General features: G+C 70.3%; 55 protein-coding genes (1 of these 55 only partly in view). 28 read left to right on the top strand and 27 right to left on the bottom strand.

Annotation, left to right across the window (positions count from 1 at the left end; genetic code table 11):
• The 5 genes from FPZ12_RS29990 to FPZ12_RS29970 all read right to left on the bottom strand — a co-directional run.
• On the bottom strand, positions 1–177 hold the 5' portion of the coding sequence (locus FPZ12_RS29990) for a GTP-binding protein (protein WP_144759112.1). It extends 420 nt beyond the left edge of the window; only the first 177 of its 597 coding nucleotides appear in the window; it begins with the start codon at positions 175–177; its stop codon lies beyond the left edge, outside the window.
• Positions 158–520 (bottom strand): DUF742 domain-containing protein, encoded by a 363-nt coding sequence (locus tag FPZ12_RS29985; protein WP_144759115.1) that lies wholly within the window; start codon positions 518–520, stop codon positions 158–160. The genes FPZ12_RS29990 and FPZ12_RS29985 overlap by 20 nt, the downstream gene beginning before the upstream one ends.
• Positions 520–945 carry a roadblock/LC7 domain-containing protein gene (locus FPZ12_RS29980; protein ID WP_144759118.1) on the bottom strand — a complete coding sequence of 142 codons (426 nt, stop codon included), beginning with the start codon at positions 943–945 and terminating at the stop codon, positions 520–522. The genes FPZ12_RS29985 and FPZ12_RS29980 overlap by 1 nt, the downstream gene beginning before the upstream one ends.
• A gap of 24 nt (positions 946–969) precedes the next feature.
• Positions 970–3,372 carry a sensor histidine kinase gene (locus FPZ12_RS29975; protein WP_243770098.1) on the bottom strand — a complete coding sequence of 801 codons (2,403 nt, stop codon included), beginning with the start codon at positions 3,370–3,372 and terminating at the stop codon, positions 970–972.
• 495 nt (positions 3,373–3,867) lie between these two features.
• Positions 3,868–4,821, bottom strand: coding sequence for a sensor histidine kinase (locus FPZ12_RS29970; protein WP_144759121.1), 954 nt, complete (start codon positions 4,819–4,821; stop codon positions 3,868–3,870).
• Between the two features lie 162 nt (positions 4,822–4,983).
• Between FPZ12_RS29970 and FPZ12_RS29965 the strand changes: the two genes are divergently transcribed.
• Entirely contained in the window at positions 4,984–5,493 is a 510-nt protein-coding gene (locus FPZ12_RS29965) for a PASTA domain-containing protein (protein ID WP_144759124.1), read from the top strand.
• A 59-nt stretch (positions 5,494–5,552) separates the two neighbouring features.
• Positions 5,553–6,365 carry an endonuclease/exonuclease/phosphatase family protein gene (locus FPZ12_RS29960; protein ID WP_166462954.1) on the top strand — a complete coding sequence of 271 codons (813 nt, stop codon included), beginning with the start codon at positions 5,553–5,555 and terminating at the stop codon, positions 6,363–6,365.
• A gap of 19 nt (positions 6,366–6,384) precedes the next feature.
• On the opposite strand, the gene FPZ12_RS29955 is transcribed toward FPZ12_RS29960, so the two are convergent.
• Positions 6,385–7,293 (bottom strand): PDR/VanB family oxidoreductase, encoded by a 909-nt coding sequence (locus FPZ12_RS29955; protein WP_144759129.1) that lies wholly within the window; start codon positions 7,291–7,293, stop codon positions 6,385–6,387.
• A gap of 12 nt (positions 7,294–7,305) precedes the next feature.
• On the bottom strand, positions 7,306–7,935 hold the full coding sequence (locus FPZ12_RS29950; protein WP_144759132.1) for an MSMEG_1061 family FMN-dependent PPOX-type flavoprotein: 630 nt from the start codon (positions 7,933–7,935) through the stop codon (positions 7,306–7,308).
• 126 nt (positions 7,936–8,061) lie between these two features.
• Between FPZ12_RS29950 and FPZ12_RS29945 the strand changes: the two genes are divergently transcribed.
• Positions 8,062–8,679: a TetR/AcrR family transcriptional regulator gene (locus tag FPZ12_RS29945; RefSeq protein WP_144759135.1), complete on the top strand. Its 618-nt coding sequence runs from the start codon at positions 8,062–8,064 to the stop codon at positions 8,677–8,679.
• 3 nt (positions 8,680–8,682) lie between these two features.
• Here FPZ12_RS29945 and FPZ12_RS29940 read toward each other — a convergent pair whose 3' ends face one another.
• On the bottom strand, positions 8,683–9,264 hold the full coding sequence (locus tag FPZ12_RS29940) for a TetR/AcrR family transcriptional regulator (protein ID WP_243770097.1): 582 nt from the start codon (positions 9,262–9,264) through the stop codon (positions 8,683–8,685).
• A gap of 76 nt (positions 9,265–9,340) precedes the next feature.
• Here FPZ12_RS29940 and FPZ12_RS29935 point away from each other — a divergent pair, with 76 nt between their 5' ends.
• The 4 genes from FPZ12_RS29935 to FPZ12_RS29920 all read left to right on the top strand — a co-directional run bounded on the left by FPZ12_RS29935 (position 9,341) and on the right by FPZ12_RS29920 (position 13,114).
• Positions 9,341–10,072 carry an SDR family oxidoreductase gene (locus FPZ12_RS29935; RefSeq protein WP_144759141.1) on the top strand — a complete coding sequence of 244 codons (732 nt, stop codon included), beginning with the start codon at positions 9,341–9,343 and terminating at the stop codon, positions 10,070–10,072.
• 78 nt (positions 10,073–10,150) lie between these two features.
• Positions 10,151–10,606 carry a Fur family transcriptional regulator gene (locus FPZ12_RS29930; protein WP_144759144.1) on the top strand — a complete coding sequence of 152 codons (456 nt, stop codon included), beginning with the start codon at positions 10,151–10,153 and terminating at the stop codon, positions 10,604–10,606.
• Positions 10,603–12,066 (top strand): catalase, encoded by a 1,464-nt coding sequence (locus tag FPZ12_RS29925; RefSeq protein ID WP_144759147.1) that lies wholly within the window; start codon positions 10,603–10,605, stop codon positions 12,064–12,066. Before FPZ12_RS29930 ends, FPZ12_RS29925 begins: the two co-directional genes overlap by 4 nt.
• Positions 12,067–12,175: 109 nt before the next feature.
• The gene (locus FPZ12_RS29920; RefSeq protein WP_144759150.1) at positions 12,176–13,114 is read left to right on the top strand and encodes a glucosyl-3-phosphoglycerate synthase; all 939 of its coding nucleotides are present in this window, start codon (positions 12,176–12,178) and stop codon (positions 13,112–13,114) included.
• Here the strand turns inward: FPZ12_RS29920 and FPZ12_RS29915 are convergent.
• Together FPZ12_RS29915 and FPZ12_RS29910 are read right to left on the bottom strand one after the other, a co-directional pair.
• Positions 13,095–13,451, bottom strand: coding sequence for a MerR family transcriptional regulator (locus FPZ12_RS29915; protein ID WP_144759153.1), 357 nt, complete (start codon positions 13,449–13,451; stop codon positions 13,095–13,097). The two genes, FPZ12_RS29920 and FPZ12_RS29915, sit on opposite strands and share 20 nt — an antisense overlap.
• Positions 13,452–13,768: 317 nt before the next feature.
• Positions 13,769–14,452, bottom strand: a complete 684-nt coding sequence (locus FPZ12_RS29910; protein WP_144755219.1) for a GNAT family N-acetyltransferase — start codon at positions 14,450–14,452, stop codon at positions 13,769–13,771.
• A gap of 155 nt (positions 14,453–14,607) precedes the next feature.
• Between FPZ12_RS29910 and FPZ12_RS29905 the strand changes: the two genes are divergently transcribed.
• Complete coding sequence (locus tag FPZ12_RS29905; RefSeq protein ID WP_243770096.1) at positions 14,608–15,459, top strand: SAM-dependent methyltransferase; 852 nt, start codon at positions 14,608–14,610, stop codon at positions 15,457–15,459.
• Here FPZ12_RS29905 and FPZ12_RS29900 read toward each other — a convergent pair.
• Entirely contained in the window at positions 15,456–16,250 is a 795-nt protein-coding gene (locus tag FPZ12_RS29900; protein WP_144755216.1) for an endonuclease/exonuclease/phosphatase family protein, read from the bottom strand. The two genes, FPZ12_RS29905 and FPZ12_RS29900, sit on opposite strands and share 4 nt — an antisense overlap.
• Positions 16,251–16,328: 78 nt before the next feature.
• Here FPZ12_RS29900 and FPZ12_RS29895 point away from each other — a divergent pair, with 78 nt between their 5' ends.
• The 3 genes from FPZ12_RS29895 (at position 16,329) to FPZ12_RS29885 (ending at position 18,178) form a co-directional block, all read left to right on the top strand.
• The gene (locus FPZ12_RS29895) at positions 16,329–16,835 is read left to right on the top strand and encodes an O-acetyl-ADP-ribose deacetylase (protein WP_144755213.1); all 507 of its coding nucleotides are present in this window, start codon (positions 16,329–16,331) and stop codon (positions 16,833–16,835) included.
• 117 nt (positions 16,836–16,952) lie between these two features.
• Entirely contained in the window at positions 16,953–17,948 is a 996-nt protein-coding gene (locus FPZ12_RS29890) for an NAD(P)-dependent alcohol dehydrogenase (RefSeq protein ID WP_144755210.1), read from the top strand.
• Between the two features lie 14 nt (positions 17,949–17,962).
• Positions 17,963–18,178 carry a hypothetical protein gene (locus tag FPZ12_RS29885; protein ID WP_144755207.1) on the top strand — a complete coding sequence of 72 codons (216 nt, stop codon included), beginning with the start codon at positions 17,963–17,965 and terminating at the stop codon, positions 18,176–18,178.
• A gap of 367 nt (positions 18,179–18,545) precedes the next feature.
• Here the strand turns inward: FPZ12_RS29885 and FPZ12_RS29880 are convergent, their stop codons facing one another.
• The 5 genes from FPZ12_RS29880 to FPZ12_RS29860 are packed head-to-tail and all read right to left on the bottom strand — an operon-like array spanning position 18,546 to position 22,400.
• Positions 18,546–19,388, bottom strand: coding sequence for an SMP-30/gluconolactonase/LRE family protein (locus FPZ12_RS29880; protein WP_144755204.1), 843 nt, complete (start codon positions 19,386–19,388; stop codon positions 18,546–18,548).
• Complete coding sequence (gene dgoD, locus FPZ12_RS29875) at positions 19,382–20,527, bottom strand: galactonate dehydratase (RefSeq protein ID WP_144755201.1); 1,146 nt, start codon at positions 20,525–20,527, stop codon at positions 19,382–19,384. The genes FPZ12_RS29880 and dgoD overlap by 7 nt, the downstream gene beginning before the upstream one ends.
• On the bottom strand, positions 20,524–21,207 hold the full coding sequence (locus FPZ12_RS29870; protein ID WP_144755198.1) for a FadR/GntR family transcriptional regulator: 684 nt from the start codon (positions 21,205–21,207) through the stop codon (positions 20,524–20,526). Before FPZ12_RS29870 ends, dgoD begins: the two co-directional genes overlap by 4 nt.
• Positions 21,204–21,947 (bottom strand): SDR family NAD(P)-dependent oxidoreductase, encoded by a 744-nt coding sequence (locus FPZ12_RS29865; protein ID WP_144755195.1) that lies wholly within the window; start codon positions 21,945–21,947, stop codon positions 21,204–21,206. The genes FPZ12_RS29870 and FPZ12_RS29865 overlap by 4 nt, the downstream gene beginning before the upstream one ends.
• Positions 21,948–22,004: 57 nt before the next feature.
• The gene (locus FPZ12_RS29860) at positions 22,005–22,400 is read right to left on the bottom strand and encodes a hypothetical protein (protein ID WP_144755193.1); all 396 of its coding nucleotides are present in this window, start codon (positions 22,398–22,400) and stop codon (positions 22,005–22,007) included.
• Positions 22,401–22,500: 100 nt separating this feature from the next.
• On the opposite strand from FPZ12_RS29860, the gene FPZ12_RS29855 reads away from it, so the two are divergent.
• From FPZ12_RS29855 to FPZ12_RS29835, 5 genes are all read left to right on the top strand, one after another.
• Positions 22,501–22,740, top strand: coding sequence for a hypothetical protein (locus FPZ12_RS29855; protein WP_144755190.1), 240 nt, complete (start codon positions 22,501–22,503; stop codon positions 22,738–22,740).
• Positions 22,741–22,786: 46 nt separating this feature from the next.
• Positions 22,787–23,743 (top strand): YihY/virulence factor BrkB family protein, encoded by a 957-nt coding sequence (locus FPZ12_RS29850; protein WP_144755187.1) that lies wholly within the window; start codon positions 22,787–22,789, stop codon positions 23,741–23,743.
• Positions 23,744–23,780: 37 nt separating this feature from the next.
• Positions 23,781–25,271 carry a molybdopterin-dependent oxidoreductase gene (locus FPZ12_RS29845; protein WP_166462953.1) on the top strand — a complete coding sequence of 497 codons (1,491 nt, stop codon included), beginning with the start codon at positions 23,781–23,783 and terminating at the stop codon, positions 25,269–25,271.
• Positions 25,272–25,348: 77 nt separating this feature from the next.
• Positions 25,349–26,005: a fasciclin domain-containing protein gene (locus tag FPZ12_RS29840; protein ID WP_144755229.1), complete on the top strand. Its 657-nt coding sequence runs from the start codon at positions 25,349–25,351 to the stop codon at positions 26,003–26,005.
• Between the two features lie 122 nt (positions 26,006–26,127).
• The gene (locus FPZ12_RS29835) at positions 26,128–31,281 is read left to right on the top strand and encodes an NACHT domain-containing protein (RefSeq protein WP_144755185.1); all 5,154 of its coding nucleotides are present in this window, start codon (positions 26,128–26,130) and stop codon (positions 31,279–31,281) included.
• A 5-nt stretch (positions 31,282–31,286) separates the two neighbouring features.
• Here the strand turns inward: FPZ12_RS29835 and FPZ12_RS29830 are convergent, their stop codons facing one another.
• Positions 31,287–31,790, bottom strand: a complete 504-nt coding sequence (locus FPZ12_RS29830; RefSeq protein ID WP_144755182.1) for a nuclear transport factor 2 family protein — start codon at positions 31,788–31,790, stop codon at positions 31,287–31,289.
• 24 nt (positions 31,791–31,814) lie between these two features.
• On the opposite strand from FPZ12_RS29830, the gene FPZ12_RS29825 reads away from it, so the two are divergent.
• Positions 31,815–32,642 carry an SDR family NAD(P)-dependent oxidoreductase gene (locus FPZ12_RS29825; RefSeq protein WP_144755179.1) on the top strand — a complete coding sequence of 276 codons (828 nt, stop codon included), beginning with the start codon at positions 31,815–31,817 and terminating at the stop codon, positions 32,640–32,642.
• A complete protein-coding gene (locus FPZ12_RS29820) occupies positions 32,639–33,361 on the top strand; it encodes an SDR family NAD(P)-dependent oxidoreductase (protein ID WP_144755176.1) in 723 nt (240 codons plus the stop codon). The genes FPZ12_RS29825 and FPZ12_RS29820 overlap by 4 nt, the downstream gene beginning before the upstream one ends.
• A 64-nt stretch (positions 33,362–33,425) precedes the next feature.
• Here FPZ12_RS29820 and FPZ12_RS29815 read toward each other — a convergent pair whose 3' ends face one another.
• From FPZ12_RS29815 to FPZ12_RS29805, 3 genes are all read right to left on the bottom strand, one after another.
• Positions 33,426–33,707 carry a hypothetical protein gene (locus FPZ12_RS29815; RefSeq protein ID WP_144755172.1) on the bottom strand — a complete coding sequence of 94 codons (282 nt, stop codon included), beginning with the start codon at positions 33,705–33,707 and terminating at the stop codon, positions 33,426–33,428.
• 78 nt (positions 33,708–33,785) lie between these two features.
• Positions 33,786–35,759: a CocE/NonD family hydrolase gene (locus FPZ12_RS29810; protein ID WP_144755169.1), complete on the bottom strand. Its 1,974-nt coding sequence runs from the start codon at positions 35,757–35,759 to the stop codon at positions 33,786–33,788.
• 26 nt (positions 35,760–35,785) lie between these two features.
• Entirely contained in the window at positions 35,786–37,357 is a 1,572-nt protein-coding gene (locus FPZ12_RS29805) for a GMC oxidoreductase (protein ID WP_144755166.1), read from the bottom strand.
• A 135-nt stretch (positions 37,358–37,492) separates the two neighbouring features.
• Here FPZ12_RS29805 and FPZ12_RS29800 point away from each other — a divergent pair, with 135 nt between their 5' ends.
• Positions 37,493–38,029 (top strand): TetR/AcrR family transcriptional regulator, encoded by a 537-nt coding sequence (locus FPZ12_RS29800; protein WP_144755164.1) that lies wholly within the window; start codon positions 37,493–37,495, stop codon positions 38,027–38,029.
• A gap of 5 nt (positions 38,030–38,034) precedes the next feature.
• On the opposite strand, the gene FPZ12_RS29795 is transcribed toward FPZ12_RS29800, so the two are convergent.
• Genes FPZ12_RS29795 through FPZ12_RS29780 form a run of 4 tightly spaced genes read right to left on the bottom strand, consistent with a single transcriptional unit; the run spans position 38,035 to position 41,930 of the window.
• Entirely contained in the window at positions 38,035–38,853 is an 819-nt protein-coding gene (locus tag FPZ12_RS29795) for an SDR family NAD(P)-dependent oxidoreductase (protein WP_144755161.1), read from the bottom strand.
• Between the two features lie 6 nt (positions 38,854–38,859).
• Positions 38,860–40,077, bottom strand: a complete 1,218-nt coding sequence (locus FPZ12_RS29790) for a cytochrome P450 (protein ID WP_144755158.1) — start codon at positions 40,075–40,077, stop codon at positions 38,860–38,862.
• A 13-nt stretch (positions 40,078–40,090) separates the two neighbouring features.
• Positions 40,091–41,257, bottom strand: a complete 1,167-nt coding sequence (locus tag FPZ12_RS29785; RefSeq protein ID WP_243770095.1) for an NAD(P)/FAD-dependent oxidoreductase — start codon at positions 41,255–41,257, stop codon at positions 40,091–40,093.
• Positions 41,258–41,279: 22 nt separating this feature from the next.
• On the bottom strand, positions 41,280–41,930 hold the full coding sequence (locus tag FPZ12_RS29780) for a TetR/AcrR family transcriptional regulator (protein WP_144755222.1): 651 nt from the start codon (positions 41,928–41,930) through the stop codon (positions 41,280–41,282).
• A 159-nt stretch (positions 41,931–42,089) separates the two neighbouring features.
• On the opposite strand from FPZ12_RS29780, the gene FPZ12_RS29775 reads away from it, so the two are divergent.
• Positions 42,090–43,295, top strand: coding sequence for a cytochrome P450 (locus FPZ12_RS29775; protein ID WP_144755155.1), 1,206 nt, complete (start codon positions 42,090–42,092; stop codon positions 43,293–43,295).
• Positions 43,296–43,321: 26 nt separating this feature from the next.
• Complete coding sequence (locus FPZ12_RS29770) at positions 43,322–43,516, top strand: ferredoxin (protein ID WP_144755152.1); 195 nt, start codon at positions 43,322–43,324, stop codon at positions 43,514–43,516.
• A gap of 474 nt (positions 43,517–43,990) precedes the next feature.
• Here FPZ12_RS29770 and FPZ12_RS29760 read toward each other — a convergent pair whose 3' ends face one another.
• Genes FPZ12_RS29760 through FPZ12_RS29750 form a run of 3 tightly spaced genes read right to left on the bottom strand, consistent with a single transcriptional unit; the run spans position 43,991 to position 47,884 of the window.
• Complete coding sequence (locus FPZ12_RS29760) at positions 43,991–45,175, bottom strand: amidohydrolase family protein (RefSeq protein WP_144760509.1); 1,185 nt, start codon at positions 45,173–45,175, stop codon at positions 43,991–43,993.
• Positions 45,176–45,206: 31 nt separating this feature from the next.
• On the bottom strand, positions 45,207–46,415 hold the full coding sequence (locus FPZ12_RS29755) for a CaiB/BaiF CoA transferase family protein (RefSeq protein ID WP_144760512.1): 1,209 nt from the start codon (positions 46,413–46,415) through the stop codon (positions 45,207–45,209).
• Complete coding sequence (locus FPZ12_RS29750; protein WP_144760515.1) at positions 46,412–47,884, bottom strand: aldehyde dehydrogenase family protein; 1,473 nt, start codon at positions 47,882–47,884, stop codon at positions 46,412–46,414. Before FPZ12_RS29750 ends, FPZ12_RS29755 begins: the two co-directional genes overlap by 4 nt.
• 195 nt (positions 47,885–48,079) lie before the next feature.
• Here FPZ12_RS29750 and FPZ12_RS29745 point away from each other — a divergent pair, with 195 nt between their 5' ends.
• The 7 genes from FPZ12_RS29745 to FPZ12_RS29715 are packed head-to-tail and all read left to right on the top strand — an operon-like array spanning position 48,080 to position 54,390.
• On the top strand, positions 48,080–48,946 hold the full coding sequence (locus FPZ12_RS29745) for a mycofactocin-coupled SDR family oxidoreductase (protein WP_144760518.1): 867 nt from the start codon (positions 48,080–48,082) through the stop codon (positions 48,944–48,946).
• A 42-nt stretch (positions 48,947–48,988) separates the two neighbouring features.
• Positions 48,989–49,180 carry a ferredoxin gene (locus FPZ12_RS29740; protein WP_144760521.1) on the top strand — a complete coding sequence of 64 codons (192 nt, stop codon included), beginning with the start codon at positions 48,989–48,991 and terminating at the stop codon, positions 49,178–49,180.
• A 28-nt stretch (positions 49,181–49,208) separates the two neighbouring features.
• Positions 49,209–50,582 (top strand): cytochrome P450, encoded by a 1,374-nt coding sequence (locus FPZ12_RS29735; RefSeq protein WP_144760524.1) that lies wholly within the window; start codon positions 49,209–49,211, stop codon positions 50,580–50,582.
• 11 nt (positions 50,583–50,593) lie between these two features.
• Positions 50,594–52,240, top strand: coding sequence for a thiolase C-terminal domain-containing protein (locus FPZ12_RS29730; RefSeq protein ID WP_208026070.1), 1,647 nt, complete (start codon positions 50,594–50,596; stop codon positions 52,238–52,240).
• Positions 52,237–53,064 carry an alpha/beta hydrolase gene (locus tag FPZ12_RS29725; RefSeq protein ID WP_144760528.1) on the top strand — a complete coding sequence of 276 codons (828 nt, stop codon included), beginning with the start codon at positions 52,237–52,239 and terminating at the stop codon, positions 53,062–53,064. Before FPZ12_RS29730 ends, FPZ12_RS29725 begins: the two co-directional genes overlap by 4 nt.
• A 4-nt stretch (positions 53,065–53,068) precedes the next feature.
• Complete coding sequence (locus FPZ12_RS29720; RefSeq protein ID WP_144760531.1) at positions 53,069–53,581, top strand: DoxX family protein; 513 nt, start codon at positions 53,069–53,071, stop codon at positions 53,579–53,581.
• Positions 53,578–54,390: an NAD(P)-dependent oxidoreductase gene (locus tag FPZ12_RS29715; RefSeq protein ID WP_144760534.1), complete on the top strand. Its 813-nt coding sequence runs from the start codon at positions 53,578–53,580 to the stop codon at positions 54,388–54,390. Before FPZ12_RS29720 ends, FPZ12_RS29715 begins: the two co-directional genes overlap by 4 nt.
• Positions 54,391–54,993 lie beyond the last annotated feature (603 nt).

Below are 54,993 nucleotides of genomic sequence, written 5' to 3'. Positions count from 1 at the left end.
CGTCACGTCGTCGACGCCGTCGCTGGCCTGGGTCATCACCTCCTCCGTGGACAGCGGCACGATTTCGCTGACCGAGGCGACCATGGTGGTCTTCCCGGCGCCGAACCCGCCCGCGACAACGATTTTGACCGGAGTGGGGACGATCGCCCCGCTGCCGTCAGAGCTTGGTGAGACCATTGAGCACCGCCTGGAGTAATGCGCGATCCGGGGCCTGCGCCGGCTGCGGGGAACGGACGATCACGTCGCCGCGCTCGATGAGGTCGCCGCAGAGCACCTTCACCACCGCCAGCGGAACCTTGACGTAGGCGGCGATTTCGGCGACCGACAGCGGGCGCTGGCACAGTTCGAGGATGGTGAGGTGTTCCGGGGCGAGCCCGACCGGGTCCTGGCCGCCGGCGATCGCCATCACCTGGCTGGCCACGTCCAGCGTCGCGTCGCCGACCGGGATCCGGCCGCGGGTGATGGCGTAGGGCCGCACCAGCGGCCCGGCCGCTTCGTCATACCACCCCTCGTCCGCCATCAGTTGTGCTCCGCGGCGAACCTCGCGGTTTCGCGCGGAGCCGAGGTCATGTAGTCACCGACCCGCTTCACCAGCCGGTTCATCTCGTAGGCGATCATCTCGACGTCGACGTTCTCCTCGGCGAGGATCGCCAGGCACGCGCCGGCGCCGGCGGCGGAGACGAACAGGTAGCCGCCCGCCATCTCGATCAGCGTCTGCAACACCGGCCCGCGGGCGAAGTGCCTGCTGGCGCCCTTGGCGAGGCTCTGCAGGCTGGAGGAGATCGCCGACAGCTGGTCGGAGTCGTCCTTGGACAGTCCACCGGACTTGCCCATCAGCAGTCCGTCCGCGGAGAGCACGACGGCGTGCTGGGCGCCCACGACGCGGTCGACCATGTCATCGAGCAGCCAGTTCAGGTCTGCCATGGAACTTGGGTTCTCGTTCATCGATGAGTCCGACTTCCCTCTCACTCAGTGGTTGCCCGGCTGCTCGGCCGGCTCGTCGGCGGCGCGTCCCCGCTGGGTTCCCTTGTGGAACTTGGAGATCGTGCTCAGCGTCCGGCCGGCGTACTCGGTGTAGTCCGTCGCCTCGGTTTCCGGGTCCTCCCGGAGCTGGGAGACGAGGTTCTGCTGCGGTTCGCGCTGCGGCAGCGGGGCCCGCCTGGCGTTCTTGGGCTTTGCCTCGGCCGCGGGCACCGGTTCCGGGGGCGGGATCGGGCCGGGCACCCGGCGGGGCAGTTCCCCCTGCGCGGGCTGTTCGGGTTCGGGCTCGGGGTCGCGGGTCATGATCGTCCTCCTGACGGGGGACGGTACCGGGGCCTGCTCCGTGGTTTCCAGCTCCCGGTGCCTGCCCGCGCCCGCCGGCTCGGGTTCCTCGACCTGGGCGGCGGTCCCGCGGAACTCCGAGTCGGCGTTGTCCGCGACCTGGCCGTCCGTGGAGATCAACTCGGTCGGGACGAGGATCGTGGCGCGGGTTCCGCCGTAGCGCGAAGAGTCGAACATCACGCGCACGCCGAGCCTTCCGGCCAGCCGCGCGACCACGAACAGGCCCAGGCTCGCGTCGGCCTTGAGCGCCATCGCGTCGAACTCGGGCGGCTCGGACATCATCCGGTTGGCCCACTCGCGGGTCTCGTCCTTCATGCCGAGCCCTTGGTCGGCGACGTCCACGACGACCCCGCGCGCGACGAGCGTGCTCGTCATGTGCACCTGGGAACCGGGCGGGGAGAACGTGGTGGCGTTGTCGACCAGCTCGGCGATCAGGTGGATGGTGTCGGCGACCGCGGACCCGATGATCGCGACCTGCGGCACGTTCTCCACCTCGACGCGGGAGAAGTGCTCGGTCTCCGACACCGCGGCGCGCAGCACGTCCATCAGCCACACCGGTTTGCGCCAGCGGCGGCCCGGCTGCTTGCCGCCGAGAATGATCAGGTTCTCCGTGGTGCGGCGGGCGCGGGTGGCGAGGTGGTCGAGCTGGAAGAGCCCCTTCAGCTGCGCGGGGTTCTCCTCCTGGCTCTCCATCCGGTCCAGGATCTGCAGCTGCCGGTGCACGAGGCCCTGGTTGCGGTGCGCGATGCCGAGGAACACGTTGTTCACACCGCTGCGGGCCTTGGCCTCACTGGCCGCCGCGGAGACGGCGGTCAGCTGCGCCATGTTGAACGCCTCGGCCACCTGCCCGATCTCGTCCTTGCCGTGGTCCAGCCGCGGCAGCTCGGCGCCGACGTCGACCGGCTGGCCCTCCTTGAGCCTGCCGACGATGTTCGGCAGCCGGGTGCGGGCCAGCTCCAGCGAGTCGTTGCGCAGCCGCTCGAGGCGGGTCAGCAGGGTGCGGTCGACGAGGGTGCGCGACACGCGGACGGCGACGTAGATCGACGCGACCGCGGCGAGCAGCGCGACCACACTGCCGAGGATCGCGTTGCGCAGGTTGGCGTTCCCGTCGTCGAGCGCCTGGCTGGACGCGCGGTCGGCCTGGTCGATGGTGAGCCCGACGAGCTGGTCGGCGATCTGGTCGGTCAGCGAGCGCCAGTCGGTCTCGGTGACGGTGAGCCCGTTCGAGCCGGTGCGGAACGTGCCGGGGCCGTGCGTGATCAGCGCGTCCTCGGCGGCGGAGAGCCGCTGCCACGCGTCGCTGGCGAGCAGGTCCTGATAGCGCTTTCCGACCTCGGAGTTCATGAACGGCGCGAGCTTGGCCAGCGCGGCGCGGTAGGAGCCGACCAGCTGCGAGAACTGCAGATGGTCGGGCACCGAGAAGGTGCCGGCGGCGAAGGCGCTGGTGCCCAGCGACGCGGCGCGCGACATCGAGTCCGACGCGCGGAAGATCTCGACCGCGCCGATGCCGCCCTGGGTCGCGGTCACGTCGGGCACCATCCGGGCCTGGGCGTCGAACAGCCCGGCCGCGGTGTCGATCAGGGTGTTGTAGAAGTCGTTGACCTGGGTCTTGCTGACCGTGCGCAGGGCGATCTGGGTGCGCACCGCGGGCAGCTGGTCGAGCCGGGACTCCAGGTCGCTCACGCGCTGCGCGATCTCGTCCGGGACCAGGTCCTTGATCGAGGACATGGCGCTGCGCAGGCTGACCAGCTCGCGGTCGATGTCCTGCTGCTGCTTCTGCAGATCGGTCAGCCCGCCGCCGGGGCGGTCGAGGTAGATCAGGCTCAGCTGCCGTTCCTGCTGCACCGCGCCGAGCGCGGTGACGGCCGGGATGGACACGTCCTGCACGCTGGAGGCCACCGTGCGCACGTAGACGCCGTTGACCACGAAGTACGCGGACAGGGCCACCCACATCACGATCAGCGTGATACTCGGGACCAGCACGGTCCCGGTCAGCCGCTTTCTGATCGACTTGTGGTGGCCTTCGCCAGACTTCTCTTGTTTCTTCACGACGCTCCACGTGATCGGGGAAAACGCTTCCAGCGGGCCGACGCGGTGTACTCAATCACCTGTGTCAAGCGGACGATCGGGTGCCCTTTCGGTGGCCCCGGTCTTCAGCCCGACCGCGACATGATGGCGTACCCGCTTCGCGGCCCGGATCGCGGCCCCACCCTGGCGCGCGCGACCGCGGATCGGCCCGGCGAAACGCGGAAAGCGCTTCCAGCCCGGCCCATGTGGACGGTTCGTGAATGCCTTGAAGATTTCGACGGGCGATTTCCGCCACGCCGGGACACGCCGAAGTCCCACGTCAGCGGAATGCCGCTCTGAACACCGTATATCCGGCCCTTTTTCGCGGGCCGGGGAAAAGGGCGCGCTTACCGGGCGGGACACAATAATCAAGACGGCGACGAATCCGGAGCGCGCTCCCACGGGCTGGACGCCGGACGTACCGAGTCCCCCGAAAGGGTGATGATCATCACGTTCGGCCGGAGTAGCGTGCCGCGGCTAAGCGCCGGAGAGGTCGCCCGCGGTGAGCCGGATGCTGAACCCGCCTCCGAGGCCGGGCCCGAAGGTCACGTGGTCGCACAGCTGGTACGCCATCCACAACCCGAGCCCGCCGAGCGGAGCCTTGGGCGCGGGCAGCAGCCCGGCGGCGAGCTCGGCCGGGCCGTCGCCGCGGTCGGTCACGGTCACGACGAGGCGGCCGGCCCCGCGCCACATCCGCACGGACACCGGTGGCCGCCCGTGTTCGATCGCGTTGGTGACGACCTCGCTCACGGCGACCTGGAAATCGGCAAGCCCCGATCCGGAAAGGACCTCGCCGTGGTTCTCCGCCAGCGCCCGCCGGACCGCCATCACCGAAGGATCGTGGAGTTCGAACACCGGTGGCCCGTACTGCAGGGAATCGGGCTCCGGGGCACGCCGCTCGCGCAACACCGCCTCCGGCGCGAAGCTCGCGCTGGCCCGGTACTCGCCGGACCCCGCCGCGAGCAGAGAATGCGTGCGCGCCACGTCGTCGAGCACCGGCCGCGGAGTGGTTCTCGTGTCGTACGCGCACACTGCCCACAGGGGAAACTCGCCGTACGCCTCACCGACGACGGCCTCGTAGCGGGCCCACCAATCCCAGGCGCGAGGGGCGAACGGGATCTCCCCGCAGACCCGGATCCGGCGCGCGCCCGCCGCGACGTGCTCGGCCAGCAACTGGCGGTACATCTTGATCACCGTGGCCGGCCGGGCGTAAACACCGCCCCCGTCCAGGAAAGCGACCGCCGCGCCCGGCGGAAGTGCTTCGCGCACCACGGCCGAAGCGTGCTCGCCGAGCGAAACCAGGGTGGGCTCACCGGCCTCGGATCCGGCCAGGAGGAAGGGAACGAGGACGTTCACCAGTTCCTCGTCCGAGCCGTAGCACATCGCTTCGTGGCGGAACCCGGCGTGGTTCGCCGCTGCGCCCGTTCCCATCTCGCTCCCGACGATAGCTCCTGGCCGCGGCCCGCTCTCGCCGTGGTGACCGGCCGCACTCCGGCCGCACCTGTGGACCGTTCCGGTGAACCACGCGGGCAGGCGTAACACCCGGCCGCGGCGGCGCGAGTTCCTGGCTGTCCGGCGGGGATCGGAGGAGCGATGACGCTGTCCTGGGGCCAGACGTTGCTGGTGGTGCTGATCGTGGCGGCCGCGGTGCTGGGCGCCGGGCTGATCGTGATCCTGGCGCGCGCGACGGGTCCCGGCGCCGACGGCGGCAGCGTGGTGCGCAGCTGGATCGCGATCAGCCTCGTGCTCGGGCTCGTGATGTTCACGGCCTTCACCTTCGCCGTGAACGACACGAGCCTGCGCAGCGCCTTGATCGGTGGCCTCACCGCGAGCGTCGGCTCGGCGATCGCCTACTACTTTTCCGCCAAATCCTCGGACCAGGCACGGCAGGACCTGCTGAACGCCACGATCGGCACCGAAGCGGTCCCGGACCTGACGGGCCTCGACGAGAGCCAGGCCGCGACCGCGCTGGGCAAGACCTCGCTCAAACTGGAAGTCGACCCGGCCACGCCCCCGGACGGGCGGCGGGTCGCGCAGCAGAACCCGCCCCCCGGAACCCAGAGTCCGAAAGGGACCTCCGTCGTGGTGCGCTTCGGCCCGTGAGCGGGTCGATCCACAAAGGACGCTGTTTCGACTGACGGAACACTGGTATCGTCTTTTTCGTGGAACGGAGTCTCAGCCTGCGCGTGCTGACCCTCAACGTGTGGAACACCGAGGGCCCCGCCTTCCGGCAGCCGCTGCTGCCCGGCGCGATAGCCGCGCTGCGGCCGGATCTGGTGTCCCTGCAGGAAGTCGGCCGTGAACAGCTGGCGCGGGTGCTGGCGGGCACCGATCTTTTCGCCGTGCACCAGACAGATCTGCTCGCTCCCCACGATCTGACCCGCCAGGCGGGCACGGCCCTCGCGTCGCGGTGGAAACCGTCCGCTGTGGAGGCCGTCGAGCTGCCCGAAGGCGACTCGGTGGAATGCGCGATCGCGGCCACGATCAAGCTGCCCGTCGGCGGGGATCTGCTCTTCCTCGCGGTGAAACCCACGTGGCGGCTGGACAGCGAGGCCGCCCGGCTCGCGCAGGCGCGCGCGATCGCCGACTTCGACGCCAAGCTGCGCGGCCCCGTGCCGAGCGTGATCGCCGGGGATTTCGACGCGACGCCGGACGCCGACAGCATGCGCTTCCTCGCCGGCCGCGCCGTGTCCGAGTGCACCAGCGTGCACTACCACGACAGCTGGACGATCGGCGGCGACGGCGGCGAGGGCCACACCTGGACCACCGAAAACCCGCTGGCGGCGCCGGTCGTCGACGCGCTCGTGGGCCAGTCGCCGCACGCCCGCCGGATCGACTACGTGCTGGTCGGCTCGCGGCACAACCACCCCGAGGTGGCCGCCCACGTCCGCCGCTGCGAGGTGGTACTGACCGATCCCCCGCTCAGCGACCACTACGGCGTACTGGCCGAGATCGAGATCCGGCCCCTGTCCTGACCGCGAACTTCGACTCCTTTCACAGATCCAAAACCAGCCGCGGTGAGAGCGCACGGGAAACACAGGGATAGCACCGGCCGGGCGGCGCGCCGATGTCGTCGCGGTGTTCGGGTTCGCCTTCGACGACGGAGATTTCGCAGCTGCCGCACACGCCTTCCCGGCAGCCGGAAGGAATGCGGCAACCCGCGTGGTTCAGCGCGTCCAGCAAGGATGTGCCGGCCGGGACTTCGACCGTCCGTCCACTGCGGGCACAGACGGCTTCGAACGGTTCGTCCGGCCCGAAAGTCCTTGGCACGGGGCGGAATCGCTCGGCGTGGAAGCGCCCGGCGGGGAACGCCGCCTCGGCCGCGTCGAGCATCGGGGCCGGGCCGCAGCAGTAGACGTGCGCCCGCGGGCCGAGTTCCCTTGCCAACGCGCCGAAATCGGGCCTGCCGTTCGCTCCGGTCACGAAGAGGCGCACCAGATCGCCATACGTGGCAAGGAGTTCGTCCGCGAACGGCATGGCCGCGCGCGACCTGCCCACATACACGAGGGTCGCCTTGGCGCCCGCTTCCACCACCGAACGCAGCATCGGGCGAAGGGGCGTGATGCCGATCCCGCCCGCGACGAACAGGTACTCCGGCGCTAGCGCCAGCGGGAAGTGGTTGCGGGGCAAGGAAACTTCGAGGGGACGACCGGCACGCAAGAACAGGTGCACGTACTCCGAGCCACCCCGGCTGAGCCGCTCGTGCCGCACCGCGACCTGGTAGCGCTCGCGATCGGCCGGGTCACCGCACAGGGAGTACTGGCGCACCAGCCAGTTCGGCAGCGCGAGATCGATGTGCGCCCCCGGCTGCCACGGCGCGAGCGGCCCGTCCGCGCCGCGCAGAGCCACCGAAACCACGTCGTCGGCGATCGGCTCGATCCGGTCGATGACCGTGTGCTGCATGGAAAACCCCCGTCAGTACAGCTCGCGGTAACCGGCTTCGAGAGCCTGCTCGAGCACGGCGGGATCGATGTCCGAGCCGAGCTGCGTGGCCACCAGCTCGCCGATCGAAGGCATCTCGTCCGCCAGCGCCTGGCTCGCCGGATCCCACAACCGCGAGCGGAGCAGCGCGCGTCCACAGTGGAAGTACACCTCGGCCACCTCGACCACGATGGCCAGCACCGGTTCCCGCGCCTCGGCCTGCATCCGGGCGAGCACCCCGGGTTCGTCGGTCGGATAGGCGCGGCCGTTGACCCGCAGGGTTTCCCGCATCCCCGGCACCAGGAACAGCAGGCCCGCCTTGGGGTTCTCGGCGAGGTTGCCGAACGAGTCGGCGATCCTGTTGCCCGGCCGGTCCGGGATCGCGAGCGTGTGCTCGTCGAGCACCTTCACGAAGCCCGGGTAGTCGCCGCGGGGCGAGCAGTCCAGGTTTCCCGCCGCGTCCGCCGTCGCGAGCGTGAGGAACGGCGAGTGGGCGATGAACCGGCGCGCGGACTCGTCGACGCGGTCCTTCTTCTTGTCCTTCAGTATCGTCTCCGGCTCGCCCAGCCTGGCCCTGACCTCGGCAGGCGCGACGGGCCGCGGCCGGACGCGGGCGTGCGTCATGGCGGCTCCCTTCCCTTCGGATCCTCGTCGATTCCCGCGACATCGCAGGTCATGGCACAATTATGAGCAATTGTTCAGTTCGCGCGCTACTCGCTTTTGGCGACGCGGAAAGGAGGGAGCGGCCCCGTGGACGAGCGCAGGCTTCAGCCTCGTAAACAGCCACGCCAGGTGCGCGCGGAGCTCACCCGGCAACGGATCCTCGACGCGGCTGCTCACGTTTTCACCGAGCACGGCTACGCCGCGGTCACCACGAACCGCATCGCCGAACGGGCCCGGATCTCGATCGGCTCGCTGTACCAGTACTTCCCGAACAAGGACGCGATCCTGCTCGAACTGCTCACCCGCCACCTCGCCGAAGGCCGCACGGCGCTCGAGGACCTGCGGGACCGCGAGCTGCCGCGGTCGCTCGAAGACCTCCTCCGCCTCTTCGTCCGCGCCTCGATCGAAAACCACCGCGACGACCCGGAACTGCTGCGGCTGATGATGGAACGGGCGCCCGGCCCCACCGCGCTCGTCGACCAGATCACCTCCTACCAGCAGGCGGAGGTGGACTACTTCCGTGCCCTGTTCGAAAACCACCCCGAAGTCCGGGTCGCCGACGTCGAAACCGCGACCCGGCTGGTGATCGCGCTGATGCATTTCGTCGTGCACCCGCTGATCGCCTCGCCGCGGCCCGCCGACCCCGTGCGGCTGGAGAACGAGATCGTCGCGATGCTGACCCGCTACCTCACCGGGCGGCACTGAGGATCAGGCCCGGATCCCGCGCAGCACATTGCGCACCAGCGAGGTCGCGAACTTCTCCGTGATCGGCAGGTTCGGCAGCAGCAGCCGGTGGTAGCAGGCGCCCCACAACTGGTCCACCACCACCTCGAAGTCCACGCCGGCGGCCAGTTCCCCGCGCTCCCTGGCGCGTTCCATCGCGGCCACCGCCAGTTGCCGCCGTGGCCCGGAATAGTGCTCCAGCAACGCGGCGGCGAGGTCCTCGTCCGTCTGCGCCTGGCCGATCAGCTCCGCGATCACCCGCCCGGCCCGCGTCCGGGTGAGCAGCCGGGCGAACGCGCGGATCTGGGTGAGCAGATCGCGTTCGATGTCGCCGGTATCGGGGAAGGCCAGCGTGGACTCGACGGCGTGGAAGTACCCGTCCAGCGCCAGCGCGCCCTTCGACGCCCACCACTTGTAGATGGTGGTCTTGCTCGCGCCGGCCTCGGCCGCGACCCGCTCGATGGTGAACGCGCCCATGCCCTCGTCCAGCAGCAGCTTGCCGGCGGCGTCCAGGATCTCGCCCCGCACCTGCGCCGCGGGCCGGCGGCCCCGTCCTCGTTTCTCCACCGGCCCAGCCTGACATATGGACGACCCGTTCACAAAGTGCTTAAATGAACGCAGCGTCCACAAGAAGGAGGAAGTCATGTCCGGCAAGAGAAGCGCGCTGGTCCTGGGCGGCTCCGGCGGCATCGGCCGCGCGGTCGCCGAGCGGCTCGCCGCCGACGGGATGGCCGTCGCCGTGCACTACGCGGGCAACAAGAGCAGGGCCGACGAGGTCGTCACCGCGATCGAGCAGGCGGGCGGGCACGCCATCGCGGTCGGCGGGGACGTCGCCGAGGAGAGCGACATGTCCGCGGCGTTCGACGCGGCCGAGGCGGCCTTCGGCGGCGTCGACGTCGTGGTCAACACCGCCGGGATCATGCTACTCGGCCCCGTCGCCGAATTCTCGCTCGACGACCTCGACCGGATGCACCGCGTCAACATCCGAGGCACGTTCGTGGTGGCACAGCAGGCGGCCCGCCGCATCCGCGACGGGGGCGCGATCGTCAACTTCTCCACCTCGGTCACCCGGCTCGCCTTCCCGGAGTACGCCGGGTACGCGGCCAGCAAGGGCGCGGTCGAGGCGATGACTTTGGTGCTGGCGCGGGAAATGCGCGGGCGCGACGTCACGGTCAACGCGGTGGCGCCGGGGCCGACGGCCACCCCGTTGTTCCTCGACGGGAAGGACCAGGCCGTGATCGACCGGCTCGCCGCGCAGCCGCCGCTCGAACGCCTCGGCAGCCCCGAGGACATCGCCGAAGCTGTGGCCTTCCTCGCCGGCCCCGGCCGCTGGGTCAACGGCCAGGTGCTTTTCGCCAACGGCGGGATCGCCTGATCGGGCTGGTTTGACGCGGCCGCCACCGGGCAACCCTTGACTTGACTGACTCCAGATCAGGAGGGAGGGTGGCCCGGGATGGCTTTCCCGTCGATCGACCCCGGCGGCGCGGCGCTCGCGGCGCTGCGGCGGGCCGGTCTGCGGGTCACCGGGCCACGGCGCGCGGTGCTCGCCTGGCTGGCGGGCCATCCCCATTCCACAGTGGACAGCATCGGCGCCGGAGTACGCCCGTACCTGGGTTCGGTGTCCACCCAGGGGCTCTACGACGTGCTCGCGGTCTGCACGAAGGCGGGCCTGCTCAGGAAAATCGAGTTGCCCGGTCACCCGGCCCGGTTCGAACGCCGTGCCGGGGACAACCACCACCACCTCGTGTGCCGCCGGTGCGGCCGGACCGAGGACGTCGACTGCCTCAGCGGCGCCCGGCCCTGCCTGACACCCGGCGACACCCACGGGTTCCGGCTCGAGGAGGCCGAGGTGGTGTTCTGGGGCCGTTGCCCCGGCTGCGCGGAAAACCACCACGAGGAGGGACCATGACCCAGACCGAACCACGGCCGACCACGGATGACGCCGGGATCCCGGTCGAGAGCGACGAGCATTCGCTCACCGTCGGCTCCGACGGCCCGATCCTGCTGCAGGATCACTACCTCATCGAGCAGATGGCCCAGTTCAACCGCGAGCGGGTGCCCGAGCGGCAGCCGCACGCCAAGGGCGGCGGGGCCTTCGGCCGGTTCCGGGTGACGAACGACGTGAGCGCGTACACCAGGGCGGCGGTGTTCCAGCCCGGCGTGGAAACCGAGCTGGTGGCCCGGTTTTCGTCCGTGGCCGGCGAGCGGGGCAGCCCCGACACCTGGCGCGACCCGCGCGGGTTCGCGGTGAAGTTCTACACCACCGAGGGCAACTACGACATGGTCGGCAACAACACCCCGGTGTTCTTCGTGCGCGACCCGATGAAGTTCCAGCACTTCATCCGCTCGCAGAAACGCCGTGCCGACAACAACCTGCGCGACCACGACATGCAGTGGGACTTCTGGACGCTCTCGCCGGAGTCGGCGCACCAGGTGACCTGGCTGATGGGCGACCGCGGTATCCCGCGGACCTGGCGCCACATGAACGGCTACAGCTCGCACACCTACATGTGGGTCAACGCCGAGGGCGCGAAGTTCTGGGTCAAGTACCACTTCAAGACCGACCAGGGCATCGAGTTCTTCACCCAGGACGAGGCCGACCAGATGGCGGCGAAGGACACCGACTACCACACGCGTGATCTGTTCGAGGCGATCGAGCGCGGCGAGTACCCGAGCTGGACGCTGCACGTGCAGATCATGCCGTTCGAGGACGCCAAGACCTACCGGTTCAACCCGTTCGACCTGACGAAGGTGTGGCCGCACGGCGACTACCCGCTGATCGAGGTCGGGAAGATGACGCTGGACCGCAACCCGGCCGACTACCACGCGGAGATCGAGCAGGCCGCGTTCGAGCCGAGCAACCTGGTGCCGGGAATCGGGCCGAGCCCGGACAAGATGCTGCTGGGCAGGCTGTTCTCCTATCCGGACGCGCACCGCTACCGGATCGGCGCGAACTACAAGCAGCTGCCCGTCAACCGCCCGAAGTCGCCCGTGCACAGCTACTCGAAGGACGGGCACATGCGGTACGAGAACGTGTCGGACCCGGTCTACGCGCCGAACTCCAAGGGCGGCCCGGCGGCGGACACCCAGCGGTACGGCACGCCCGCGGGCTGGGAGGCCGACGGCGAGATGGTCCGCACCGCGTACGCCCTGCGCGAGCAGGACGACGACTGGGGCCAGGCGGGCACGATGGTCCGCGAAGTCCTCGACGACGCCGCGCGTGAGCGGCTGGTGGGCAACGTCGTCGGGCATCTGCTGAACCGGGTGACGGAACCGGTGCTGCAGCGTGCTTTCGAGTACTGGCGCACTGTGGACAAAGACCTCGGCGACCGCATCGAAGCCGGGGTGCGGAAGGGGCAGCAGGGCTGATTTCCCGGCCGCGCGAAGGCCCGCCCGCGAGGCGGGCCTTCGCTGTGTCCACAATGGACCCGGGTGCGGCGGGGGAGATCCGCGCCGGGCGAATGAAATACTGGCGGGTATGCACCCGGAAACCGCGTCCTGGTTCGGCCGCAACACGTGGCAGCGGCCCGCTTGGACGATCGACGAGCTCACCGCCGCGAAGGACGGGCGCGTGGTCAGCGTCGTACTGCCCGCGCTGAACGAGGAGGCCACCGTCGGCGGCGTCGTCGCGTCGGTGGTCCCGCTGCTCGGTTCGCTGGTCGACGAGCTGGTCGTGATGGACTCCGCCTCCACCGACCGCACCGCCGCGGTCGCGGCCGCCGCCGGCGCGCGCGTGGTGCACCGCGACGACGTCCTGCCCGATTTGCCGCCGCAGCCAGGGAAAGGCGAGGTCCTGTGGCGGTCCCTCGGCGCGACGTCCGGGGACGTGATCGTGTTCGTGGACTCGGACCTGGTGGAGCCGGATCCCGGGTTCGTGCCCGGCCTGCTCGGGCCACTGCTGCTGGACCGGAAAGTCAACCTGGTCAAGGGGTTCTACCGGCGGCCGCTGCGGATGGAGGGCGCGCAGACCGAAACCGGGGGCGGCCGGGTCACCGAACTGCTGGCCCGGCCCGTGCTCGCCGCGTTGTGGCCGGAGCTGTCCGGGATCATCCAGCCGCTCGGCGGCGAGTACGCGGCCACCCGCTCGTTCCTCGAGTCCGTGCCGTTCGCGCCCGGCTACGGGGTGGAGATCGGGCTGCTGGTGGACGCTTTCCGGCGGTTCGGGCTGGCCGGGCTGGCGCAGGTGAACCTCGGCGTCCGCAAGCACCGCAACCGTTCGCTGCTGGAGCTCGGGGTGATGGCCAGGGAGATCCTCGGCTGCGTGCTGCGCCGCCACGACGTGGGCGGCCAGGAGGACACGATCACCCAGTTCGCCCAGGTCATGGGCGAGTGGATGCCGCGGACCGCGCACGTGCAGACCGTGGAGCGACCGCCGTTCGCCGAGGCGAAGGCCGGGCTCATTCCGCCGCGGCCCTGATCACCCCGTCCAGCACCTCGCGCGAACGCAGCAGGTCGGCGACCATGCGATCGATCCGGTCTCGCTCCGCGCGCAGGTCGCGCACCAGCTGCCCGTCGGCCTTCTCGGACGGGCCGCCGTCGGCGTCACGCAGGCACGGCAGCAGCTGCTTGATCTTGGCGCTGGACACCCCGGCCGCGAACAGTTCCTGGATCCGGATCACCCGGTCCACCGCGCTATCCGGGTACCGGCGCTGCCCGCCTTCGGTCCGCTCCGCGGTGAGGATGCCCTGCTGCTCGTAGTAGCGCAACGAGCGTTCGCTCACCCCGGTCCGCCTGGCCAGCTCGCCGATCCGCACCGTCCCACCTCCGGGCTTGAACCTGACACCGGTGTTAAGTCTTACCTTGTCGGAGTGAGGGGGCGAAACCGTGCGTTGGGGCTTGAGACAGCAACGGACGCGCGTGGCCGCGCTGTGTGCACCCCACCACCGCCCCGATCTGTGAGTGTTCGCGATCTTGTCACTGCGTCAAGGCGGGAAAGATGCCTTGACCCAGCGGCAAGATCGCAAGAGCGGGCTGGGGATCGGGGCGGTGGAGGGGTGTGGTCGGTGGGGTGGCTCGCTTCGCGTTGCCGGGTTCCGGTGTGTCCCGTGGGGAACTGAACCCGCGCCGGTATCTAGGCCTCAGGCACCCGGAGCGCCACGAAGTCCGGCCGCATCCGCAATCGGAACCCGAGCGACTCGTACAACCGGATCGCGCCGGTGTTCGAGGCCGCGGCGTGCAGGAAGGGCCTGTCGCCCCGGGCCCGGATACGGGCGACGACCGCCAGCACCAGACGCGTGCCGAGCCCCTGGCCGCGGAACTCCGCGTCGGTGCACACGGCGCTGATCTCGGTCCAGCCCGGCGGGTGCATCCGCTCCCCCGCCATCGCCACGAGCCTGCCCTCCCGGCGAATCCCGAGGTACGTGCCCATCTCGACGGTGCGCTTCAGGAACGGGCCCGGCCGCGTGCGCGCGACCAGCTCGAGCATTTCGGGCACATCCGCTCCGGTGAGCACGACGGCTTCCGGGTCCTCGGCCCCCTCCACCCCGTCGTCCACCAGCTGGACGCCGGGCGTGATGTCCAGCACCGTCCAATCCTCCGGTACGCCGGACGGCGCGGCGATGACCACCGTGCCACCCGGACCGACGAGGCCGGCCACATCCGCCCAGGCCTCCGGGCCGGGCTCGCTCGGCACGCCCAGGAACGGGCTCATGTCCACCGGGTACCGCAGCACCTGCCCGTGCCGCTCGGCGAAACCGGCGTGCGGGCCGGTCAGCGAGCTCCACGACGGGTTGTCCAGCACCTCGAACGCGCCCATGCGGCAGATCCTTCCTCCGAAAGCCAACGCACCAGCCAACCTACGCGCGGGCCCCGGTAATTCCCCGGTCCATTGAGGACAGTCACACGGACCGTGTGCGGTACGCGCTCGCCGTAGTACTGTCGGCAACGGTCTGGTGGCAGACGGGAGGCGTGGTGACCGATCCGACCCCGCCGGGGCGGCCGCCCCAGGACGTCGACCTGGAACGGGCCAGCGCGGCCCGGATGTACGACTACTTCCTCGGCGGCGAAACGAACTGGGCGATCGACAGGGCGGCGGCCGAACGGGCGATCGAGCTGCTCCCCTGGGTACGCGACATGGCGAAAGCCAACCGCGCCTTCCTGCGCCGCGCGGTGCGCTACTGCCTCGCCGAGGGAATAGCGCAGTTCGTCGACATCGGCTCCGGGATCCCCACCGTGGGCAACGTGCACGAGGTCGCGGGCGAGCTGAACCCGCGCTCCAAGGTCGTGTACGTCGACAACGAGCCGGTCGCCATCGCGCACGGCCAGGTCCAGCTGGAGCAGACCGGCGAACCGGGCAGGCACGGCATGGTCCAGGCCGACCTGCGCGACCCGGACCAACTGTGGCAGCGGGTGCTCGACACCGGAATCCTCGACCCGGCACGGCCGACCGCGCTGCTCGTCGTCGCCGTCCTGCACTTCATCCCGGACGAGGAGTGGCCGCAGGCCGCGCTCGCCGACTACCGGCAGCGGCTCGCGCCGGGCTCGGCGCTCGTGCTCTCCCACGGCACGCTGGACGCGGTGACGCCCGCCCAGCAGGAGCAACTGGACGCGTACACGCGGCATTACGCGAAGACGCAGAACCCGCTGGTTTGGCGCAGCCGCACGGAGTTCGCCGAGTTCCTTGGCGACTACCCGCTCGTCGAGCCGGGCATCACATGGGTCCCGGACTGGCGCCCGGACCCCACGATCGCCCCCGAACTGCGCACGGACCTGACCGACCCGTCCCAGTCGATGGTCTACGCCGCGGTGGGCCGCAAACCCTAAGCAGGCGGCGTCAGATCGGCGACCACGGCCGCATGATCTGAGGGCCACACCTCACCGACCGGTCCGTCGCCCGCGCGCCACGGTGAGCAGCCCCATCCTGGCCCCGCGAAGACGTAGTCGATCCGCGCGCCCGGTGAATTGTCCGGGACGTACGGGTTGCGCGGATCCCACGTCACCGCGGGCGTGCCCGGCGCGGCGAACTCCCACGCGTCGAGCAGGACCAGGCCGGGCGCGGCGGGCTCGGTCCGGTAGCCGCCGAGGAGCCGGATCTCGTCCGAATCGGGCCAGGCGTTGAAATCCCCGGTCAGCACGGGCGGGTACGCGCCCCGCCACGTGCGCTCGGCGACGAACGCCGCCAGCGTCCGCACCTGTTCGCGACGGACGGCGGAAGCGTGCGCGGCCGAGGTGAGGTGGGTGGTGAAGAACGGCAGCGGGCGGCCCGGCGTGTCGAGCCGCGCGTAGACCGCCAGCCGGCCGGCGTGGCGTGGGCTGGGCAGGGCCTTCGTCGCGCGGTCGCTGATCGGCCACCGGCTGAGCACCGCGTTGCCGCTGTCGGCGTCGTGCTCGCCGGTGCGCTCGGGCCAGTACCGCGGATGCCGCGTGTGCTCCCACATCCAGTGCAGCCCGAGCTCGCCGGCGAGCCAGCCCGCCAGGTTTTCCCCGTCCGCGGCCCACACCTCCTGCAGGCCGACGACGTCCGGCCGCAGCTCGGCGAGGACGGACAGGATGGCCCGGCGGCGCTGCTGCCAGGGACCGAACCGCCACCACAGGTTCCAGGTCACGACCCGCACGAAACCGAAGTATGCCGGAGTGATCTCGAAGCGGGCAAAGCCTGGCACCGGGCGCACGGGTGGTGCAGGATTCACCCCATGGTGGCGATCGAGGTGATTCTGGGTGACATCACCCGGCTCGACGTGGACGCACTGGTCAATGCCGCGAACGAGTCCCTGCAGGGCGGGGGCGGGGTCGACGGCGCCATCCACCGGGCAGCGGGCCCCAGACTCGCCAAGGCCGGCGCGGCACTGGGCCCCTGCCGGCCGGGTGAGGCCATCGCGACCCCGGGCTTCGATCTCGACCCGCCGGTGCGGCACATCATCCACACGGTCGGCCCGGTGTGGGAGGGCGGCGGCAGCGGCGAGGCCGAGGTGCTGGCCGCGTGCTACCGGAACGCGCTCGAAACGGCGGGCGAACTGGCGGCCGGAACGGTCGCCTTCCCCGCGATCGCGACCGGCGTCTACGGCTACCCGGCCGGCGAAGCGGCCCGGATAGCCGTCCGCACGCTGCGCGAAACGCCGACCGAGGTCGAGAAGATCTTCCTGATCGCCTACGACGAAGAGTCGCACGAGGTGCTGCGGGCCGCGCTGGCCGAAGAGTGAATCCGGATTTCAGGACGCCCGCGCCTCCCTTAGGGTTTCTCCCCGATACCCGATTCCCGGCGCCTTCACTACGCTCGCTGCTACGCCTTTTCTTTTCACGAAAACGGGGAGATCCGGATGAAGGCGATCGTGCAGGAGGCCTACGGGCCACCGGAACAACTGCGGCTGACCGAAGTGCCGGAACCGGAACCGGCGGCGAACGAAGTGCTCGTCGCGGTGCGCGCGGCGGCGGTGAACGCGGCCGACTGGCACATCATGCGGGGCGACCCGAAACTGGCGCGGCTGGCGAGCCCGGCGTATTTCGGCCGCAGCGGGCCGAAACGCAAGATCCGCGGCCGGGATTTCGCGGGGGAAGTGATGGCCGTCGGCGAAGAGGTCACGCGGTTCCGGCCGGGCGACGACGTGTATGGCGATCTCGGATTCACCGACGGGGCGTTCGCCGAATTCGCGTGCGCGCCGGCGGGACTGGTGGAACGCAAACCGGCGAATCTGAGTTACGAGCAGGCGGCGGCGATGCCGCTCGCGGCGGGCACGGCGCTGGTCGGGTTGCGCGACGCGGTACGGGTGCGGCCCGGGCAGCGGCTGCTGATCAACGGGGCGTCCGGTGGCGTGGGCACTTTCGCCGTGCAGCTGGGAAAAAAGTACGGCGCCGAGGTGACGGCGGTGTGCCGCACACGGAACGTCGAGCTGATGACGTCGCTCGGCGCGGACCACGTCGTCGACTACACCGCGCAGGATTTCACCCGCGCCGGGCAGCGCTACGACGCGGTGTTCGACTTGGTGGGCAACCATTCCCTGACGGCGCTGCGCCGCGCGCTCGTCCCGGACGGCACCGTGGTCCTCTCCGGCGGCGGGGTGTCCGACGGCGGCAGTCTCGTCGGCCCGATGGGCTTGATTCTCAAGGCCCAGTTCTTCGGCCGGTTCGTCCGGCAGCGGGTGGTCATCCTGAGCACGGAGCCGAGCCTCGAAGTGCTGGCCGACCTGCGTGAGCTGGCCGAGGCGGGTGACCTCGCCCCGGTGATCGACCGGACCTATCCGCTGGAGGAGGTGCCGGCGGCGATCCGGTACCTGGAGACCGAGCACGCGCGGGCGAAGGTGGTCGTCAAGATCTGAGGCACACTGGAGCCATGAGCGACGAGCCGGACTACACCGAAGACGGGGTCCCCAGCTTCGACTACGTGCGCGACCGGATCGAGAACCGGATCGCCACCGCCGCCGGGGCGGGTGAGCTGCCCACCGAAGCGGCCGAGACGGCGGCGCTCGACGAGAAATTGGCCGAACGCGACAAGATCGCGAAGGACAAGCTGGCCGAGATCCGCCGCTCCCTGCACAAGGAGGAGTAGCTCAGCGCCTCCCGCCGGTGCGCTCGCCAAGCAACCGCCCGAGACCCAGCCCCCACAAAGAGAAATAGCTCAACCCAACGCCACCCGCACCGCCACCGGGCGCACCCCGCACGGCGTGGCCAACACCGCGCCATCCAACGGACCCCGAACGGCGAGACCACGCGCCGCGCCCCATGACCACAAGATGCGAGCCGCGAAGGACAAGCCACCGCTCCCTACACAACGACACACACCACCCGCACCCCCACCGCGCGCACCCCGCACGGCGTGGCCAACACCGCACCATCCAACGGACCCCGAACGGCGAGACCACGCGCCGCGCCCCATGACCACAAGATGCGAGCCGCGAAGGACAAGCCGCCGGTCCCTACACAAGGACAGACACCACCCGCACAGGCACCGGGCGCACCCCGCACGGCGTGGCCAACACCGCACCATCCAACGGACCCAGAGTGGCGAGGCCGTGCGCCGCGCTCGTCACCACAAGGTGCGAGCCGGTCAGGCAGACGCTCGTCGGCTGCGTGGCGGGCACGGGCAGCACGCGGTCGACGGTGCCGTCCGGCGCGAAGCGGACAACCTGCCCGCCGCCCCAGATCGCCGACCACACAAAGCCTTCCGCGTCCACGGTCATCCCGTCGGGGCTCCCTTCGCGCACCCTCGCGAACACCGCGCGCTGACCTGGCTCGCCGGTGGCCGGGTCGATCGCGAAGCGGTGGATCACCTTGCGCGCGCTGTCGGCCAGGTACATCGTCGTGCCCGCGGCGTCGAAGGCCGGGCCGTTGGGCACGGTGATGTCCCGCACCGCGGCGGTCACCGTCCCGTCCGGATCGACGCGGTAGAGCACACCCGCGCCCGCGGTGTTGTCGTAGGCCATCGAGCCTGCCCAGAACCGGCCCGCGGGGTCGGCGGCGCCGTCGTTCATCCGCATGCCCGCGGCGGCCGGCCGGGCGAGCCAGCGCACCGGGTCGCCGAGCACCGCGACGCCCCTACCCGCCGCGGCGATCCAGCCGCCGTCCACCAGCGGCGCGACGGCGCCGAGCGGTTCGTCCAGCTGTACCAGGACTTCCGGCCCCGCGACCGGCTCGGGCGGTAGCGAAAGCAGCCTGCCGGTGAGGATGTCGGTCATCACCAGCCTGCCGCCGACGTGCCGCAGCCCTTCCCCGAGGCCGAACCGCTCCCCCGGCCACGGCGTCCAGTCGCGCCTCACCATTCCGCGAACGAACCGTCTTCGTGCCGCCACACGGGGTTCCGCCAGCGGTGCCCGGTCCGGTCGGCCTCGCGCACCGCGTCCTCGTCGATGCTCACGCCGAGCCCGGGCGCTTCCCACCGCCGGATCGCGCCGCCGTGGAAGGCGAACGGCTCCCGGTCGAGGACGTAGTCCAGCAGGTCGGCCTCGACGTTGTAGTGGATGCCGAGACTTTGTTCCTGGATCAGGAAGTTCGGCGTCGCGAAGGCGACCTGCAGGCTCGCCGCCAGCGCGAGTGGCCCGAGTGGACAGTGCGGCGCGAGCAGCGCGTCGAAGGTCTCGGCGAGCGACGCGATCCGGCGCACCTCGGAAATCCCGCCCGCGTGCGACAGATCCGGTTGCGCCACCGCGATTCCCGCCTGCAGCACCGGCAGGAATTCCGTGCGCGAGTACAGCCTTTCCCCGCACGCCACCGGAATCCGCGTGGACGAGACCACGTCACCGAGGCGGTGCGAGTACTCCGGCAGCACCGGTTCTTCGACGAACAGCGGGTGGAACGGCTCCAGCTCGGGCACCACCCGCCGCGCCGCCGCCACCCCGAAGCGGCCGTGGAAATCCACGGCCACGTCCCGGGTTTCGCCGAGTACCTCGCGCACGGCGGCCACCCGCCCGGCCACTTCGCCGATTTCGGCCGGGTTCGGCATCCTCCCCATGCGGCCGGACGCGTTCATCTTCACCGCGGTGAGCCCGGCTTCCACCTGAGCCGCGGCCGCCTCCGCCACCTGGCTCGGCTCGTCCCCGCCGATCCAGCCGTAGACGCGGACCTCGTCCCGCACCGCGCCGCCGAGCAGCTGGTGCACGGGCACGCCGAGCGATTTGCCGAGAATGTCCCACAACGCCTGGTCGAGCCCCGCCACCGCGCTGGAAAGCACCGGGCCGCCGCGGTAGAAGGCCGCCTTCGTCATGAGCTGCCAGAGGTCCTCGACCCGGCGCGGGTCCTGGCCGACGAGCAGGTCCGCCAGCTCGTCCACGGCCGCGCGCACGGTTTCCGCCCGGCCCTCGACCACCGGCTCGCCCCAGCCGACGAGGCCCTCGTCGGTGGCCACGCGGCAGAACAGCCAGCGCGGCGGCACCAGGAACGTTTCCACGGAAATGATCTTCAAGCTTTCCCTCCGGTGGCATCCATCGCGTCCTCGGCGGACTTGTGCAGCAAGGAAGTCACGGCTTCGGCGGCCTTCGCGGGATCGCCGGCGCGCACCGCTTCGACGACGGCCCGGTGGCTCGGCTCCGGATCGTCCGCCGTCGTCTCGTGGACCAGCTCGTCGCGCAACCGCAGCGCGGGTTCGATGAAAACGTCCATCCTGGCCAGCATTTCGTTGTGCGTGGCCCGTAAAAGCGCGCGGTGCCACCGCAAATCGGCCGCCACGGCGTCCACCGCCATCTCCGCGAGCGCGGCTTCCAATTCGGCGAGGTCGGCTTCGTCGCGCCGCAGCGCGGCCATCGAAGCGGCCGCCGGTTCGATCACCGCACGCACCTCGGCGAGATCGCGCAGCACCGCCGCGGTGTCCCCGGCCTCACTGCGCCACCGGATCACGTCGCTGTCGAGCAGGTTCCAGTGCGCGCGCTCGCGCACGTACGTCCCGCGCTTCTGCTTGGCCGCGACCAATCCCTTGGCCGCCAGCACTTTCAGCGCCTCCCGCAACGCTGTCATGCTCACGTCGAGCTCGCGGCCCAGCGCGCCGAGGTCGATCACTTCGCCTTCGCTGATCGTCCCGGCCACGATCCGCGCGCCGAGCGTCGCGACCGTCTGGCCGTGCAAGCCACGACCGCTGTAGGCGCTCACGATGACCTCTTGTAGACGCTCCAGCCACCGTCGACGGTCAACGCCGCCCCGGTGACGAACGAGGCGTCCTCGCCGGCCAGGAACGCGATCGCCGCGGCCACTTCTTCCGGCCTGCCAAGCCTTTTCACCGCTGTCTCGGCCGCGCTGCGCTCCCGGTCCTCGTCGCTGACCTCGTCCCACGCCGCCGTCAGCACCGGGCCGGGCAGCACCGAGTTCACCCGCAGCACCGTGCCGTACTCGACGGCCAGCTGCCGGGCCAACCCGGTGAGCGCCGCTTTGCTCGCCGCGTACGCAGGCCGCCCGGGCAACCCGACGAGCGCGTGCACCGACGACGTGAGCACCACCGAGCCACGGCCTTCGCGGGACAGATCCGATAGACAGGCCCGGAATCCGAGGAAGGTGCCGGTGAGGTTCACCGACAACTGCCGCTCCCACGACTCGACGCTCGTCTCGTGCGCGGGCCGGACGTCGACGGTGTAGGCGTTGCTGACGAGCACGTCCACCGGCCCGAGTTCCGCCCGGCATCGCCGCACGGCCTTGGCCCAATCGGTTTCCGAGCTCACGTCGCACCGCACCGCTATGGCCTGGCCGCCGCGCTCGCCGATGCGCGCCGCGACCTCGGACGCGCGCTCGCTGACATCGAGCACCGCGACCGCCGCGCCGTCCGCGGCGAGCCGCATCGCCGTCGCCTCGCCGATCCCTTGCGCCGCACCGGTGACGACCGCGATCTTCCCTCGCACGCCGACAGTCTCGCCTTCGCGGGGCGGGCTGGTCAAGATTAATTATTAATTAATGAGCTAGAACGAGAACCAGGCCACCACCGGCGTCGTCGGATGATCACTGTCGCCGGGCCCCGTGGTCAGCACGATCTGCCGCACCCCGCTCAGCGCGATGGTGAGCGAACCGGCGAGCGGGCCGAGCGGCCGGGCGATCCCGTTCACGACGCTCCACGCCTGATACGGCGCCGGGCTCGTACTGGGGCCGGGCACGAGCAACCCCCGGCCCTGCGACACGGAGATCACCAGGTTCGCCACCGGCTCCCCGCCGCCGGAGACCGCGTGCAGGTCCTCAGCGCTGAGCAACGTGGTCAGCGGGTCGGCGGCGTGCTGGACGTGGCGCTCGGGCGTGCCGAGCGCGGACAGCATCAGCGCCGCGCCGATCACCAGCGCGCCACCCACCCGCCACGTCCGCATCACGACCTCCTGGCCCCATCCGATCACGACTTGCCCGCCGCGGCCACCCGCCCGGACCGGTCCGGGTTAGCCTGGCGGGGGCGGACGAGAGGGAGAGCCGATGCGACCGGACCGGCCGGAGGACGAAAAGGCGGAATACCGCCGGTTCGTCCGCGCCCACCATCCGGACGTGGGCGGCGATCCGGAGGTCTTCGCGGAGGGGATCCGCCGGTTCCAGGCCGCGCGCGACCGCCCCGCCGCGCCCATCGTGTTCGTCCGCCGCCGGCGCGGGCTGCCCGGCCTGATCGACTCGCTCCGCGCCCGCCATCGCCGCCGGCACCGCCCACCCCGCGTGCGATGATCGGTGCCCGGCGTGACTTCCGCCGGCGAGAGGTGTCGGTATTTCCATGATGGGCAGGCGACTCCGGCGTGCCGGTGCGATCCCCGCGCGCTGGGCGTGGTTCCGGCGGGCGGCGGTCACGCTGGCCCGATACCGGGAACGCGACGGCGACCATTACGCGGCCGCGGTCACGTTCTTCACGCTGCTGTCGCTGGTGCCGCTGCTGATGATCGTGGTCTCGGTCGCCGGGTTCGTGCTGGCCGGGGACGAGCTGCTGGTCGCTGAGCTGGACAAGATGCTCGCGCAGGCGCTGCCTTCGCTGGTGAGCGACCAGGTCGGCGGGATCCTGCGCATGGTGATCGAGGAACGCGGCAGGCTCGGCGTGGTCGCGCTGGTCGTGTCGTTGTATTCGGGGTGGAGCTGGATCTCGAACCTGCGTGACGCGGTGACGGCGCTGCTCGGCGAGCCCCGCCCGCCGAAACCCTTGCTGCGCACCGTTTTCGCGGACGTGGTGACGCTGGTCGGGATCGGGGTGGCGCTCGCCGTGTCGTTCACGCTGGCCGCGCTGACCGGGTTCGCGGGCGGCTGGCTGCTCGACCGCACCGGGTTGTCCGGCACGTTCTGGGCGCATCTGGTGCTGGTCGCCGGGTCGCTGCTGCTGGGCCTGACCACGAACTGGCTCGTGATCGCCTGGTGCCTGGCGAAGCTGCCGCGCAACCGGCGTCCCGTCACTTCCGGCCTGCGCGCGGCCGCCGTCGCCGCGGTCGGGCTGGCCGCGTTGCAGCAGGCGGGCGGGCTGTATGTGCTGTTACTCGGGCGGTCCCCGGCGGTCACGATTCTCGGCGCGATCGTCGGTTTGCTGTTGCTGGTCTATCTGATCGTGCGGTGGCTGCTGCTCGTCACGGTGTGGACGACCACGGGGTCCTCCGGCGACGACACGGCTTCGGGTCTCGGGCAGGCCGGGGCGACGCTGGCGGTGGGCGCGTCGGCGGGGCTGGCGATCCGGACGCTTTCCGGGCACTGAGACCAAGACGCGCCGCGCCCGGCTCCGAATAGCGGGTATGAGCCGAACGAAACGGGCGTTGTGCGGGGTGCTGGCGCTGGTGGCCGCGCTCGCCGCCGGGCATCTCGTGGCGGCGTTCATCAGCGTCAACGCGTCGCCGTACCTGGCGGTGGGCAACGGCGCGATCGACCTGACCCCGGTGTGGCTCAAGGAGTTCGCCGTCCGTTCGTTCGGCACGCACGACAAGCTGGTGCTGCTCTCGGGCATGGCCGCGGTGCTCGTGGTGGCCGCCGCCGTGGCCGGGCTGGTGTCCCGCCACTCCCCCTGGCCCGGCACGCTCGTGATCGGCGTGTTCGGCCTCGTCGGCCTGTTCGCTGTGTACGAACGCCCGGACTTGGACGCGATCGCCCTCCTCGCGCCATGGGCGAGTCTCGTTGTCGGTGTCGTCGTTTTCCCGGCGGTCTATCGTGCTTCGGGGATCAGGAAAGACGCCTCGCGACGGTCCATTTTGGTCGGCGTGCTCGCCGGGTCGGCGCTGGCGGCTGTCGGTGGGCAGTTGCTGGGCTCGGCGAAGAACGCCGCCGCGTCGCGTGCCGCGGTGGGCCGCCTCGTGCCCGCGCGGACAGCGCCGGCAATCCCGGCCGACGCGGATTTCGCGAACCTCGGCACCCCGCCGTTTTTGACGCCCAACACCGGGTTCTACCGCGTGGACACCGCGCTGACGGTGCCGCAGGTGCGCACCGAGGACTGGAGTCTGCGCGTCCACGGCATGGTCGGGCGCGAGCGTCGTTACCGGTACGCCGACATCCGGAACCGGCCGCTGGTCGAGCGCACGATCACGATGACGTGCGTGTCCAACGAGGTCGGCGGGCCGTACGTCTCGACCGCGAACTTCGTCGGCGTCGATCTCGCGGACCTGCTCGAGGAAGCGGGTGTCCAGCCGGGTGCCGAACAACTGTTCTCGTCCAGTGTGGACGGTTGGACCTCGGGAACGCCGGTGTCCGCCGCGCTCGACCGTGGGCGTGGCGCGATGCTCGCGCTGGGCATGAACGGCGAGCCGTTGCCGCTGGAGCACGGTTTTCCGGCGCGGCTGGTGATCCCCGGCCTCTACGGGTACGTTTCCGCGACGAAGTGGGTGACGGATCTCGAAGTCACCACCTGGCAGGCGAAACGTGCTTACTGGCTCAGGCGGGGCTGGGGTGAGCAGGCGCCGATCAAGACCGGATCCCGCATCGACACCCCCAAGGGTTTCGCGAACGTCCCGGCCGGAAAGGTCCGGGCGGCGGGCATCGCGTGGGCACAGCACACGGGGATCGGCAAGGTGGAAGTGCGCGTGGACAACGGCCCCTGGCAGGAGGCGACACTGTCGCGTCAGGTCACTGTGGACACTTGGCGGATGTGGTGGTGCGAGTTGATCGTGCCGCCCGGCTCGCACCAGATCTCCTGCCGCGCCACAGACCTTTCCGGCTACACCCAGACCGGGGACCGTGCCGGGACCGTGCCCGACGGAGCCACCGGCTGGCACACGGTCACGTTCACCGCGAAATAGACCAATCCGGCTGGTGTTCTGCGCCGAATCCCCTTCGACAGCAAGGCAGATCGTTCGTCCGAAGTGGAGTAATCATGGTGAAGACCGTCCGCGTGGCCGGTATCGCGTTCACCGCCGCGGCCGCTTTGTCGCTGGCGGCGTGCAGTAGCGGGGAAAGCAGTTCGCCGGCGGCGGGTTCCTCGTCGATGGCACCGCCGAGTTCGATGTCGAGCCCCGCGATGAGCAGTGGCGTCACGACCGATGCCGACGTGTTCGGCCCCGCCTGTTCCCAGCTGCCGCAAGGGAATTCGCCCGGTTCGCTCGACTCGATGGGCCCGGAGCCGGTCGCCTCGGCCGCGAGCACCAATCCGCTGCTGACCAAGCTGGTCGCCGCCGTGAAGGCCACCAACCTGGTCGACACGCTCAACAGCCAGCAGGCCATCACGGTGTTCGCCCCGGCCGATTCGGCGTTCGACAAACTGGGCGACGCGAAGTTCAGCGAGCTGGCGAAGAACCCGTCGGAGCTGGCGCCGATCCTGCAGTACCACGTGCTGGCGCAGCGTTACGACGCCAAGGGCCTGCAGGCCGCGGGCAGCGTGCGGACGCTGAACACCGACGGTGGCCCGGTGAAGATCGAAGGCACCGGCGACAGCATGACCGTCAACGGCGCCAAGGTCCTGTGCGGCAACATCCCGACCAAGAACGCCACGGTGTTCGTGATCGACACCGTGCTGACGCCCGGCACCAACCAGTAACCGCCGGCTGAGCCCGGCGCGCCTCGTGGCGCGCCGGGCTCGTCCACTTTTTCTTGCGTAACCGCGATAATCGGTCACTCGCTGTGAGACCATGGCCCACACGCGTGCGCAGGGGAGGGTTCGTGGGCCAGGACGGGTGGACTACGGCGAACCGGTTCGACGGCACCGCCTCCGGTCCGGTCGTGCAAGCGGGTTCGATCGGCGAGGTGCACTTCCACGGAAGCGGCGAGCGGGCCGGGGACGGCGTGTTTTCGTTGCTGCGGGCCCAAGTCCAGGCGGCGAAGGAGCTGCCGTACCGGCTGCCGGGCGCGCGCCGTCCCTCGCTGGCCACGGTCCATGTGCGGCAAGGGCTGGGCAACGCGACCGAGGAGGCACCGCCCGAGCAGGCGTCGGCGAGCCCGGTGCTGGACGCCGACGGCCGGGTGGTGACCATGCCCGCTCCGGCCGTGGCGCGGCCGACCGTCCGCCCGCCGTCGCGGACCGTCCGGTCGGCGCTGGATGGCGACGATCACCTGCTCATCACCGGGGGTCCCGGTCAGGGCAAGTCCACGTTGTCGCTGCGGCTGGCGGCCGACATCGCGGACTGGTGGGCCACGGGGAAGACCAAGGAGCCTTTGCTCGACGAGCCCGTGCTGCCGGTGCGGGTCACCGCGAAAGTGCTGGCCGCGCACCTACAGCTGTCGTTCCCGGAAGCGCTGGCGAACAGCGTGCGCGAAGAATACGGCGCGCTGCTGCGGTCGCCGGTGGACGCGCGCCCGCTGGCCGGGCGCGTCGACGGCTTTCGCTGGCTGCTCTTGGTCGACGCGCTCGACGAGGTGGCCGCGGGCGAAGACCGCGACAAGCTCGCCTCGGTGCTCGCGGCCTGCGCCGCGGAGGATTCGCCATACCGCCTTGTCGTCACCACCCGGCCGATCGAGGGCGTCACTTTGGCGCCGCTGCAACGCATCGGCGCGACCCGGTACGAGCTGCAGCCCTTCGACGACGACGCACTGACCCGGTTCGCCGGCAACTGGTTCGCCGAGGACGGCCCCGGCCAGGCAGACCGGTTCCTGCGGCAGATCCGGGACGCGCACCTCACCGAGCTGGCGCGGGTTCCGCTGCTGGCGACGATCGCCGCGATCGTGTTCACCCAGCACGACGACCGCCCGTTGCCGGACAACCAGTACGAGCTGTACGAGACCTACCTGGAGATGCTGCGCCGCGCCCGGCCGCAAGGCGCGGAGGCATTCGAACGCGAGCACACGGGCCTGCTCGAACACCTCGGCCGTACCAGGTTGGAGACGGACGAGTCGCTGCTGGCGGCGGCGCGTTCTTACCTCGGCCGCGCCCCGGCTTCGGACGAAAACCTGCTGACCTACCTGTCTTCGGTCGGCCCGTTGATCATCCGTGGTGGTGACCTGAGTTTCCTACACCACAGTTTCGCCGAACACCTTGCCGCCACGGAGAAAGCCCGCACGCTGCCGCCCCGGTCCGACCGGTCCGAGCACGAGTTCGCGCGCCTGCTCCACGCCGCCAAGCCGGACGAGTCCGGCACACACGCCCGCGCGGTGTTGCTGCACTACACGCGGCTGCGGCCCGAGGAAGCCGACAGGCTGATCGAGTCACTGCACAAGGGCGAAATGGAGGATCACCTGCTGGCGGCGCGGTTGCTGGCCCGGCACGTGCCCGCCAGTGCCGAAGTCGTGGACGCGTTTCTGCGCACCGTCCGGGGCTGGGCGTTGACCACTCAGTATTCCGCTGGCGAGATCCTCGCCCAGACGAGTCGCGCCGCGCACCATCCTGGACTCGTCCCCTGGCTCTACGGCTTGCTTCGCGACGATGCGGTGCCGTGGTGCTCGAAGATCGAAGCGGCTGCCGCACTCGCGACCCGCCTGTGCCGGGGTGATTGCGAGGAGGCGGTGGCGGTGCTGCGCGCGGGCGTCGATACCGGCGACGCGCCCATCATGTCCCGGCTGGACGCCGCGGCCGCGCTCGCCGAGTGCGATGACGACTCCCGCGCGGCCGTCGAGCGCAGCCTCCGCTCGGTGCTCGGCACGCCTCCGACAAGCGGCTCGGTAGCCAGGACCGCGGCCACGATCCTGGCCACTTTCGAAGGCGCGGCACGGGAAACGGCCGTCGATGCGCTGAAGAACCTCGCATCGGACGAGTATCGCGACAATCGCGACCGGGTCGAAGCGGCGACCGGGCTGATCGAGATCGGCACGGAGTTCTTCGAGTTCAGCGCCGAGGTCTTCCGCGCAGTATTGCGTGACCGTGCCCACAACATCTTCGGCCGCCGCGAGGCGGCGCTCGGGCTGGCCTCGCTCGGCGGGGAGGAACGAGCGGAAGCGGCCGCGGCGCTCACCGAGATCGCCGGAAGGATCAGGACCGATCCGTTCGAGCGAATCCAGGCAGCGCTGGCCTTGGCCGAGCTGGGACCGGAGCATCGCGCCAAGGCCGGCGAGCTCGCGCTGGCCATCAGCCACGAGCCCGGCATGGACGGATCGGACCGGTGGAGGTGCGCGGAGGCGCTGGCGCGGCTGGGCACCCGGTACCGGGCCGAAGCAGTGGCCATCCTGCGCGAGCTGACTGCCACCCCGGAAACGCATATCAACTCGCTGGTGTGGGCCGCCGACACGCTTGCCGAGCTGGGGCCCGAATTCGCCGGCGAGGCGGCCGGATGGCTGCATCGGCTGCAGGACAACCCTTTCCTGGTCCAGTACGACCGGGGCAACGCCCTCGGGGCGCTCGTGACGCTCGGCGAGCCATACCGGGCAGCCGCGCTGAAGCGGCTGCGGGCCGATCTGGCAGACCCGGGAACGGACCCGATGACCAGGACCTACGCGGCGACGCAGCTCGTCTCGGCCGGGCCCGGGTTCCATTCCGAAGCGGCTGATGTACTGCTGCGGCTGGCCATGACGCAGAGCCAGCCCGAGGTGGTCGCGCGCGCGTGGTTCGAGCTGGTGAAGCTCCGTCCGGAACACCGTGACGAGGCCGCCGCCAGCATGGTCGATCTCCTCCGTTCGCCGGATCTGACGGCCTTCACGATGAGCCTCGGCCACTCCGTGCTCAGCACAGTCGGCACGGCACCCGAAACGATCGCGGCGATGCAGGCAGAGTTCTTCCGTGACGCGCGGCTTCCCATCGCGGAACGCTTACAGGTGGCGCGCGAACTGATCGACCACGATCCCGCGTTCCTGCCCGAGGTGCTGTCCACGGCTTCCACCTGCCTCCCGACCGGGCCCGGCGGACGGTTCGACCTGGCGCAGGCGTTGCGGACGTTCAGGATGACGGGCCTGGGAGTGCGCCGGGAACTGGGCCCGCTCCTGCGCGAGATCATCCTTTCGCCGGGCGCTCCACCTGCCTGGATCTGGCATGCGGTCCAGACCCTCGACCGGTTCGGAATTCCCCTCGGGCCGGAGGAAGAACAAGCTCTCTTCGCCGTGATCATCGACGAAACGGCCGGGCGGTCCGTGCGTGACGAGGCCGCCGCGTTCCTTGCCGGAATAAACCCCGAAATGGCCTCCGAGCTGGCCAGCCGGGTGCTGACACCAGGCGACGACATCCTCGGGTCCCGATGGGCGCCGGTGGTCTTCGCCCTTTCCCGGCAAGGCGTTGACGTCCTGCCCGGCCTCGAGGCGCTCTTCGAAGACCCGGACGCGCCCGCGTCGCTCGCGCGAGGCGCGGGTGCCGTGCTGGCCCGGCTTTCCCCGACGGCGAAACCCGCGGTGGTCGCCGGGCTCCGGCGGCTGGCGGGCGACCGGCACCTTCCCTTCCGCAAGCTCAGCGAAATCCTGACCGAGCTGGCCATCGCGGCTCCGGAATCGCGGGCCGAGGCCGAGGAGCGGAACCGGGCCGTCTTCCTGGATGAAACCAGCGAGGTCCTCGACCGGCTCCAGGCCGCGTTCGAGCTGATCCGCCTGGATCCGGCGAACGCGCCGGCCGTGCGCCGGATGGCGCGCGCGGTGGCCACGAGCCGGTCCGCCCTGGGTTTCGAACGACGGCTCGCGGTCAGCTACCTGAACCTCCTGACGTCGGTGGCGTCCGCCGAGATCACCGGGCTGATCATGGCGGGCGCCGGCGATCCCGGCACTGACCTGAGTGACTGGCGCGAAGAGATCCGGTGGCTTCCCGAACCGGAACGCTCCCGGTTCGGCCGGACCCTGCTCGCGGACCGCTGCGTACCTATCGAGGACCGGATACCCAAGGCAGGCCGCTGGGGGCACAATCCACTCCAGGCGGAGACCGAGGCCGCGATCCGGGAGGTGCTGGACGCGCCCGAAAGTCCCCCGGGCGAGCGGATCGCGGCCGCGGCTGCGCTGGCGGGCCTGGCACCGCGGTATCTGGCCGAGGCAGCGGAGCTGCTGGACCAACTCGCGCGTGAAACCCGCTCGGGCAAAGCGAAAGCCACGCTCGTCTCGCTCGGGCGGGAACACCTTCAGCGGGTCAAGGCGGAGAACACCGCCCTGATCCTCGACTCGCGGCGGCCCTTCCGGGAACGATGCCAGGCGGCAGTGTGGTTCGCCGCGATCGACTCGCCACCGTCGCCGGAAGTAGCTGCCTTCATGCTGCGCGCGGCCGAGCGGATTCCGGTGAACGACCGGATCACGGTGTTGTACGCGCTCAGAAACCAAGACGGGCTCAGCGGGATCCGGGCCCTGCGCGACACCCCGCAAGCCGCGTCGGCGTTGCGGTGGCAGGCGGCGATCAAGCTCCGCGACCGCGCGATCGCGGACCGGGCGGCGGCGTTCTCCGTTCTTGACGCGATCACCGCCGACCGGGCCACGCGTCCGGCTTTGCGCTGGCGCGTAGCGAAATCCCTCGGTTCGCTGGGCTCGCCGGGGAGGGCCAAGGCGATCGCCGTGCTGACGGAGATGATGAACGACGCGGCTCTGGCCACCACGATCAGGGCCGACGCGGCACGCGTCCTGGCCGAAATGGCCCCTGCTTCCCGGGCACAGGCGCGGAAAGTGTTCCGCGGACTGGTGTCGGCAAGCGAGCCGGTGCCGCGCTGCGAGGTGCTGCGCTTGTTCGGTGCCATCGACCCTGCCGAGGCGGACGACCTGCTGCTGGAAATGGCGCACCAGAAGGGATTACCTCCCTTGGCGCGCCTGCGATGCGCCGAGACGCTGGCACAGTTGCGCCGCGACCGCCGGGAGCTCGCCGCGATGATCGCACGGGAAGTCGCTCACGACACCACCGTCGCGCGGCACATCCGGCGACGGGCGGCGACGGTTCTCGCGCTGTTGAGCGACCTTTGCCGCGAAGAGGCCAGGGCTTTGCTCGCCGACCTGTAGCAGGCTCAACCGCCCCGCAGCGCGCGCGTCAGTGAAGCGGCCGGGTCTGCTTCGCCGCGGGCGCCGCGTTTCCAGGTATCCGGGCTCCCCACTGCGGGCGGCGGTGGGGCCGCGTGTTCCCAGTCCAGGATCACGGTGCGGCGGGCGATGAGCCAGCGACCCGAACGGCGTTCGAAGACGTCGAAGTAGCGCAGACCCTGGAACACGGCCTCGCCGTCCAGCGGGTTTTTCCGGTACAGACAGTAGGTTTCCACCTCGGCACGATCACCCTCCAGGACGATCGCCGGGACGCCGAGGAAGTGGTAAGTGCCGGCGAGCGTCGCGCCGTAGCGCTCGAAGAACTCGAACAACTCGTCCACCGGGCCGGAAAACCGGCCGTGGTCGTCGGTGGCGTCCGGGTGGTAGCAGGTGCGGGCCAGCGGCCGGTCCCCGCGGTCGATGGCGTGCGCGTAGCGGGACAGTACGTCCGTGATCTCGGCGCGGGCGAGCAGATCGTCGATCGCGGTCATGCGATTGACAATGACGCACGTGTCATGTTTGAGTCAAGTGCTCCGGTTCTTCGCTCCACAGTGGACACCTTCGGCAGAGAGGTCGTGGTCGTGCCAGGGGAAAACGGCAGGGTCGCCGTCGTGACGGGTGCGGCATCCGGTATCGGAGCGGCGGTCGCGGAACAGCTTTCGGCCGAGGGCGCGCACGTGGCGCTGCTCGACCGGGACAGCGCCGGGCTGGCCGCGACCCGCGCGCGGTGCGGGCCGGGCGAAGTGCTCGAAATACCTTGCGACGTGCGGGAAAACGCGGAAGTCGAAGCGGCGTTCGAACGGGTCGCCTCGTGGCGGGGACGCCTCGACGTGGTGGTCAACGCCGCCGGGGTGCTCGCCCGCGCCGGGATCGAGGACACCGCCTGGGACACCTGGAATTCCGTGCTGGACATCAACCTCACGGGCACGTTCCGCGTGGTGCGCGCGGCGTTGCCCCGGCTGACCGCCACCGAAGGCGCGAAACGCATCGTCAACCTCGGCTCCGGCGCGGCCGACCGCGGCTACGCGTACCCGGCCTACACCGCGTCGAAAGGCGGCGTCGTGGCGCTGACCCGGCAACTCGCCGCGGAACTCGCGCCGCGCGGGGTCACCGTCAACGTCGTCAACCCGGGCTTCGTGCGCACCGCGATCAACGACGACGCCTGGTCCGACGACGCGGCCAGGGCGCGCTGGGAGAGCACGATCCCGCTCGGCCGGATGGGCAGGCCCGAGGAAGTCGCCGCGGTGGTGTGCTTCCTGGCCTCCCCCGCCGCGAGTTACGTGACCGGCCAGGTCTTCCGCGTGGACGGCGGCCGTTCAGCGATCTCGGCGAAGCCGTCATGACCGGCCGCGTCGAAGGCAAGGTCTGCGTGGTCACGGGCGCCGCCGCCGGGCTCGGCGCGTCGATCCGCGCGCTCTTGGCCGAGCATGGCGGCCTGGTGACCGGGCTGGACGTCACGCCGGGTCCGGGGCTGTGGCGAGTGGACATCCGGGACGAAACCGCTGTGGCGCAAGCGATGCGGCGGGTCGTGGCCGAGCACGGCCGGATCGACGTGCTCGTCAACAATGCCGGCATCCCCGGCCCGCGCAAACCCGCGCACGAGGTGAGCGCGGAGGAGTTCGACGCGGTGTTCGCGGTGAACGTGCGGGGCACGTGGCTGTGCACGAAGTACGCCATCCCGCACATGGGCGAAGGCGGCAGCGTGGTCAACATGTCGTCGATGTACGGCCTGGTGGGGAACGCGATGCTGCCCGTGTACCACGCGAGCAAGGGCGCGGTCCGCCTGATGACGAAGGCCGACGCGGCCACGTACGCGGCACGCGGGATCCGGGTGAACTCGGTGCATCCGGGCTCGATCGAGACGGGCTCGGCGAAGTCGGTGCGGCAGGACACCGGAGACGCCGCCCGCGACTACAACGCCCGCACGCTCGCCGCCATCCCGCTCGGCAAACGCGGCGAGCCCGCCGACATCGCTTACGGCGTCCTGTATCTCGCCTCGGACGAGGCGAAGTACATGACCGGCGCGGAACTGGTGATCGACGGCGGCTTCACCGCGCTGTGACCGGCCGCGCCCAGAGGAGTGTTTCAAGTGTGGTTTGCGTGGCGGTGCGGGGTGGGGGCCTTCCCTAGAGGAGGCCGTCGCGGCGCATGGTGTTTTCCAGTTCCGCCAGGTAGAACCGCGTGATGCGCTCGGCCGCGCGGGCGGACGCGGCGGACCGTTCGAGGTGGCGCAGCAGGTCCTTCTCCTCGTTCTTCGTCAGCTGCCCGAGGTCGACGGCGTCCGCCAGCACCATCGCGTCGGTGGCCTCGACGCTTTCCCGGAGCAGCTCGCCGAGCCCGGAGAAGCGGGTCAGCAACTCCTGCACCCGCCTGCGCTGCTCGTGGTATCTGTCCGGCACCTCGGCCACGTCGCTCCTTCCGTCCGCGGTGCCCGACATTACTGGCGCCCGGACGGCCCGGTCGAACGACTCCACCCATCAGTGCACTCACGAAGCGCTGATCAGCGGCAACGTGACCGACGACGGATGCGCCGCCGTGTGCTGGACCTGATAGCCGCCCCCGAGCAGGCTCAGCAGCTGCGGCGGAGTCGGCAGCAGATGCGGGAAGTCGTTGGTGTTCACCGTGACCCGTACCCGGTGCCCGGCCGCGATGGTGGCGTACGTCGGGAAAACCTCCACGTCGTATTTCGTCACCGCGCCGGGAACCACCGGTTTTTCCGCTTCCGCCGTGTAGGGGTGGTAGGGCAGCACGGTCTTCCCGTCGACGGTCCACGAGCGCGACGAGTCCACCGCGCGCGCCGAGCCCAGCAGCGCGCCTTCGGTGAGCGGCTTCGAAGTGCCGTCCGGGGCGACGTCCTCGACGTTGACCACCCACTCCGTCTGCGTCGTGGTCGCGGAGGCGTACAAGGTCGCCGAAATCGGGCCGGCCAGGGTTGTCGCTCCGGACATCGGTTCCGTCGTGTAAGTGAGCGCCGTCGGCCCGGTCTGCGCGGCGCGATCGTCGTCAAGGCACGGCACCGGGCTGGGCAGGTTCGCGGTCAGCAGCGAGACCGCGCCCATGATCCACTGATCGGCCGACCGGTCGCAGATCGACGAGCTGACCGGCGCCCACGACACCTGGTCCGCGCCGGCAAGCGGCGCCGTCGTGGTCAGCGTGCCGTCGTTGCGGGACGGCGCTGTCCCGCTTCGCTCACCGGAGAAGTAGTACGTCGTCGGCTTCGCGCCGGTCAGCGGGTACGTCGTGGTCTGCGCGTAGTGCCCGGTGCCGATGTCGTAGTAGTGCAACGGGGTCCGCGTCTCGCCCATACCGGTGTCGGCGCCCTTGAGCCAGGTGTCGAACCACTTCAGCTGCAGCTCCTCCAGCGCCGAGGCGTTGACCGCGAGCTGGAGGTGCGTGTAGTCGCCGTCGAGCAGCTGGTACCGGCCGGTGACCGGCTGGCCCGCCGACATCGGCGCTGTCGTCGGCTTTCCGGCCCAGGCGTTCTGCAGTGCCGCGTAGTTCAACGGCTCGCCGCGCTGGAAGATGTCGTGCTCCCCGCCCACGAGGTAGGCCGGGATGCCGTTCGCCACCACGTTCCGCAGCACGTTCTGCGGCGCGCGGTCGTGCCAGTACTGGTTGTCGTACGAGTTCGGCCCGCCGAGATACGCCTGCGCGAGGAACAGCAGATTGTTGCTGACCGTGCTTTGCAGGTGCTGCGCCAGAACCTGCGCGGACGAGAGCAGGTCCGCCGGGTTCCGCAGGAACGCGACCGCCGGGTTGAGCAGGTTCACCAGCGGCAGCAGCGCCCCGAGGTACGCGAGGTCGAACTCCGCGTCCGGGATGCCGCCCATGAACGCGGTGTCGCGGTAGGTGTCGTTGGCCGCGATGAGCGGGAAGATCGCCTTCAGCGGCGAGTTCTTCCCCACCGCGGCGGCCGTGAACAGCTGGTTGATCCCGAGGTAGGAAGCCCCGTGCAGGCCGACGGTGCCATTGGCGTGCGGCAGTCCGGCGGCCCAGTTCACCATCGCGACCGCGTCCTGGGTCTGCTGCGTGTCGAACAGGTCGAAACTGCCCGCCGAGTTCCCGGTGCCGCGCACGTCGACCGAGACGTCGATGTAGCCGTGCGAGACGAAGTACGGGTCCACCCCGACAGCCGAGGACCCGAGCTGGCCCGCGAGCTGGTTCCCGTACGGCGTTTGCGTCAGCAGCACCGGGAACGGGCCGGCCGCGGGCTGCCCGGTCGCCTTGTCCAGCGGAGTGTCGACCGTCGCGCGCAGCACGGTGCCGTCGGCCATCGTGACCGGCACGTTCTCCTGCTTCGACTCGCCGTACTCCGCGGGACCCGGCGTCCAGGAATGCCCCGGCGCCGCGCTGGCGTCGATGGCCTCCTGGACCGGATCCGGCGGCGTGACGGCGACGGCCGCGGGGCCGGTGAGCACACCGGCGGCGAGCACGGCCACGAGCGCGAGAGCGGACCTCATCGTTGAGCCTCCACAGTGGACGGTGATCAGAAGACGGTACCGACGTCGTTGGCGACGATGTCGTCCAGCGCCCGCTCGGCGACGGCCGCGATCGTCATGGACGGGTTGCACGCGGCCGTGTTGCCCGGCATCAGCGCGCCGTCGAGCACATACAGCCCGCGATGTCCTTGCACGCGCCCTTCGAGGTCGCACACGAGGTCCATCGACGCGCCGCCGAGCGGATGCCACGTGCTGGGCGCGATCGTCGTGGTGTCGAGCCGGACCGACGCCGCTCCGCCGATGTCGCTGACGCGCTGCTCGATCCGGCTCGCCAGCGGGCCGTCCGGATTGCCCGACCAGTGCAGGACAGCGTCGTCCTTGGCCGCGTCGTACACGAAATGGCCGCGCCCCTGGCTGACGCCGTAGCCGACGAGCATCGTGGTGTGCAGGTCCGGCAGCGGCGGGAGCGAAGCCTGGATGACGGTGTTGGCCCGCTCCGGGTCGTCCCATTCCAGGCTGCCGTAGACGACCGGACCTCCTTGCGGGGCCCCGAAATCGTCGGCGAAGTTCGTCCAGGTGTAGATCTGGTCGCCGTTGGAGCCCCAGTTCGTGCCGAGCCCGTCGGGCAGGTCCGGGATCGAGCCGGTGGCGGCCGCGCGCATCAGCAGCCGCGTGGTGCCCGCCGTGCCCGCGCCCATCACCAGCGCGTTGGCGAGGAAGATCTTCTTCTCCACCACCGTGCCGTCGGTGGTGATGCGGTCGGCCTCGATCCGCCAGCGCCCGTCCTTGGCCAGCGCGACGCCGGTGACGTTGTGCAGGGTCGCGATCTCGCAGTTGCCGGTGGCCTCCGCGGCGGCGAGGTAGGTGACGTCGACGGAATGCTTGCCGCCGTTGTTGACGCCGAGGCTGCAGTCGCCGTTGGTGTAGGACGCTTTCATCTCGCCCTTGAGCTCGCGCAGCGCGTAGTCCCAGTCGATCGGCATCGGGATCTTTTGCAGTGGGTAGCCCGCCTGCTTCGTGTTGCGGGCGAACACGCGGGACGCCTTGTACGTCGGGCTGTCGATCAGCTCGTCGGGCGCGGTCTCGACCTGCAGCATCCCGGCGACGCGCGGGTAGTAGACCTGGTCCATCCGGTCGTAGTCCAGTTGCTCGGGCAGGTTCGCGTTGAACACGTCCCGCGCCGGCTGGAGCGTCATACCCTGGTAGATCAGGGATCCGCCGCCGACCCCGGCCGCGACCATCATGTCCATCCCGTTGCCCGCGACGCGTTCCAGCAGGCCGGTGTAGCGCGGGAACGGGAACGAGACGAGGTTGAACAGGTTCGGTTCCGAGCCCAGCCAGAAGATGCGCTTGTCGGGCGACGTCGGATGCGGGAACGTCTCGGCGTTCGGGCCGCTCGGCCAGCGGATCCCGCGCTCCAGCACCAGGACCGGCACGCCGGCTTGCGCGAGCCGCAGCGCGGAGACCCCGCCGCCGAAGCCGGACCCGACGATGACGACCCGGCGTTCCTCGGTCGTCACCGGGACACGGCTCGCCGCGCCCGCCGTGGCGGGCAGCAGGGACAGGCCGGTGGCGGCCGCGGCCCCCTTGAGGACGGTACGCCGGTGCACGACTGACATGAAGCGGTCCTTCCTTGGCGGAACTTGCCGGACGAGCCGGAGTTTAAGGAGCGGAACCGAGACAAGGAACGATTTGCGGATCTCACTACTCGCCAGTAGCATTCGGCCGGTGCGGACTCAGGGAAGACGTCGGCGTTGAGCCCCCACCGCACCGACGCGCGTCTCAACCGGGAGAAGATCCTGCGAGTGGCCGAGGAGGCTTACGCGCAGGGTTCCGAAATCGTGCCGCTGGCGGAAATCGCGCGGCGCGCCCGGCTCGGCCGCGCCACCGTGTACCGGCATTTCCCGGATCAGCGTTCCCTCGGCCTCGCCGTCGCCGCTCAGCAGCTGAAACTGTTGCGCCGCACCGTGCACCACGCCGGGGGCGGCTCGTTCCGTGAGCTGCTGGGCGCCGTGCTGGCCACCCAGATCGCGCGGCGGCCGCTGGTGCGCTTCTTCCGTGAGCTGCCCGTGCGCTACCAGCGGCAGTACTCGGACTCGCTGGTCACGCTGCTCACCCCGGAGTTCCTGCAGGCGCAGTCCCGGGGCGAGCTGCGCGCCGACGTGCAGCCCAGCGACCTGCTGGTGGTGTTCGAGATGGTGGAGGCGGCGGTCGCGAGCGCCCACCACGAGGACGCCACGCAGCGGATCGTGGCCGTGATCCTGGACGGGTTCTTTCCCTGTTCGCGGTGAGCGCGCTACGTCAGCACCACTCCGCCGTCCACCTGAAGCACGTGCCCTGTCACGAAAGCCGCCTGCCGCGAGGCCAGGTAGACGGCCGCGGCGGCGATCTCGGCCGGAAGCGCCGTCTGCCGCGGCAAAGCAGTGGTGCGGCGGAACCGGGCACGCTCGTCGACCCGGCTCTTCGACGCCTGGGTGAACATGCCGGTGTCGGGGTGGAACCGGGACCCCGCACTGGTTTCCGCCGCCAGGTCCTCCGGCACGGTGCCATACGGCGCGATGGCGTTCACGGTGATCCCCGCGTCCCCGACCTCCAGCGCGAGCACCCGGGTGAAAGAGTGCACCGCACCCTTCGCCGCCGAATACACCGCCAGATACGGGTCCCCGATCAGCGCCGACACTGAGCCGATGTTCACGATCCGCCCGCGCCCGGCCGCCCGCATCCGCGGCAGCACCCGGTGCGTGCAGTTCAGCGTGCTCATCAGGTTGACGTCGAGATCGGCCCGCCACTGGGCGGGGTCCGATTCCTCGAACGGGGTGACGGCCGTGTTCCCGCCGACGTTGTTCACGAGCACGTCGACCGTGCCGAACCGCGCCAACACGTCGTCGAACAACGCCGCGACCTGTTCCCCGGAAGTGACATCCGCGGCGCGCCACAGCACATCCGCCGCGCCGCGCTCCCGCGCCAGTGACGCGACGCGCTGCCCCGCCTGCTCGTCCCGGCCGACGAGCACGACCTTCGCGCCTTCTTCGGCGAAGGCGAGGGCGGTGGCGCGGCCGATGTTCGCCGTCGCGCCGGTGACCACCACGACCTGTCCCGCGAGTCCGGTATCCATTGTGGACTACCAGGCGACCGGGAGCTCGTACACGCCGTACACGGAACCGTCGTGCTTGAACGGGATGTCCTCCAGCGGCGCGGCCAGCCGGAGCGCCGGGATCCGCCGGTAGAGCGTGCTGTAGACGATGTCCAGTTCGAGCCGGGCCAGCGGTTGCCCGAGGCATTGGTGCACCCCGAAACCGAACGCGATGTGACGGCGGGCGTCACGCGTCAGGTCCAGCTCGTCCGGGTTCTCGAACACGTCGGGGTCGCGGTTGCCGACGTCGTTGGCGAGGATGATGCCCTCGCCCGCGCGGATGGTCACCCCGGAGATCTCGAGGTCCTCGAGCGCGACCCGGCGGCGGCCGTTGTGCGTGATGTTCAGGTACCGCAACAGTTCCTCGACCGCCGACGACACCAGGCCCGGGCCGTCCGCGTCGCGGAGCCTGGCCAGCTGCGCCGGGTTTTCCAGCAGCGCCAGCGTGCCCAGCGCGATCATGTTCGCCGTGGTCTCGTGCCCGGCGATCAGCAGCAGCACGCCCATCTGCGCGGCCTCGGACCGCGTCAGCTCGCCCGCGCGCACCCGCCCGGCGAGCCCGGACAGCAGATCGTCCGCCGGCCGTTCGAGCTTCTCCCCCACCAGGCCGTCGAGGTACCCGGCGAGGTTGCCGTGCGCGGCCATCCGGTCTTCGGCCGTGGTGTGCCGGTTGATGATCGCCTTGCTGTTGTCCTGGAAGAAATCGTGGTCGGAGTAGGGCACCCCGAGCAGTTCGCAGATCACCAGCGACGGCACCGGCAGCGCGAACGCCTCGACGAGGTCCACCGGGTTCGGCCCGGCCAGCAGCTCGTCGATCAGGTCGTCGACGATCCGCTGCACCGCCGGGCGCATCTTCGCGATGCGCTTGACGCTGAACGACCCGGTGACCATGCGGCGCAGCCGGGCGTGCTCCGGGTCGTCCATGAGGATGAAGCTGATCGCGGACCGCTGTCCGGTGCTCGGCACGGACAGCGGGTAGCCGGGGCGCAGGGCGTCCGAGCTGACCTTCGGGCTGCGCAGCAGGGCGCGCTGGTCCTCGTAGTGCGTGACGAGCCAGGGGGTGCTGCCGTCCCACACCTTCACGCGCGTCGGGGCCTGCGTGGCCAGCGTCGCGCGGGCCGCGGGCGGCGGATCGAACGGGCGGTCTTTCGCCCTGGGCATGGGAAATTCGGGTACCTCGGTCGTCGTGGCCTCGGTACTGGTCATGCGGTTCGCTCCCTCAGCTGAAGAAATCGGTGATGTCGGCTCGGCGGAGGCGGGACTGTTTCGGCATCTTCCAGCCGAGGACACCGGTGTCCCGGCCGCCGGAGCGGTAGCGCACCACGAAGCGGCCCTCGGCGGGGTCGCCGTCGGTCACGGTGGGTTCGGCGCCCGGCGGGATCAGCCCGTGCACCTGGATCTTCACGTCGAACTGGTCGGACCAGAAGTAGGGCACCGGGGTGTAGGCCCGGTCCGCGCCGAGGATGTTGTCCGCCACCGCGAGCGCCTGTTCCGTCGCGTTGGTGCGGTTTTCCAGCCGCAGCGTGCGTTCCAGCGGTTCGTGGTACCAGCGGGCGAGGTCGCCGACGGCATAGATCCCCGGCGCCGCCCGGCAACGCGAATCGCACACCACGCCGTTGTCGAGGGTGAGCCGGCTGCTGGTAAGCCAATCCGTTACCGGCGCGGCCCCGATGGCGACCACGACCAGATCCGCGGGCAGCACGTCCCCGTCCGCCAGCTCGACCCCGGTGACCCGGCCCGCGTCGTCGCCGCGCAGCGCTGTCACGCCGGTGCCCAGCCGGAGCCGGACCCCGTTGCGCTCGTGCAGTTCCGCGAGATGCCCGCCGACGAACTCGCCGACCTGGCCCGCCATCGGCGCCCGCAGCGGGCCGGTGAGCGTCACGTCCAGGCCCAGTTGCCGTGCGGTGGCCCCGATTTCCGCGCCGAGTACGCCTTCGCCGACGACCACGAGCCGGGTGGCCGCGAGCATTTCCTTACGCAGCGCCAGAGAATCGTCGAGGGTGCGCAGGGTGTGCACGCCGGTGAGCTCCGGCTGCCCCGGCAGCATCCGCGGCACCACGCCCGTCGCGAGCACGATCGTCCCCGCGGTGTGCCGGGCGCCGGAGGCGGTGGTGACCGTGCGGGCGTCCACGTCGAGCGCCGTCGCCTCGTCGCCGAGCAGGAACTCGGCGTTCAGTCCGGAAAGGACCTCCGAGGGCCGCAGCCGGGCGCGTTCGGGCTCCCAGCTGCCCGCCAGGATCTGCTTGGACAGCGGCGGCCGGTCGTACGGCAGATGCGCCTCGGCGCCCAGCACCTTCACCGCGCCCTCGAACCCCTTGCGCCGCAAGGCTTCCACAGTGGACAGACCGGCCGCGGACGCGCCGACCACCAGGACGTCCTCACTCAACGGGCACTCCCCCTTCGGTTGTTCAGGACACCGGCGTGACCGGCGCGAGCCACAGCCCGGTCAGCGCGTCGATCAGGCCGGTGGCGGCGCCGTGCCAGTCGGCGCGCGGCGTGGGTTCCCCCTTGGCCAGCGCCCGTTCCCGCTCGGCGATCACGTGCATCATCAGTTCGCGCGCCATTTCCCCGCGTTCGGCGCGCACCGGCGTCGGCAGCGCGGGCAGGCAGCGGTTCAGCTCCTCGACGGCGCGCACCAGCGAGCCGGAGGTCAGCGACTCCTCCACCATGATCTCGCGCAGCGCGGGGTCGGTCATGACCTGCGCGCTGAACCGCCCGAACCACGTGGGGCTGCCCAGTTCGTCCAGATGCCGGGTGGTCGGGCGGACCAGGCAGGCCACCCAGTCACGCACGTGCGGCGAGCCCGCGGTCTCCTCCACCAGCCGGTCACGCAGCTCATCGGTGCGCACCGCGTGCTTGCGGATGATGGCGCGGACGAGATCGGGTTTGGCGCCGAAGTGGTAGTTCACGGCCGCGTTGTTGCCCTGGCCCGCGGCTTCGCTGATGTGCCTGTTGGACACCGCGTGCACGCCGTGCTCGGCGAACAGCCGTTCGGCGGTGGCGAGGATGCTCTCCCTGGTCGCGTTCGCGCGGTCCGCGCGAGGTGTTTTCGCGGTCATGCCCGCCATCTCACCACCCTGACCTCGCACGTTTTTCCCGGGCTCGGCCCCGGGTCGGTGACCAGTTAACCGCTTCCGCTAAGCTAAGTCAAGCGATTGATTTAATATGCGGTAGTTGGTTGACTACCGGCAGACTTGATCACAGCGCGAGGAGCATCGATGACCGAGAGCGAGCAGCTGATCGACTTCCCGATCCAGTCGGAAGTCACCCTGGAGCCACCGGCGGAGTGGGCGCGGCTGCGGCGGCAGTCCCCGGTCACCGGTGTGCGGATGGCGAGCGGGGACGTGGCCTCGCTGGTGACGCGGTACGAGGACGTCAAGAAGGTGCTGTCCGACCCGCGGTTCAACCGCCCGACGCACAACAAGAAGGCCGCGCGCGTCTCGGACAACGAGTCGGGTGGCGTGTTCAACAGCGAGATGTCCGCGACGCTGCCGCAGACCGGCGAAGGTCACCTGCGCTGGCGGCGCACGCTCAACAAGTGGTTCACCGCCAAGCGGATGGCGAAGATGCGCCCCGGGATGGAGGCGATGGCCGGGCGGCTCGTGGACGACATGGTCAAGGGCGGCCACCCGGCCGATCTCAAGGCGGCACTGGCTTTCCCGCTGCCCGTGTGGGTCATCTGCGACATGCTCGGCGTGCCGGACGCCGACCGCGACCGCTTCGCGCACTGGTCCGACGTGATGCTCACGATGACCCGCAACAGCGACGACGAGGTCGGGCTCGCGCAGGCGGAGTTCCGGGAGTACATGGCGGGCCACATCGCCGAAAAGCGCGCGCGGCCCGGTGACGACCTGCTCAGCGAGCTGATCACCGGCGGCGACGAGATGTGGACCGACGGGATGCTCGTGGCCACCGGGCAGGCGCTGCTGATCGCCGGGCACGAGACCACCGCGAACATGATCGGCAAGATGGTCGCGATGCTGCTCGCCGACCGGACGCGATGGGAGCGGCTGCTCGAAAACCCGGCCCTGGTGCGCACCGCGGTCGAGGAGGCGCTTCGCTTCGACGCCAACGCCGGGCTGGGGATGCTGCGCTTCATCGAGGAGGACATCGAGCTCTCCGGCACCGTCGTGCCGACCGGGACGACGGTCGTGTGCAGCATGGCCGCGGCGAACCGGGACGAGGAGGCCTTCGAGGGCGCGGCGGAGATGGACCTCGGCCGCACGCCCAACCCGCACCTGTCCTTCGGCGCCGGGATCCACTCCTGCCTCGGCCAGGCGCTGGCCCGCACCGAGCTGCAGGTGGCGCTGGAAGTGCTGCTGCGCAAGCTGCCGACGCTCGAACTCGCCGTCCCCGCCGAGGACCTGCGCCGGCTCGAAGGACTCATCGTCGGCGGGCTGCAGCAGGTCCCGGTCCGCTGGTGAAACCCCTATCCGACAAGGAGAAAACCATGAAGGTGAGCGTCGACACCGACAAGTGCTGCGGCGCGGGCACGTGCGTGCTCGTCGCGCCGGACGTGTTCGACCAGGGCGAGGACGACGGCATCGTCATCCTGCTCGAAGAGACTCCCGGCGAGGAGCTGCACGCCGCCACGCGCGAGGCGGCCAGCGTCTGCCCGGCAGGCGCGATCACCGTCGCCGAATAGGTGTTCTTTCCCGGGGCGGCAACGAAGCCGCCCCGGGAAAGGGCTTTCCCCCCGGCCACCCGCCACACATCTTGGCCGCCCCCGAACGCGAGTTGGCCACCCACGCGCACGAGTTGGTCACCCCGGTACGCGCGTTGGCCGCCCCGGTACGCGAGTTGGCATTTCCCGGCGCACACGCGAGTTGGCCTTTCCCGCGCGCGAGTTGGCCACCCCCGAACGCGAGTTGGCCACCCGCGCACGCATGTTGGCCGCCGACACCAACCCTCGATCCGCCGGGGATCCGAGGACCAACGCGAGCCGCAAACACGCCCGAGGGAGCGGCAAACACGCCAACGCCGGGAGCCAACTCACCAACGCGAGCGGCCAACTCACCGACGCCGGGAGCCAACTCACCAACGCGAGCGGCCAACTCACCAACGCCGGGAGCCAACTCACCAACCCGAGCGGCCAACTCACCGACGCCCAACGGCCAGCTCACACCGACAGCAGCCGCGCCAGGTTGCCGCCCATGATCTTCGCCTTGTCGTCCTCGGTGAGTGCGACGCTCTTGAGCGTGTCGAGGAACGTCAGCGGGTCCGACAGGCCCTCGGGGTGCGGATAGTCCGAGCCGAACAGCACCCGGTCCACGCCGAGCACGTCCACGACGTGGCTCATGTCGTCCTCGAAGAACGGGCTGACGTGGATCCGGTTGCGGACCTCCTCGGCCGGGTCGGACGGGAACGCGTTCGGCGCCTTCTTGTAGATGTCGGAAAGCGTTTCCAGCAACGGCGTGAGCCAGCTGGACCCGTTCTCGATCACCGCGACCTTCAGTTCCGGGAACCGGTAGAGCGCGCCGTGGCAGACCCACGACGCCACCGCGTCCTGGACCGGACGCCACTCCCCCACCATCCGGAACGTGTTGACCTCGAACGGCAGATGCTCGGTCTGGTTGCCCTCCCACTCGCTCTGGTAACGCGCGTACCCGCTGTCCGAGGAGTGCATGGCGACCAGCACCCCGTTGTCCTGCACCACTTTCCAGAACGGGTCGAACTCGGGCAGCGCGAACGAGCGCATCCCGCCGTAGCCGGGCACCGGGGCCGGGCGCACCAGGATCGCCCTGGCGCCGCGCTCCAGGCACCACTCCAGCTCCTTGATCGCCTCCTCGACGATCGGGAGGCTGATCACCGGCACGGTGAAGATCCGGTCCTTGAAGGCGAACCCCCACACCTCGTGCAGCCACTGGTTGAGCGCGTGCACCACGGCGTGGATCAGCTGGGGGTCGTCCCGCATCCGCTCCTCGACGAGGCTCGCGAGCGTCGGGAACATCAGCGTGCGCTCCACGCCCAGCTCGTCCATCAGCTCCAGCCGCGGGCCGGGCTCGCGGAAGGCGGGCACGGACTTCATCGGCTTGCCGAAGATCTCCCGGCGGCTCTTGCCTTCGGGGTTCCCGTTCTTGAAGTACTCCTCCATCGCGCCCGGCCGCGCGACCACCTCGAACGTCGGGTTCGGGATGTAGTCGCTGATCTGGCCGCGGATGGCGATCTTGGTGCGCCCGTCCACCTGCACGTACTGGATCGCCTTCCGGTACTTCTCCGGCAGGTACCTCGTGAGCGAGTCCTCCGTCTCGTACAGGTGGTTGTCCGCGTCGAACAGCCGGTACGGCACCTCGCGTGAGGGCATGGGTTTTTCTCCTTCGCTGTGTGTGCTTGCCTCAGGCGACCGCGCCCGACTCCTTGAGCGCGGCGATCCGGTCCCAGCCCAGCCCGAGCTCGAGCAGGACTTCTTCGGTCTGCGCGGCGAACTCCGGCGCGGGCCCGAGTACCGGCGCGGTCACGTCGAACTGCACCGGGTTGGCGACCAGCTCCAGTTCACCGGCCTTGACGAGGTATTCGTTGGCCCGCACCTGCCCGTCGTCGCGCAGCTGCAAGGTGTTCTGCACCGGGGCCCACGGGCCGGACAGGGTGGCGAACCGCTCCGACCACTCCGCGAGCGTCCTGGTCGCGAACACCTCGTTGAGGATCTCCACGGCCGCCTGGGTGTTTTCCGCGATCTTCTCGGTGGTGGCGAATCGCGGGTCCTCGGCCAGTTCGGGGCGGTCGATGTGCCGGCACACGTCCGGCCAGAACTTCGCCGGCTGCAGCATCACGAGGTTGACGTGGTGCCCGTCGGCGGTGCGGTAGAGCCCGGACAGCGGGTTCGTCGGCGCGCCGTGGGTGTCCAGCGGCGGCGCCTCCCAAGGCTGCCCGAGGTGCAGCGAGACCGCGATCGCGTGCCCCATCGCCCACATCCCGCTGCCCAGCAGCGAAACGTCCACAACGGACGGTTCACCGGTGCGTTCCCGTTTGAACAGCGCGGCCGTGATCCCGCCGGCGAGGTTGGTGCCGGAGATCGTGTCGCCGTAGGCGGGCGCGGGCGGGTTGATCAGTCTGTCCAGATCGGACGGTGTGATGCTGGCGGCGGTGGCGCCGCGGCACCAGAAGGCGGTCATGTCGAACCCGCCCTTGTCGGCCTCCGCGCCGCGCGGGCCGAGCCCGCTGCCGCGCGCGTAGATCACCTTCGGGTTGACCGCGCGCACGTCGTCCACGTCGATGCCGAGCTTTTTCCGTGCCCCGGGAAGGAAGTTGGTGAGGAACACGTCGGCCCGCTCCGCCAGTTCGAACAGCACCTCGCGGCCTCCGGGGTTGGCGAGGTCCAGCCCGATGCTGCGCTTGCCGCGGTTCGCGTGCTCGATGTTCGGGTTCGGGTCGCCCTCGATCACGTACTTCCCGGTCCGCCGCAGCCCGCGCTGCGGGTCGCCCGTGACCGCGTGCTCGACCTTGACCACGTCGGCGCCCCAGTCGGCCAGCACCGCGCCGGCCGACGGGACGAACCCGTACATCGCCACTTCCAGGACGCGCACCCCGTCCAGCGGCCCGCTCATTTGACCACCACCGCCATCGTCTTGCGCTCCATGAACTCCTCCAGCCCCGGCACGCCCATCTCGCGGCCGATTCCCGACTGCTTGTACCCGCCGAACGGGGAGTCCGGGGCGAAGTAGTTGCCACCGTTGATGCTCAGCGTCCCGGTGCGGATGCGGCGCGCCACGGCGATCGCCCGTTCGTCGCTCGCGCTCTGCACGGCACCGGAGAGGCCGTAGATCGAGTTGTTGGCGATGCGCACCGCGTCGTCCTCGTCCTCGTACGGGATCACCGCGAGCACCGGCCCGAAGACCTCCTCCTGCGCGATCTCGCTGTCCGGATCGACGTTCGCCAGCAGCGTCGGCGAGTAGAAGAAGCCGGGGCCGCTGCTTTCGCCGCCTGCCACGAGCTTCGCGCCCGCGTCGACCGCGCGGCGCACCAGACCGTCCACTTTGGCCTGTTGCTTCGCGCTGATCAGCGGGCCCATGTAGTTGTCCGGGCTGGCCGGATCGCCGACCGTGATGTGCGGGAACACGGCCGCGACCATCGCCACGATCTCGTCGTGCTTTTCGCGCGGCACCAGCAACCGCGACGTGATGCCGCAGCCCTGCCCGGCGTGCGAGCACACGGTGAAGGCGGCGAACTGGGCACAGGTGGCGAAATCGGCGTCGTCGAGCAGCACCATCGCGGACTTTCCGCCCAGTTCCAGGAAAACCCGCTTCACGGTGCCGCTCGCCGCGGCCATGATCTTGCGGCCGGTGGCGGTGGAGCCGGTGAAGGTGACGACGTCGACGTCCGGATGCGTGGTGAGCAGCTCGCCCACTTCGCTGCCGGACGAACTCAGCACGTTGACCACTCCGGGCGGGATGTCGGTGTACCGGGCGATCAGCTCGCCGAGCGCGAGGGTGACCAGCGGGGTGTCGGGCGCTCCCTTGAGCACGACGGTGCAGCCCGCCGCCAGCGAGGGCGCGAGTTTCGCGAGCGCGAGCTGGTTCGGGTAGTTGTAGGCGATGATGGCGCCGACGACGCCCGCGGCTTCCAGCTCCACCCAGCGGCGGTGCTTCTGGCCGCGCACCTCACTCTCGCCCAGCTCCTCGGTCAGCGGGTGCCCGGCGAGCAGGTCGGCGTAGTAGCGGACCAGTCCGATCGGCTCTTCCAGCTGCGCGCCGTAGGTGAGCACGCGCGGCGCGCCGACGTCGGCGATGGTCAGCTCGCGCAGCTCTTCCTTGTGCTCGACGAGCGCGTCGTGGAACTGACGCAGGCAGCGCACCCGGAAGTCCTTGTCGGTGGCCCAATCCGTGGTGTCGAAGGCACGCCGCGCCGCGGCGATCGCCGCCTCCGCCTCGGCCGCCGTCGCGTCGGGCGCCTCGGCGAACACCTCACCCGTGGCGGGGTTGACGGAGCCGAACGTGCTGCTCGTTCCGACCAGCCGCCCGTCGATCAGCAGCCGGCTGACCCCGGTCACCGGCGGCGTCTCGTCCTGCGCGCGCATCCCGCCTCCTCGCGGTGCTGGAAACAAGGTTCTCGCAAATCGGAAATCTTACTGTCGGCGATACGCACTCTAGCAGCCCCAGCCCGCCGAGATACAGCCCGAACTGGCAGGTCTTTTGTCCGCAGGCCGATGAGAGTATGGTTCTCGCATTTGGAAGGATGATTCTTCCCAGCGCCGCGGAGAAGGGAACGGAACATGGGACGTGTCGATGGCAAGGTCGCGTTCGTCACGGGCGCGGCGCGCGGGCAGGGACGCAGCCACGCGGTGCGGCTGGCCGAGGAGGGCGCCGACATCATCGCGGTCGACATCTGCCACGACCTCGAGTCCCTGAAGTACTCGCTGGCCTCCCCCGAGGACCTCAAGGAGACCGTGCGGCTGGTCGAGGCCACCGGCAGCCGGATCATCGCCGAACAGGCCGACGTGCGCGAGCCCGCGCAGCTGAAATCCGCGCTGGAGCGCGGGATTTCGGAGCTGGGCAAGCTCGACATCGTGGTGGCGCAGGCCGGCATCATCGGCCAGAAGGCCGAACCGGAACAGCAGGTGCAGGCGTGGACCGACGTGATGGGCACGAACTTCGTCGGCGTGCTCAACGCGGTGCACACCGCGCTGCCGCACCTCGGCGAGGACGCCTCGATCGTCGTCACCGGGTCCACCGCGGCGATGATGATCACCCGGCCGATGCAGCAGACCGGCACCGATCTCGGCGGCGTCGCCTACATGGTGGCGAAACAGCTGCTCTCGCAGTTCATCCACGAGCTGGCCACGCATCTCGCGCCACGCCGGATCCGGGCCAACGTCGTCCACCCGACCAACGTGAACACCCCGATGCTGCACGCCGACCCGATGATCCGGTCGTTCCGTCCCGATCTCGCCGAACCGAAGTGGGAAGACGCCGTCCAGGCGTTCCCGGTGCAGCAGGCGATGCCGGTGCCCTACGTCGAGCCTGTTGACATCTCCAACGCGGTGCTGTTCCTTGCTTCGGATGAGGCGCGTTACGTCACCGGCGTGCAGCTCCGGGTGGACGCCGGCGGCTACCTCAAGTGGTACGACTACCACGCCTGAATCCCGGATCCCACCACGAAACCGCGACGGGAGAGCAGAAAAGTGAAGGTGCAGGTCGACCAGGCGCGCTGTCAGGGACACACGCTGTGCGCGATGATCGCCCCGAAGGTGTTCGAGCTCGACGACGTGGACGGCCACTCCTCGCCGGTGAGCGAGGACGTGCCGGCCGATCAGGAGGAAAAGGTCCGCGAGGCCGTGCAGTCCTGCCCGGAACAGGCCATTTCGATCTCCTGAGACGAACCTTCGTGGAGAGGATTTTCCCGTGAGCGTGGACGACGCCGTGGGCCGGACGGCCGACGAGGACCGCAAGAAGAACCGGTATCCGTTCGACCGGCACCGGCCCGAGTACCGGAGCCGGTTCGAGGAGATCACGAAGGAGATGCACGGCCGCTGCCCGATCGCGTGGTCGGACACCTACGGCGGGCACTGGGTGGCCGCCGGCGCGCGTGAGGTGTTCGACCTGGCCCGTTCGGCCGACGTGCTCTCCAACGACCACGACGTGAACAACGAACGGCGCGGCTACCAGGGCATTTCGATCCCGTCGCAGCAAAGCCAGGTGCAGGGCGGATTCCTGGAGATGGATCCGCCGAAGCAGCGCCACTACCGGCAGGCGCTCAACCCGTACCTCTCGCCGGCCGCGGTGAACCGGTGGCTGCCGTTCGTCGACGAGGTCACGCGCGCCTGCCTCGACGAAAAGATCGAGTCCGGGCGGATCGACTTCGTGGACGATCTGGCGAACATCGTGCCCGCGGTGTTCACCCTGGCCATGCTGGGCATCCCGCTGGACCGCTGGACGGTGTACTGCGAGCCGACGCACGCGTCGGTGTACACGCCACCGGACACCCCGGAAATGGCGCGGGTGCGGGAACAGCAGCTGGAACTGTTCCAGGATCTCGCCGGGCGGCTGGCCGAGATCCGCGAGAACCCGCGCCCCGGCCTGATCGACGCGTTGCTCAAGGTCGAGTTCGACGACGGCAAACCCGGCGACCTCGAGCTGCTCGGGGTGCTCGCGCTGATCATCGGCGGCGGGTTCGACACCACCACCGCGCTCACCGCGCACTCGCTGGAATGGCTCAGCGAACACCCGGACGAGCGCGCGCGGCTGTCGCGAGAGCGGGAGACGCTGCTCGACTCCGCCACCGAGGAGTTCCTGCGCTTCTACACGCCCGCGCCCGGCGACGCGCGGACTTTCTCGCAGGACTGCGAAATCCTGGGCACGCGGTTCAAGGAGGGCGAGCGGCTCTGGCTGTCCTGGGCGATGGCGAACCGGGATCCGGCGCTGTTCCCCGAACCGGACCGGATCGACCTGGAGCGCAAGGGAAACCGGCACCACAGCTTCGGGCTCGGCATCCACCGGTGCATCGGCTCGAACGTCGCGCGCACCGTGTTCAAGCGGATGCTGACCCAGGTGCTGGACCGGATGCCGGACTACGTCTGCGATCCCGGGGGCACCGTGCACTACGAGACGATCGGGGTGATCCAGGGCATGCGGAAGCTGCCCGCCACGTTCACCCCCGGCGAGCCGCTCGGCGCCGGACTGGACGAAACGCTCGCCAAGCTGCAGACCGTGGTGGACGAGCAACGGCTCGCCGAGCCCATCACCCGGCGGAAACAACAGGCGAAGATCGACCGTTAGGGAGGCTGTTCGTGGGTAGGCCGTTGCCCCTGGTGACACTGGACAACGAGTTCTTCTGGCGTTCCGGGGAGGACGGCCGCCTGCGGATACTCGAATGCCGGTCCTGCTCGTCGCTGATCCACCCGCCTCAGCCGGTGTGCCGGTACTGCCGGGGCATCGAGCTGGGGCCGCGCGAGGTGTCCGGGTTCGCGACGCTGGTCGGGTTCACCGTGAACCACCGGTTCAGCCTGCCCGGCATGCCCGCGCCGTACGTCGTGGCGCAGGTGGCGCTGGAAGAGGATCCGCGGGTACGGCTCACCACCAACACGGTGGAGTGCGAGCCGGAAGACCTCGTCCTCGGCATGCGGATGGAGGTCGTGTTCGAGCGGCACGAGGACGTGTGGCTGCCGCTTTTCCGGCCGGTCCCGGAACAACCGGAGCCGGCCGGACTGCCGGAGGAGGAGATCCCGGCCCCGGAGGTCGCCCGGCAGGTGCGGCCGATGCGCACTACCCGGAAATACGAGGACGAGGTCGCGCTCACCGGCATCGGGATGTCGGAGATCGGGCGCCGGCAGATGGTCTCGCCGCTCTCGCTGACCGTGCGGGCCTGCGAGCGTGCGGTCGCCGACGCCGGACTGTCCTTTTCGGACATCGACGGGCTGTCCACGTGGCCCGGCGCCGGGATGCTGTCCGGGATGAGCGAGGGCGGCGTGACCGCGCTGGAATCGGCGCTGGGGCTGAAACCCGTGTGGTACAACGGCGGCGGCGAGACGTTCGGGCCCGGCGGCTCGCTGATCGCGGCCATGCTGGCGGTCGCGGGCGGGCTGGCGCGGCACGTGCTGTGTTTCCGGACGGTGTGGGAATCCACGTACGGCGAACTGCTCAAGGCAGGCCGGATCGAGCCGCCTTCGGGCCGCACCACGAGCTGGGTCGCGCCGTTCGGGGCCACTTCGGCGGCGCACACGCTGGCCCAGAACGCGGGGCGGCATTTCCACCGCTACGGCACCACGCGGGAGACGCTGGGCTGGATCGCGCTGAACCAGCGCGCCAACGCCGCGCTGAACCCGACGGCGATCTACCGCGAGCCGATGACCATGGACGACTACCTCGGCGCCCGGATGATCACCACGCCGTTCGGGCTCTACGACTGCGATGTACCGTGCGACGCCGCGGTCGCCGTGATCGTCTCGGCGAAGGACGCGGCGGCCGATCTCGCGAAGCCGCCGGTGCACGTGGAGGCGGCGGGCACGCAGATCGTCGAACGGCTCGATTGGGACCAGAGCACGCTTTACCACGAGCCGCAGGTGCTCGGGCAGGCCGCGCACCTGTGGTCGCGCACCTCGCTCCGGCCCGGCGACGTCGAGCTGGCGATGCTCTACGACGGGTTCACCTTCAACTGCCTGTCCTGGCTGGAAGGGCTGGGGTTCTGCGGGATCGGTGAGGCGAGGGATTTCCTCGACGGCGGCAAGAACATCGCGCGCGACGGCCTGTTGCCGCTCAACACCCACGGCGGCCAGCTTTCGCACGGGCGCACGCACGGGATGGGCCTGGTGCACGAAGCCGTCACGCAGCTGCGCGGCGAGGGCGGGGAGCGTCAGGTTCCCGGCGCGGGGGTCGCCGTGGTCACCAGCGGCGGGCTGACACCGAGTGGCGTGCTGTTGCTGCGGTCGGCCTCATGACGGTCACCGCCGACGTCGACGGGGTGCCGATTTCCGCGCTGGTAAGGGAAGTCCCGGATCCGCGCGCGGTCGTCGTCGCCCTGCACGGCGGCGCGGCGAGCGCGGCCTACTTCCACTACCCCGGGTGCGAGAAACTGTCCCTTGTGGACTTCTTCGCGACGCGCGGGTTCACCGTTGTCGCGCTGGACCGGCCGGGTTATGGGGCGTCGTCTCTCGCGGGGAACGACCTGGGGGACGCCGGAAAGCGCGTCGAGCTCGCTTATGCGGCCGTGGACCGGCTGGTGTCGAAGCGCGGCGCGGGGTTGTTCCTGCTGGCGCATTCCGCGGGTTCGGAGCTGGCCGTCCGGATGGCGTCGTCCCCTGTGGACGATCTGCTCGGGGTCGAGCTGGCGGGCACCGGGCGCCGGTTCCAGCCCGAGGCCGCGGAGGTCGTTTTCGCGCGGCAGAACGGGTCCGGGCCCATCGGGTTGCAGAAACTGTTGTGGGAACCCAGGGAGCTCTATCCACCGGAGGCGCTCGGCGGTGCCCGGTTCGTCGCGCGTGCGCCCGCGTACGAGTCCGAGCTGCTGGCGCGCTGGGCTCCTCGCGAGTTCGCGCTGGAAGCGCCGCGGGTGCGGGTGCCCGTGCAGTACACGCTCGGCGAGTACGACCGGATCTGGCGCAACGACAGCGAATCCATGGCCGAGGTCGCAAGCCTGTTCACCGGCTCGCCTCGTGTCGTGGTCAACCGGCAGCCGGGCGGCGGGCACAACCTGAGCCTGGGCCTGACCGCGCCGGACTACCACGCCCGTGTTCTGTCCTTTGTGGAACGATGTCTGAGGTGAGGCGATGACCGCGTCCGTACTCGCGCTGCTGCTGGTCCGGCTGGCTGTCGGCGGCACGATGATCCTGCACGGCTGGAACCATTGGCTGGGCGGGGGAAAGATCGAAGGCACCGCGCGGTGGTTCGCCGGGCTGGGGCTGCGGAACGGGAAACTGCAGGCCTGGCTGAGCGTGGTCACCGAGATCGGGGCGGGTGCGCTGCTGATCCTCGGCCTGTTCACTTCGCTCGCGTGCGCCGCGATCATCTCGGTGATGCTCGTGGCGGGGCTGCTCGCTCACCGGCGCAACGGTTTCTTCGTGTTCAAAGACGGTTACGAGTATGTGCTCGTGCTCGCCGTGGTCTGTCTCGGGCTGGCGGTCAGCGGGCCGGGCGCCTGGTCGGTGGACCACGCGGCGGGTATCGAGATGACCGGCTGGCTCGGCGGCGGGATCGCGCTGGGCCTCGCCGTGGTCGCGACGGCCGGCCTGCTCGCCACGTTCTGGCGGCCCGCACCCGTTACGGTGGGAGGAACTTCATGAGTCCGCGCGTGGGTTTCATCGGCCTCGGCAGCCAAGGCGGCCCGATGGCGCGCCGCATCGTCGAAGGCGGTTATCCGACCACGCTGTGGGCGCGGCGCCCGGCTTCGCTCGAGCCGTACGCCGACACGTCCGCGAAGGTGGCCTCCTCCCCCGCCGAGCTGGCGGCGATGTGCGATCTCGTGTGCGTGTGCGTGGTGAACGACGCTGATGTGGAAGAGGTTGTCACGGCGGTACTGTCGGGCCTCGCGCGCGGCGGGGTGATCGCCGTGCACAGCACGGTGCACCCGGACACGTGCCGCCGCCTGGCCGGTGTCGCGGCGGAGCGGGGCGTGACGCTGATCGACGCGCCCGTGAGCGGTGGCGGGATGGCCGCCGAAGCAGGGCGGTTGCTGGTGATGGCCGGTGGGCCCGAGGAGGCGGTGGAGCGATGCCGTCCGGTCTTCGAGACGTACGGGAACCCGGTGGTGCGCCTCGGTGATGTCGGTGCGGGGCAGGTGACGAAGCTGCTGAACAACGTCCTGTTCACGGCGAACCTCGCGACCTCGATGAGCACACTCGGCCTCGGGGAAGCGCTGGGCGTCGACCCGCAGCGTCTCGGCGAAGTGATCACCCACGGCACGGCGAACAGCTTCGCACTGGGCCGTGTCGTCGATGGGGGCGGTTCCCTGGAGCGGCTGGCCGCACACGCAGCGGGGTTGCTGCGCAAGGATGTGGGCTTGGTGGCGGAGCTGGCCGGTGATGCCGCGGAAGACTCGACGGTAGTCACCTCGGCCGATGCGGCCCTGAGGATGATGCACCAGCCGAGGTGATTCGTTTCTCTTGCGCTGCGGCAGCAACGGCCGCGCACGGGGCGCGCTTTGTGCACCCCTCCGCCACCCCGATCCGGGAGTGTTCGCGATCTCGGCACCGAGATCGCAAAGGACGGCAGGGATCGGAGCGGCGGAGGGGTGTGGCCATCGGGCGTTGTCGGCTCTCGTTGCCAGGTCACCGCGATGCCTGTCTCGGCGAACGGAACCGCCACCCGGCGACGCGACGCGAGCCTCCCGACGGCCACGCCCCTCCGCCGCCTCGATCCTCAGCCATCCTTTGTGGAGGCGGGGATTCGTCAAGGTAGTCTTTCCCGCCTTGACAAATCCCCGCCTCCACAAACACTTGCGGATCGGGGCGGCGGAGGGGCACCCAGCGCGCTCTGCGCGCGTCCGTTGCTCTCCCAACCCTCGCGAGAACCGAGTCGAGCCAACCCACGCGCGGGAGCGGCCAACACGCCAACGGCAGCAGCCAACTCGCTCGCGGGAGCAGCCAACACGCCAACGGGAGCGGCCAACCCACGCGCGGGAGCGGCAAACTCGGGCCCAGCCGCACCGCCACCCACCAACCCGCCGCACGGCCGCCAAGTCCCCACGCCCCCAAGC

The organism is Amycolatopsis acidicola (genome assembly GCF_007713735.2).
Lineage (GTDB): Bacteria > Actinomycetota > Actinomycetes > Mycobacteriales > Pseudonocardiaceae > Amycolatopsis_E > Amycolatopsis_E acidicola.
This window is presented reverse-complemented; position numbering and strand designations above follow the sequence as displayed.

What these genes read in the sequence shown, in the direction of transcription:
- FPZ12_RS29775 (WP_144755155.1), top strand. Translation starts at nt 42,090, where the DNA reads ATGACCGAGAGCGAGCAGCTGATCGACTTCCCGATCCAGTCGGAAGTC.
- FPZ12_RS29965 (WP_144759124.1), top strand. Translation starts at nt 4,984, where the DNA reads ATGACGCTGTCCTGGGGCCAGACGTTGCTGGTGGTGCTGATCGTGGCG.
- FPZ12_RS29880 (WP_144755204.1), bottom strand. Translation starts at nt 19,388, where the DNA reads ATGGTGAGGCGCGACTGGACGCCGTGGCCGGGGGAGCGGTTCGGCCTC.
- FPZ12_RS29920 (WP_144759150.1), top strand. Translation starts at nt 12,176, where the DNA reads ATGCACCCGGAAACCGCGTCCTGGTTCGGCCGCAACACGTGGCAGCGG.
- FPZ12_RS29805 (WP_144755166.1), bottom strand. Translation starts at nt 37,357, where the DNA reads ATGTCAGTCGTGCACCGGCGTACCGTCCTCAAGGGGGCCGCGGCCGCC.
- FPZ12_RS29885 (WP_144755207.1), top strand. Translation starts at nt 17,963, where the DNA reads ATGAGCGACGAGCCGGACTACACCGAAGACGGGGTCCCCAGCTTCGAC.
- FPZ12_RS29810 (WP_144755169.1), bottom strand. Translation starts at nt 35,759, where the DNA reads ATGAGGTCCGCTCTCGCGCTCGTGGCCGTGCTCGCCGCCGGTGTGCTC.
- FPZ12_RS29850 (WP_144755187.1), top strand. Translation starts at nt 22,787, where the DNA reads ATGATGGGCAGGCGACTCCGGCGTGCCGGTGCGATCCCCGCGCGCTGG.
- FPZ12_RS29760 (WP_144760509.1), bottom strand. Translation starts at nt 45,175, where the DNA reads ATGCCCTCACGCGAGGTGCCGTACCGGCTGTTCGACGCGGACAACCAC.
- FPZ12_RS29745 (WP_144760518.1), top strand. Translation starts at nt 48,080, where the DNA reads ATGGGACGTGTCGATGGCAAGGTCGCGTTCGTCACGGGCGCGGCGCGC.
- FPZ12_RS29725 (WP_144760528.1), top strand. Translation starts at nt 52,237, where the DNA reads ATGACGGTCACCGCCGACGTCGACGGGGTGCCGATTTCCGCGCTGGTA.
- FPZ12_RS29860 (WP_144755193.1), bottom strand. Translation starts at nt 22,400, where the DNA reads ATGCGGACGTGGCGGGTGGGTGGCGCGCTGGTGATCGGCGCGGCGCTG.
- FPZ12_RS29755 (WP_144760512.1), bottom strand. Translation starts at nt 46,415, where the DNA reads ATGAGCGGGCCGCTGGACGGGGTGCGCGTCCTGGAAGTGGCGATGTAC.
- FPZ12_RS29935 (WP_144759141.1), top strand. Translation starts at nt 9,341, where the DNA reads ATGTCCGGCAAGAGAAGCGCGCTGGTCCTGGGCGGCTCCGGCGGCATC.
- FPZ12_RS29830 (WP_144755182.1), bottom strand. Translation starts at nt 31,790, where the DNA reads ATGACCGCGATCGACGATCTGCTCGCCCGCGCCGAGATCACGGACGTA.
- FPZ12_RS29895 (WP_144755213.1), top strand. Translation starts at nt 16,329, where the DNA reads ATGGTGGCGATCGAGGTGATTCTGGGTGACATCACCCGGCTCGACGTG.
- FPZ12_RS29825 (WP_144755179.1), top strand. Translation starts at nt 31,815, where the DNA reads ATGTTTGAGTCAAGTGCTCCGGTTCTTCGCTCCACAGTGGACACCTTC.
- FPZ12_RS29980 (WP_144759118.1), bottom strand. Translation starts at nt 945, where the DNA reads ATGAACGAGAACCCAAGTTCCATGGCAGACCTGAACTGGCTGCTCGAT.
- FPZ12_RS29720 (WP_144760531.1), top strand. Translation starts at nt 53,069, where the DNA reads ATGACCGCGTCCGTACTCGCGCTGCTGCTGGTCCGGCTGGCTGTCGGC.
- FPZ12_RS29855 (WP_144755190.1), top strand. Translation starts at nt 22,501, where the DNA reads ATGCGACCGGACCGGCCGGAGGACGAAAAGGCGGAATACCGCCGGTTC.
- FPZ12_RS29910 (WP_144755219.1), bottom strand. Translation starts at nt 14,452, where the DNA reads ATGGGCGCGTTCGAGGTGCTGGACAACCCGTCGTGGAGCTCGCTGACC.
- FPZ12_RS29795 (WP_144755161.1), bottom strand. Translation starts at nt 38,853, where the DNA reads ATGGATACCGGACTCGCGGGACAGGTCGTGGTGGTCACCGGCGCGACG.
- FPZ12_RS29790 (WP_144755158.1), bottom strand. Translation starts at nt 40,077, where the DNA reads ATGACCAGTACCGAGGCCACGACGACCGAGGTACCCGAATTTCCCATG.
- FPZ12_RS29750 (WP_144760515.1), bottom strand. Translation starts at nt 47,884, where the DNA reads ATGCGCGCGCAGGACGAGACGCCGCCGGTGACCGGGGTCAGCCGGCTG.
- FPZ12_RS29845 (WP_166462953.1), top strand. Translation starts at nt 23,781, where the DNA reads ATGAGCCGAACGAAACGGGCGTTGTGCGGGGTGCTGGCGCTGGTGGCC.
- FPZ12_RS29780 (WP_144755222.1), bottom strand. Translation starts at nt 41,930, where the DNA reads ATGACCGCGAAAACACCTCGCGCGGACCGCGCGAACGCGACCAGGGAG.
- FPZ12_RS29925 (WP_144759147.1), top strand. Translation starts at nt 10,603, where the DNA reads ATGACCCAGACCGAACCACGGCCGACCACGGATGACGCCGGGATCCCG.
- FPZ12_RS29970 (WP_144759121.1), bottom strand. Translation starts at nt 4,821, where the DNA reads ATGGGAACGGGCGCAGCGGCGAACCACGCCGGGTTCCGCCACGAAGCG.
- FPZ12_RS29930 (WP_144759144.1), top strand. Translation starts at nt 10,151, where the DNA reads ATGGCTTTCCCGTCGATCGACCCCGGCGGCGCGGCGCTCGCGGCGCTG.
- FPZ12_RS29770 (WP_144755152.1), top strand. Translation starts at nt 43,322, where the DNA reads ATGAAGGTGAGCGTCGACACCGACAAGTGCTGCGGCGCGGGCACGTGC.
- FPZ12_RS29955 (WP_144759129.1), bottom strand. Translation starts at nt 7,293, where the DNA reads ATGCAGCACACGGTCATCGACCGGATCGAGCCGATCGCCGACGACGTG.
- FPZ12_RS29890 (WP_144755210.1), top strand. Translation starts at nt 16,953, where the DNA reads ATGAAGGCGATCGTGCAGGAGGCCTACGGGCCACCGGAACAACTGCGG.
- FPZ12_RS29985 (WP_144759115.1), bottom strand. Translation starts at nt 520, where the DNA reads ATGGCGGACGAGGGGTGGTATGACGAAGCGGCCGGGCCGCTGGTGCGG.
- FPZ12_RS29950 (WP_144759132.1), bottom strand. Translation starts at nt 7,935, where the DNA reads ATGACGCACGCCCGCGTCCGGCCGCGGCCCGTCGCGCCTGCCGAGGTC.
- FPZ12_RS29715 (WP_144760534.1), top strand. Translation starts at nt 53,578, where the DNA reads ATGAGTCCGCGCGTGGGTTTCATCGGCCTCGGCAGCCAAGGCGGCCCG.
- FPZ12_RS29820 (WP_144755176.1), top strand. Translation starts at nt 32,639, where the DNA reads ATGACCGGCCGCGTCGAAGGCAAGGTCTGCGTGGTCACGGGCGCCGCC.